The sequence below is a fragment of the Gardnerella sp. DNF00038 genome (genome assembly GCF_049262855.1).
GTDB classification, from domain to species: domain Bacteria; phylum Actinomycetota; class Actinomycetes; order Actinomycetales; family Bifidobacteriaceae; genus Bifidobacterium; species Bifidobacterium vaginale.
Window position 1 is genome coordinate 634,386 of the sequence record NZ_CP058407.1, and the last position, 57,671, is coordinate 692,056.

The 57,671-nt window shown below is 38.9% G+C and carries 47 protein-coding genes, 5 tRNA genes and 1 CRISPR repeat array (2 of these 53 cut by a window edge); of the genes, 35 read left to right on the forward strand and 17 right to left on the reverse strand.

The window, feature by feature from the left end; all coding sequences use genetic code 11:
* The 10 genes from HXT19_RS02390 to HXT19_RS02435 all read left to right on the forward strand — a co-directional run.
* Positions 1-811, forward strand: the final stretch of a protein-coding gene (locus tag HXT19_RS02390; protein WP_032836417.1) for an NAD+ synthase. The gene continues 887 nt to the left of window position 1, outside the view; 811 of the gene's 1,698 nt are visible here — the last part of the coding sequence; the start codon falls outside the window, past its left edge; it ends in the stop codon at positions 809-811.
* A 241-nt stretch (positions 812-1,052) separates the two neighbouring features.
* Positions 1,053-3,428, forward strand: coding sequence for a formate C-acetyltransferase (pflB, locus tag HXT19_RS02395; protein WP_004112605.1), 2,376 nt, complete (start codon positions 1,053-1,055; stop codon positions 3,426-3,428).
* Positions 3,429-3,549: 121 nt separating this feature from the next.
* Positions 3,550-4,431, forward strand: a complete 882-nt coding sequence (gene pflA, locus HXT19_RS02400) for a pyruvate formate-lyase-activating protein (protein WP_004112608.1) — start codon at positions 3,550-3,552, stop codon at positions 4,429-4,431.
* A 99-nt stretch (positions 4,432-4,530) separates the two neighbouring features.
* A complete protein-coding gene (locus HXT19_RS02405) occupies positions 4,531-4,902 on the forward strand; it encodes a hypothetical protein (RefSeq protein WP_004115434.1) in 372 nt (123 codons plus the stop codon).
* Positions 4,903-5,095: 193 nt separating this feature from the next.
* On the forward strand, positions 5,096-6,469 hold the full coding sequence (locus HXT19_RS02410) for an HRDC domain-containing protein (protein WP_174190587.1): 1,374 nt from the start codon (positions 5,096-5,098) through the stop codon (positions 6,467-6,469).
* Positions 6,470-6,521: 52 nt separating this feature from the next.
* Positions 6,522-7,880, forward strand: coding sequence for a trigger factor (tig, locus tag HXT19_RS02415; protein WP_004115416.1), 1,359 nt, complete (start codon positions 6,522-6,524; stop codon positions 7,878-7,880).
* Positions 7,881-8,002: 122 nt separating this feature from the next.
* Positions 8,003-9,466, forward strand: a complete 1,464-nt coding sequence (locus HXT19_RS02420; RefSeq protein ID WP_410309928.1) for a chloride channel protein — start codon at positions 8,003-8,005, stop codon at positions 9,464-9,466.
* A 35-nt stretch (positions 9,467-9,501) separates the two neighbouring features.
* Positions 9,502-10,113, forward strand: coding sequence for an ATP-dependent Clp protease proteolytic subunit (locus HXT19_RS02425; protein ID WP_004112615.1), 612 nt, complete (start codon positions 9,502-9,504; stop codon positions 10,111-10,113).
* Positions 10,114-10,119: 6 nt separating this feature from the next.
* The gene (locus tag HXT19_RS02430; RefSeq protein ID WP_422119739.1) at positions 10,120-10,788 is read left to right on the forward strand and encodes an ATP-dependent Clp protease proteolytic subunit; all 669 of its coding nucleotides are present in this window, start codon (positions 10,120-10,122) and stop codon (positions 10,786-10,788) included.
* Between the two features lie 139 nt (positions 10,789-10,927).
* Positions 10,928-11,001 (forward strand) — tRNA-Arg (locus HXT19_RS02435).
* Positions 11,002-11,152: 151 nt separating this feature from the next.
* Here HXT19_RS02435 and HXT19_RS02440 read toward each other — a convergent pair.
* From HXT19_RS02440 to HXT19_RS02495, 12 genes are all read right to left on the reverse strand, one after another.
* Positions 11,153-11,434 carry an HU family DNA-binding protein gene (locus tag HXT19_RS02440; RefSeq protein ID WP_004112617.1) on the reverse strand — a complete coding sequence of 94 codons (282 nt, stop codon included), beginning with the start codon at positions 11,432-11,434 and terminating at the stop codon, positions 11,153-11,155.
* A gap of 289 nt (positions 11,435-11,723) precedes the next feature.
* Positions 11,724-14,159, reverse strand: coding sequence for a lysylphosphatidylglycerol synthase transmembrane domain-containing protein (locus HXT19_RS02445; RefSeq protein WP_020759612.1), 2,436 nt, complete (start codon positions 14,157-14,159; stop codon positions 11,724-11,726).
* Between the two features lie 28 nt (positions 14,160-14,187).
* Positions 14,188-15,630 carry an adenylosuccinate lyase gene (purB, locus tag HXT19_RS02450; RefSeq protein WP_101886406.1) on the reverse strand — a complete coding sequence of 481 codons (1,443 nt, stop codon included), beginning with the start codon at positions 15,628-15,630 and terminating at the stop codon, positions 14,188-14,190.
* Positions 15,631-15,699: 69 nt separating this feature from the next.
* Positions 15,700-17,370, reverse strand: a complete 1,671-nt coding sequence (locus HXT19_RS02455) for an esterase/lipase family protein (RefSeq protein ID WP_174142774.1) — start codon at positions 17,368-17,370, stop codon at positions 15,700-15,702.
* A 5-nt stretch (positions 17,371-17,375) separates the two neighbouring features.
* Entirely contained in the window at positions 17,376-17,576 is a 201-nt protein-coding gene (locus tag HXT19_RS02460; protein WP_004118052.1) for a hypothetical protein, read from the reverse strand.
* A 120-nt stretch (positions 17,577-17,696) separates the two neighbouring features.
* Positions 17,697-18,311 carry a DUF6466 family protein gene (locus tag HXT19_RS02465; RefSeq protein ID WP_004115401.1) on the reverse strand — a complete coding sequence of 205 codons (615 nt, stop codon included), beginning with the start codon at positions 18,309-18,311 and terminating at the stop codon, positions 17,697-17,699.
* The gene (locus HXT19_RS02470) at positions 18,308-19,345 is read right to left on the reverse strand and encodes a vWA domain-containing protein (protein WP_014554650.1); all 1,038 of its coding nucleotides are present in this window, start codon (positions 19,343-19,345) and stop codon (positions 18,308-18,310) included. Before HXT19_RS02470 ends, HXT19_RS02465 begins: the two co-directional genes overlap by 4 nt.
* Positions 19,342-20,532 (reverse strand): vWA domain-containing protein, encoded by a 1,191-nt coding sequence (locus HXT19_RS02475; protein WP_014554649.1) that lies wholly within the window; start codon positions 20,530-20,532, stop codon positions 19,342-19,344. The genes HXT19_RS02470 and HXT19_RS02475 overlap by 4 nt, the downstream gene beginning before the upstream one ends.
* The gene (locus HXT19_RS02480; protein WP_004115388.1) at positions 20,529-21,062 is read right to left on the reverse strand and encodes a hypothetical protein; all 534 of its coding nucleotides are present in this window, start codon (positions 21,060-21,062) and stop codon (positions 20,529-20,531) included. Before HXT19_RS02480 ends, HXT19_RS02475 begins: the two co-directional genes overlap by 4 nt.
* A 12-nt stretch (positions 21,063-21,074) precedes the next feature.
* The gene (locus tag HXT19_RS02485) at positions 21,075-22,109 is read right to left on the reverse strand and encodes a DUF58 domain-containing protein (protein ID WP_009994213.1); all 1,035 of its coding nucleotides are present in this window, start codon (positions 22,107-22,109) and stop codon (positions 21,075-21,077) included.
* Complete coding sequence (locus HXT19_RS02490) at positions 22,106-23,260, reverse strand: AAA family ATPase (protein WP_032812301.1); 1,155 nt, start codon at positions 23,258-23,260, stop codon at positions 22,106-22,108. The genes HXT19_RS02485 and HXT19_RS02490 overlap by 4 nt, the downstream gene beginning before the upstream one ends.
* Positions 23,261-23,321: 61 nt before the next feature.
* A complete protein-coding gene (locus tag HXT19_RS02495) occupies positions 23,322-24,032 on the reverse strand; it encodes a uracil-DNA glycosylase (protein WP_410309929.1) in 711 nt (236 codons plus the stop codon).
* 146 nt (positions 24,033-24,178) lie between these two features.
* On the opposite strand from HXT19_RS02495, the gene HXT19_RS02500 reads away from it, so the two are divergent.
* Both HXT19_RS02500 and groL read left to right on the forward strand, forming a co-directional pair.
* Positions 24,179-24,862, forward strand: a complete 684-nt coding sequence (locus tag HXT19_RS02500) for a LytR C-terminal domain-containing protein (protein WP_004115367.1) — start codon at positions 24,179-24,181, stop codon at positions 24,860-24,862.
* 273 nt (positions 24,863-25,135) lie between these two features.
* Positions 25,136-26,761: a chaperonin GroEL gene (gene groL, locus HXT19_RS02505; protein WP_004115364.1), complete on the forward strand. Its 1,626-nt coding sequence runs from the start codon at positions 25,136-25,138 to the stop codon at positions 26,759-26,761.
* Between the two features lie 118 nt (positions 26,762-26,879).
* Here groL and HXT19_RS02510 read toward each other — a convergent pair whose 3' ends face one another.
* Entirely contained in the window at positions 26,880-27,173 is a 294-nt protein-coding gene (locus HXT19_RS02510; protein ID WP_004121657.1) for a WXG100 family type VII secretion target, read from the reverse strand.
* Positions 27,174-27,363: 190 nt separating this feature from the next.
* Between HXT19_RS02510 and HXT19_RS02515 the strand changes: the two genes are divergently transcribed.
* The 6 genes from HXT19_RS02515 (at position 27,364) to HXT19_RS02540 (ending at position 35,333) form a co-directional block, all read left to right on the forward strand.
* Positions 27,364-28,098 carry a TPM domain-containing protein gene (locus tag HXT19_RS02515; RefSeq protein ID WP_119675820.1) on the forward strand — a complete coding sequence of 245 codons (735 nt, stop codon included), beginning with the start codon at positions 27,364-27,366 and terminating at the stop codon, positions 28,096-28,098.
* A 60-nt stretch (positions 28,099-28,158) separates the two neighbouring features.
* Positions 28,159-28,899: a response regulator transcription factor gene (locus tag HXT19_RS02520; protein WP_004115362.1), complete on the forward strand. Its 741-nt coding sequence runs from the start codon at positions 28,159-28,161 to the stop codon at positions 28,897-28,899.
* A 2-nt stretch (positions 28,900-28,901) separates the two neighbouring features.
* Positions 28,902-30,935 carry a sensor histidine kinase gene (locus HXT19_RS02525; protein WP_004115361.1) on the forward strand — a complete coding sequence of 678 codons (2,034 nt, stop codon included), beginning with the start codon at positions 28,902-28,904 and terminating at the stop codon, positions 30,933-30,935.
* A 189-nt stretch (positions 30,936-31,124) separates the two neighbouring features.
* Positions 31,125-31,514 (forward strand): cold-shock protein, encoded by a 390-nt coding sequence (locus HXT19_RS02530; RefSeq protein ID WP_004115360.1) that lies wholly within the window; start codon positions 31,125-31,127, stop codon positions 31,512-31,514.
* Positions 31,515-31,532: 18 nt separating this feature from the next.
* On the forward strand, positions 31,533-32,774 hold the full coding sequence (locus tag HXT19_RS02535) for a DUF3027 domain-containing protein (protein WP_422119740.1): 1,242 nt from the start codon (positions 31,533-31,535) through the stop codon (positions 32,772-32,774).
* Between the two features lie 69 nt (positions 32,775-32,843).
* Positions 32,844-35,333, forward strand: a complete 2,490-nt coding sequence (locus tag HXT19_RS02540; protein WP_004112655.1) for an ATP-dependent Clp protease ATP-binding subunit — start codon at positions 32,844-32,846, stop codon at positions 35,331-35,333.
* Positions 35,334-35,476: 143 nt separating this feature from the next.
* On the opposite strand, the gene HXT19_RS02545 is transcribed toward HXT19_RS02540, so the two are convergent.
* Positions 35,477-37,657: a DNA/RNA helicase domain-containing protein gene (locus tag HXT19_RS02545; RefSeq protein ID WP_422119741.1), complete on the reverse strand. Its 2,181-nt coding sequence runs from the start codon at positions 37,655-37,657 to the stop codon at positions 35,477-35,479.
* Between the two features lie 1,259 nt (positions 37,658-38,916).
* Between HXT19_RS02545 and HXT19_RS02550 the strand changes: the two genes are divergently transcribed.
* The 16 genes from HXT19_RS02550 to HXT19_RS02625 all read left to right on the forward strand — a co-directional run bounded on the left by HXT19_RS02550 (position 38,917) and on the right by HXT19_RS02625 (position 54,018).
* Positions 38,917-39,090: a hypothetical protein gene (locus HXT19_RS02550; RefSeq protein WP_004112661.1), complete on the forward strand. Its 174-nt coding sequence runs from the start codon at positions 38,917-38,919 to the stop codon at positions 39,088-39,090.
* The gene (locus tag HXT19_RS02555) at positions 39,071-39,205 is read left to right on the forward strand and encodes a poly(A) polymerase (protein WP_004138524.1); all 135 of its coding nucleotides are present in this window, start codon (positions 39,071-39,073) and stop codon (positions 39,203-39,205) included. Before HXT19_RS02550 ends, HXT19_RS02555 begins: the two co-directional genes overlap by 20 nt.
* A 129-nt stretch (positions 39,206-39,334) precedes the next feature.
* Positions 39,335-39,631, forward strand: coding sequence for a hypothetical protein (locus HXT19_RS02560; RefSeq protein ID WP_004112662.1), 297 nt, complete (start codon positions 39,335-39,337; stop codon positions 39,629-39,631).
* Between the two features lie 856 nt (positions 39,632-40,487).
* Entirely contained in the window at positions 40,488-43,325 is a 2,838-nt protein-coding gene (locus tag HXT19_RS02565; RefSeq protein WP_004138506.1) for a CRISPR-associated helicase/endonuclease Cas3, read from the forward strand.
* A gap of 3 nt (positions 43,326-43,328) precedes the next feature.
* Entirely contained in the window at positions 43,329-44,999 is a 1,671-nt protein-coding gene (locus HXT19_RS02570; protein WP_101887832.1) for a type I-E CRISPR-associated protein Cse1/CasA, read from the forward strand.
* Positions 45,000-45,021: 22 nt separating this feature from the next.
* Positions 45,022-45,636, forward strand: coding sequence for a type I-E CRISPR-associated protein Cse2/CasB (casB, locus tag HXT19_RS02575; RefSeq protein ID WP_004112668.1), 615 nt, complete (start codon positions 45,022-45,024; stop codon positions 45,634-45,636).
* A gap of 94 nt (positions 45,637-45,730) precedes the next feature.
* Positions 45,731-46,819, forward strand: a complete 1,089-nt coding sequence (gene cas7e / locus HXT19_RS02580; RefSeq protein ID WP_004112670.1) for a type I-E CRISPR-associated protein Cas7/Cse4/CasC — start codon at positions 45,731-45,733, stop codon at positions 46,817-46,819.
* A gap of 58 nt (positions 46,820-46,877) precedes the next feature.
* The gene (gene cas5e, locus HXT19_RS02585) at positions 46,878-47,753 is read left to right on the forward strand and encodes a type I-E CRISPR-associated protein Cas5/CasD (protein WP_101887831.1); all 876 of its coding nucleotides are present in this window, start codon (positions 46,878-46,880) and stop codon (positions 47,751-47,753) included.
* The gene (cas6e, locus tag HXT19_RS02590) at positions 47,754-48,401 is read left to right on the forward strand and encodes a type I-E CRISPR-associated protein Cas6/Cse3/CasE (protein WP_004112674.1); all 648 of its coding nucleotides are present in this window, start codon (positions 47,754-47,756) and stop codon (positions 48,399-48,401) included.
* Positions 48,402-48,426: 25 nt separating this feature from the next.
* The gene (gene cas1e, locus HXT19_RS02595) at positions 48,427-49,368 is read left to right on the forward strand and encodes a type I-E CRISPR-associated endonuclease Cas1e (RefSeq protein WP_004112676.1); all 942 of its coding nucleotides are present in this window, start codon (positions 48,427-48,429) and stop codon (positions 49,366-49,368) included.
* 1 nt (position 49,369) lies between these two features.
* Entirely contained in the window at positions 49,370-50,449 is a 1,080-nt protein-coding gene (cas2e, locus tag HXT19_RS02600; RefSeq protein ID WP_422119742.1) for a type I-E CRISPR-associated endoribonuclease Cas2e, read from the forward strand.
* 107 nt (positions 50,450-50,556) lie between these two features.
* Positions 50,557-52,475: a CRISPR direct-repeat array (repeat unit 28 nt; unit sequence GTCTTTCCCGCATACGCGGGGGTGATCC).
* A 279-nt stretch (positions 52,476-52,754) separates the two neighbouring features.
* Entirely contained in the window at positions 52,755-53,042 is a 288-nt protein-coding gene (locus HXT19_RS02605) for a hypothetical protein (protein ID WP_422119743.1), read from the forward strand.
* 588 nt (positions 53,043-53,630) lie between these two features.
* A tRNA-Gly gene (locus tag HXT19_RS02610) sits at positions 53,631-53,703 on the forward strand.
* Positions 53,704-53,731: 28 nt separating this feature from the next.
* Positions 53,732-53,802, forward strand: a tRNA-Cys gene (locus HXT19_RS02615).
* Between the two features lie 31 nt (positions 53,803-53,833).
* Positions 53,834-53,905, forward strand: a tRNA-Val gene (locus HXT19_RS02620).
* A 40-nt stretch (positions 53,906-53,945) separates the two neighbouring features.
* Positions 53,946-54,018, forward strand: a tRNA-Val gene (locus HXT19_RS02625).
* A gap of 272 nt (positions 54,019-54,290) precedes the next feature.
* Here HXT19_RS02625 and HXT19_RS02630 read toward each other — a convergent pair.
* From HXT19_RS02630 to HXT19_RS02640, 3 genes are all read right to left on the reverse strand, one after another.
* Positions 54,291-55,223 carry a LysR family transcriptional regulator gene (locus HXT19_RS02630; protein WP_102720664.1) on the reverse strand — a complete coding sequence of 311 codons (933 nt, stop codon included), beginning with the start codon at positions 55,221-55,223 and terminating at the stop codon, positions 54,291-54,293.
* 106 nt (positions 55,224-55,329) lie between these two features.
* Positions 55,330-56,016 carry an HAD family hydrolase gene (locus HXT19_RS02635; protein ID WP_174191070.1) on the reverse strand — a complete coding sequence of 229 codons (687 nt, stop codon included), beginning with the start codon at positions 56,014-56,016 and terminating at the stop codon, positions 55,330-55,332.
* Positions 56,017-56,030: 14 nt separating this feature from the next.
* Positions 56,031-57,074 (reverse strand): ADP-dependent NAD(P)H-hydrate dehydratase, encoded by a 1,044-nt coding sequence (locus HXT19_RS02640; protein ID WP_009993726.1) that lies wholly within the window; start codon positions 57,072-57,074, stop codon positions 56,031-56,033.
* A gap of 342 nt (positions 57,075-57,416) precedes the next feature.
* Here HXT19_RS02640 and HXT19_RS02645 point away from each other — a divergent pair, with 342 nt between their 5' ends.
* Positions 57,417-57,671, forward strand: partial view of a metal ABC transporter solute-binding protein, Zn/Mn family gene (locus HXT19_RS02645; protein ID WP_004117940.1) — the 5' end (the start) only. It continues 930 nt past the right edge of the window; only the first 255 of its 1,185 coding nucleotides appear in the window; its start codon is at positions 57,417-57,419; its stop codon lies beyond the right edge, outside the window.

Sequence of the window (57,671 nt, forward strand, 5' to 3'; positions counted from 1 at the left end):
TGGCGGAATTGACTCTGCGCTAGTTGCAACTATGGCGGCAGATGCTTGCGGAGGGCAAAACGTTTGGGGAATCTCAATGCCAAGCATGTATTCTTCGCTTGGTTCTAAAGACGACGCTTGCGATTTAGCTAAGCGACTTGGAGCACATTACGATATTCAGCCCATTGAGCCACTTTTTAAGTCATTCCAAAATCAGCTTGATTTACAAGGTGTTGCTGCAGAAAATTTGCAAGCGCGAGTTAGAGGCGTGATTGTTATGGCGTACTCTAATTCAAAAGGATTGCTGGCACTAGCTACTGGCAATAAGTCGGAGCTTGCATGCGGTTATTCTACGATTTATGGAGATGCAGTAGGAGGGTATGCTCCTATTAAAGATTTGTTTAAGACTCGCGTTTGGGCGCTTTCTAGATGGCGAAATCGTGCTGCTCAAAATGGAGTAGGTCTTGGAATGTTACCTATTGCAGGAAGAGAAGATTTTCCTAAAGACAATGCTCCAAAAGATAGCATTCTTATACCTGTAAACTCGATTATTAAGCCTCCAAGCGCAGAGCTAAGACCAGGGCAAAAGGATTCTGATTCTTTGCCAGAATACGATTTGCTAGATAAAGTGTTGGAAGCTCATATTGAGCTTGCTCACGGTCGCGCAGATTTGCTTGCAGACGGTTTTGATGAGCGCACAGTTGATACAGTTATTAGGCTTGTAGACCGCGCAGAATGGAAGCGTAGGCAGTATCCGTTAGGGCCAAAAGTTAGTGCGATTGCGTTTGGAAGAGATAGGCGAATTCCAGTAACAACCGCGTTTAGAGAGTAGACGAAATCTTGGATACGTCTTGGGAAAAGTCGCAAGCATCCGTTGATTAACTACATATTGCATATGCGCTAGTTTGAGTATTCAAACTAGCGTTTTTTACTAAATTGAATACATAAAAGCATAAAATGTGAGGTAACTCACTTTAAAATAGTAAAAAATCGACGTGTACTGTTTAAACATTGCTTTAACATAGTAGAGAAGACGGCGTGAAGAAGCGTCGTGGATACGAAAGGAGTCAAATATGGCATCAGTGGATGCATCCGTTCTCACCGAAGAGGATCTTCGTGCAAAAGCGTGGGATGGATTTACAAGCGGCAATTGGGAAAAAGATATTGACGTACGCGACTTTATTTTAAAGAACTACACCCCATACGAAGGCGACGAATCCTTCTTGGCGAATGCTACCGAGAAAACGAAGCATATGTGGAAGTATCTCGATGACAATTACTTGGCAGTTGAGCGTGAGCGCCGCGTGTACGACGTTGAAACTCATATTCCAGCAGGCATTGACGCAATGCCAGCAGGCTACATTGAAAGCCCAGAAGTAGATAACGTAATCGTCGGTTTGCAAACTGACGAACCTTGCAAGCGCGCTATGATGCCAAACGGTGGTTGGCGAATGGTTGAGCAGGCTATTAAGGAAGCCGGCAAGGAAGTAGATCCAGAAATTAAGAAGATTTTCACCGTTTATCGCAAGACTCATAACGATGGCGTGTTTGGTGTTTACACCAAGAATATTAAGATTGCTCGCCACAATAAGATTTTGACTGGTTTGCCAGACGCTTATGGTCGTGGTCGTATTATCGGTGATTATCGTCGCGTGGCTCTTTACGGCGTAAATATGCTTATTGAGTTCAAGAAGCGCGATAAGGATTCGATTCCATACCGCAACGACTTTACTGAGACCGAGATTGAGCATTGGATTCGCTTCCGCGAAGAGCACGATGAGCAAATCAAGGCTTTGAAGCAGCTTATCAACTTGGGTAACGAGTACGGCTTGGATTTGAGCCGCCCAGCTCAAACCGCTAAGGAAGCTGTTCAGTGGACTTACATGGGCTATCTTGCTTCTGTTAAGAGCCAGGATGGCGCTGCAATGAGCTTCGGACGTGTTTCCGCATTCTTCGATTGCTACTTTGAGCGTGATTTGAAGGCTGGATTAATCAACGAAACCGATGCTCAGGAAATCATTGATGCTTTGGTTATGAAGCTTCGTATTGTTCGCTTCTTGCGTACTAAGGATTACGACGCAATCTTCTCTGGAGATCCATATTGGGCAACTTGGTCCGATGCTGGCTTCAGCGATGATGGTCGCACATTTGTTACTAAGACTTCGTTCCGTTTGCTCAACACTTTGACTCTTGAGCATCTTGGGCCAGGTCCTGAGCCAAACATCACTATTTTCTGGGATCCAAAGCTTCCAGAAGCCTACAAGCGTTTCTGCGCACAAATCTCTATCGACACTTCTGCAATTCAGTACGAGTCCGATAAAGATATTCGTGAGCACTGGGGCGATGACGCTGCTATTGCTTGCTGCGTTTCCCCAATGCGCGTTGGTAAGCAAATGCAGTTCTTCGCTGCACGCGTTAACTCCGCAAAGGCATTGCTTTACGCGATTAACGGTGGCCGCGATGAAATGACTGGCATGCAGGTTATTGATAAGGGTGTTATTGACCCAATCAAGCCAGAAGCCGACGGAACTCTTGACTACGAGAAGGTTAAGGCCAATTACGAGAAGGCTTTGGAATGGCTTTCCGAAACCTACATTGAGGCTTTGAACATCATCCACTATATGCATGATAAGTACGCGTACGAGTCCATTGAGATGGCTTTGCACGATAGGGAAGTCTATCGTACACTCGGCTGCGGTATGTCTGGCTTGTCTATTGCTGCAGATTCCTTGGCTGCTTTGAAGTATGCAAAGGTTTACCCAATCTACAACAAGGATGCTAAGACCACTGAAGGTCATGAGTATGAGTACATCGAAGGCGCAGAAGACGACTTAATCGTTGGCTACAAGACGGTTGGAGAGTTCCCAATCTACGGTAATGATGACGATCGTGCTGATGACTTGGCAAAGTGGGTTGTAAGCACTGTTATGGGTCAGGTAAAGCGTTTGCCTGTGTACCGTAATGCTGTTCCAACTCAGTCTATCTTGACTATTACTTCTAACGTTGAATACGGCAAGAACACTGGTTCCTTCCCATCTGGCCACAAGAAGGGCACTCCTTACGCTCCAGGCGCAAACCCAGAAAATGGTATGGATTCTCACGGTATGCTTCCATCCATGTTCTCCGTTGGCAAGATTGACTATGACGATGCTCTCGATGGTATTTCTTTGACCAACACCATTACTCCAGATGGTTTGGGAAGAGATGAAGACGAGCGTATAACGAATTTGGTTGGTATTTTGGACGCTGGCAACGGTCACGGCTTGTACCACGCAAACATCAACGTTTTGCGCAAGGAACAGCTTGAAGACGCTGTTGAGCACCCAGAAAAGTACCCACACCTTACGGTTCGCGTTTCTGGCTACGCAGTGAACTTCGTAAAGCTCACTAAGGAGCAGCAGCTCGACGTTATTTCTCGTACATTCCACCAGGGTTCAGTTACTGACTGATTCTGATTGATTGCGAATGCCGCCGGGAGTGAGCAGGTTTTGCTCCTGGCGGCTTTTAAAATAAACGTAGTTTTTAAAATCGAATAAATTAAACCAAAGACGGTTATAGGAGGGCATATAGATGGTTGAAAACACAGCATTTCGTACCACGACTCAGCACATGTTAAAGGAGTCAAAAGAGTATGCCCGACAAACTTTAATGGGTGGTCTTTCTGGTTTTGAATCTCCAATTGGATTAGACAGAAAAGACCGCTTAGTTGCTCTTAAAACTGGCGATATTGGATTTGTGCATTCTTGGGATATTAATACTTCTGTTGATGGCCCTGGCACTCGCATGACTGTTTTTATGAGCGGCTGCCCACTTCGCTGCCAATATTGCCAAAATCCAGATACTTGGAAAATGCGTGACGGCAAGCCAGTCTACTTAGATGCAATGATTAAAAAAGTAGACCGTTATCAAAGTCTTTTTAAGGCAACTGGTGGCGGAATCACATTTTCTGGCGGCGAATCCATGATGCAACCAGCTTTTGTATCTAGAGTGTTTCGTGCAGCAAAAGAGATGGGCGTGCATACTTGCTTAGATACTTCAGGCTTTTTGAATCGCAATTATACAGACGAAATGATTGACGACATTGATCTTTGCTTGCTAGATGTTAAATCTGGTATTGAAGAAACGTATAAAAAAGTAACTGGCGGCTTGCTTCAGCCAACTATTGACTTTGGTCAGCGCTTAGCGAAGGCTGGTAAGAAGATTTGGGTGCGTTTTGTGCTTGTTCCAGGTCTTACAGACAGTGAAGAAAACGTTGAAAAAGTTGCTGAGATTTGTGATTCGTTTGGGGATGCTGTTGAGCATATTGACGTGCTTGGATTCCATCAGCTAGGCCGTCCAAAGTGGCATGAGCTTAGGATTCCGTATCCGCTTGAGAATCAAAAAGGGCCTTCTAGGGCGCTTAAAGAGCGAGTTGTAAATCAGTTCAAAGACCACGGTTTTGTAGTGTATTAGACTGAACCTCGATGCGTTTTAGGCAATCTTTGTGTATTGTATTTTTTTGAAGGATTTTGTATAATTATACAAATACCCTTTTTAGAGAAAGGATACGCAATGAAGCGCAGAATAGGTTGTTGGATTGCATTAGCTTTTGCATTAGCGTTAGCTATTTTTGCACGGTGTAACGATCAGTTTGGCTTTGGCACAGCGCTTATTATTTTAATTGTTTTGCCGATAATTTTGTTGCCGATAAATATCGTTGCGGCTTTCGATAAGAAACCTCTTATTGAAGTGCCGATAATATCTATTGCTATAACTATTGCTACGGAACTTGCCACTTTCCCAATAAGAGATTTAGGTTTACATGCTCTCTACGTTATCCCAACAGTTTTAGTTTCGGCAGTCGCATTTACTCTTACTAGATTCCTTAAAACTAAACTTGTTAAGCGCATAAATGGAGAAATAGTAAATAATAAAACAGATTGATTATCTAAATGATTATTTAATTGATTATTTATTTTGATTAGTCGTAGTTGTGTGCGAAAGTTGAAGCCGTGTTAAAAGATGCACAATCTATAACACGGCTTAAATATTTTTTACGGATATTTTGCAAAAAATTGCAAGGCAAGATGCAAAAAGCGTAAGACTTTGGCTAGAGCATGCAAATCGGGAGGCGTTCTTGAATAAGGAACCAAAGCTCTTAAAAGAGCCTAGAGAAGGAGTTCCAGAAGTCATTGATACGCTTGAAGCATATAAAGAATATTGTAATTTGTTAGCAGCAGGGTCGGGGCCTTTGGCTGCAGACGCAGAGCGCGCATCTGGTTTTAGATATGGTCACGAAGATTGGCTGATTCAGTTCAAACGCAAAGGTGCAGGAATTGGATTGCTGGACCCAATAGCGTTAGGAAAACTTGGCGTTGATTGGCATGAATTTAACAAGGCAGTAGGAGACGCGCCTTGGATTATTCACGATTCTATGCAAGATTTGCCAGGATTTTTCGATATTGGTTTGCGTCCGCGTGCTTTATTTGATACAGAAATCGCAGCTAAATTGCTTGGTAGAAATCGATTTGGATTAAGCTCTGTAACTGAATATTATTTGGGGCTTACTCTTGCAAAAGAACATTCTGCAGCGGATTGGTCATATAGACCTCTTCCTAGAGATTGGCGAAATTACGCGGCTTTAGACGTTGAATTGCTAATCGAATTAGAAGAAGTAATGAGTGGCGAGTTAAAAAAGCAAGGCAAGCTTTTATGGGCAAATCAAGAGTTTGCACACTTATTAAGTAAAGGTGCTCAAAAGAAGTCTCCTCACCCAAATCCTTGGCTTAGAATATCTCATATAAGCGTTCTTATGCACGATAAAGTCGGCTTAATGATTGCAAAAGAGCTTTGGCAAAAGCGAGATGAGCTTGCTTGTCAATACGATATTGCGCCAACTCTATTGCTTTCGGATGCTGCGATTATTGAAGCAGGAAAGCGAAAACCGAGTAATTCTAGGGAGTTTCGCTCAATTCGCATTCTTAACGAACGCGTTAGGATTCACACGGGCAGTGAGCAAGACAAGATGTTTGAACGTTATGCTCCGATTCAGCGCAAAATCAAGCCAAATGTGTGGAAAGTTGTTATAGAAGACGCGATTAGTCGCGCTAAAAGTGGGGAAGTTGCTATTGTTTCTAAGCTTGATGATTCAAGTAGTAAATATGGCAATTACAACGATTCTGGCGATTCTGACAATTCTGCGGATGCTGGCGATTCTGCGGATTCTAGCGACGCACAAGAATCGCAAGCAGCTCCACGATCTATGAAGTATTGGCGTGATCATCATCCCAAAAGATATGAGCGCTTACAAAATGTAAAGCAGTCTTTAATCAAGATTGCAGAAGATACGCATACTCCTACAGAAATCATTATTAAACCGCAAATTATTCGCAATCTTTGTTGGCAAGATAATATTGAGCATATTAACGTTAAGGAGTTTCTTGTAGAGCAGGGCGCAAGAACGTGGCAAAGCGATTTAATTGCAGAGTCCGTAACTCGCGCTATTATGTAACGGTTGTGCCATATGGCAGAAGCTAGAAAACGTAATTTCAGGAGCATGAAGCGTGAAAATCAGCGTCAGGAATCTTGAGCCAACTAAGGTTAAGCTCACCATTACCGCAGATCTCGAAGATTTTGAGCCATTTATGGATCAGGCTCGTAAAGAGATCGCAAAGCAAATCAACGTGCCAGGTTTCCGTAAGGGACACGTACCAGGCAAGATTGTCGATCAGCGAGTTGGCTTCGGAGCTGTTGCCGGTGAAGCTGTAAATTCTGCTGTTCCAGAGCTTTATTCTAAGGCTTTGGAAGAAAAGAAGATTCGCCCAATGGATCAGCCAGAATTTGATGTTCAGGAAGTTCCAGAATCCGCTAAAGACGAGGTTAAGCTTAAGTTTGTTGCAACTGTTGAGCGTCGTCCAGAGTTTAAGCTGAACAAGTTCAAGGGTGTAGAAATCGAAGTAGAAAAGCCAGAAGTTACAGACGATGATGTTAATGCTCGTCTTGAGGCTTTGCGTCAGCGCTTCGGTACTCTTGTTGGTGTTGATCGCCCAGCTAAGAAGGGTGATTTTGCTAACATTGATTTGGAAGCTCGAATCGACGATGAGGTTGCTGATTCTCAGAATGGCGTGAGCTATGAGCTTGGTTCCAACACCATGCTTGATGGTTTGGATGAAGCTTTGGAAGGTCTTTCCGCTGGCGAAGAGACCACTTTTGAAGGCACTCTTGAGGCTGGAAAGAACCAGGGTAAAAAAGCTCAGGTTAAGGTGAAGGTTAACTCTGTTAAGACTCAGGAATTGCCAGAGCTTAATGATGACTTCGCTCAGGAAGCTTCTGAGTTTGATACTTTCGAAGAGCTTAAAGCTGATGTTCGTAAGTCTTGCGAGCAGGCAAATGAAGGCCGTCAGGCTACTATGGCTCGCGATGCCTTTATTGCTAAGATTCAGGAAGAGGTTGAGATTCCTGTACCAAAGGGTGTTAAAGAAAAGGCTGTTGCTGAACATCTTAAGGGTATGACTCCAGATCCTGAAAAGGCTACTAAAGAGCAGAAGGAAGAAGCTGAGAAGGCTGCAGAAAAGGAGCTTCGTGACCAAATGGTTCTCGACGCTTTGGCAGAAAGCCTCGATGTTTCTGTATCTCAGGCAGATGTCACTAACTTCTTGGTTTCTGTTGCTCAGCAGTATGGTATGGATCCAAGCCAGTTTATTAACGCTATTGTTCGTAATGGTCAGCTTGGTTCCGCTGTTCAGGAAGTTGCTCGTTCTAAGGGCTTGCTTGCTGGTATGCGTGCTGTGAAATTCGTTGCTGGTGGAGAGGCTATAGACTTGAGTGCTTTCTTAACGGAAGAAGAGGAGCCAGAAGACGAAAGCGTTAAAGCTGCTTCCGCTGCTGCTGCAGTAGCTGATGAGCTTACCTCTGAAAAGTAAGTTAGTATCTTCTATTAGATTTTAATCTAAGACCTAGTGGAGTTTAGCTCCGCTGGGTCTTACTTATATCTAATTAAATAATTACGATTATTATAGGAAAATCTTAAGAATTGCGAGACATTATGGATAATAGTGCTAAAACTAAGCATGAAGCTTGTTGCAGATTTGGCAGATTCGGTAAATCTTGCAAGTTATTTAGTTTTGCAATTCGTCTAGCGTGTTTTATTGCAGTCTCTGTTGCCCTTGGCGTTCTTATTGGCCTAGGAGCTACAGTTCTTACGCTTATTTTTTATGCTGTACAATACCTTGCTTTTGGCTCAATTGAATCTGCTAAAAACACTGTATTTTCAGCTCTTCCTTGGTATCGATACGTGCTACCTGGCACAATTGCTATGACTATTGCTGCACTGGCTTGGTATTTTTTGCGAAAAAGAGAAAATCCTCCTCGAATCGTTACTATTCCACAAGCCGTTAGTGGCAGTAGAATGCCAATTTTTTCTACTATTGCACATGTTTTATTGCAAATCGGCATTGTTGGCTCTGGAATTTCAATCGGAAGGGAAGTAGCTCCTAGAGAATTAGCTGCAATGATTGCTCAGCGTTGCAGCAGTATTTTTCATATGTCTGTTAAGACTCAGCGTATACTAGTTGCGTCTGCTGCAGGTGCTGGCTTGGCTGCAGTGTACCACGCGCCTTTAGCTGGCACCGTGCTTTCTTTAGGTTTGCTTAGTAAAACCCAAGGTTTTGGTTTTTATGCGTGGCTAAATCGCGAGAATGGCTCGCTAATAGTTAATGCACTTAAAAATATTGCGCGCTCGGAGCGTTTGCATTGCTTGCCTTTTGCTCTTGTTATGAATTATGTTGCTACGTTTGTTGCTGAATTTTTATTGCATCATTCTAGATACTACAATATTTCGCAATTTTCTTGCGTGATTTCTTGGCAAATTTGCGTTTTAACTGTTGTTGTTGGTGCAGTGTGCGGCTTAGTTGGTTACGTTTTTCGCTTGGGTATTATTTGGTGTAGAACTCATGCTTTGCGTGGCATACAAATGCTGTGTTTTATGCCAGTAGCTGGCTTAGTTATTGGTGTTGCGGCTTGTTGGTTTCCGCATATTATGGGGAATGGTAGGTCGCTTTCTCAGCTTGCTTTTTCTGTAGCTAGTTTTCCGTATTTGGCAGAAAGTTCGCATATTGTGACTATTTTGTTGATTCTTGCGCTAATTAAAATGCTTATGACTGTGCTTGTTTTGCGCTACGGTGCTTCTGGAGGCGTTTTGCAACCTAGTATTTCAACGGGCGCTTGCTTTGGTGTGATTTTATACGCTATTTTTTCAACGTCTGCGCTTTCGCAAGTTTTTGACATTTCGCAAGTTTCTGCAATTTCTGTATCTATTATTGGCGCTGTTTCTTTACTTGCATCTTCCAGAAAAGCTCCGATTATGGCGTGGCTTTTAGTTGCTGAATTAGTAAATGCGCCGTTTGCATTACTTTTTCTTATGCTATTTGCTGCAATTGTGTCCAATTGCGTAGCTAATTGTGTTGAGCGATTTATTTCGCATTTTTTTGCGGTCACGCGCACACGATAGTCTAGATATATTCAAAATGTTTGTAAGGAGATAAGGTGACTGAGCTGTTTACGGCTTCTCCCATTATGCAAGAAGGGGAGCCACAAAATCCAATGGATTCGATTTTTAATCAACTTTTAAAGGATCGTATTATTTGGCTTGGTTCTGAAGTCAAGGATGAAAATGCTAATATCATCTGTGCACAGATGCTTATGCTAGCTGCGCAAGATCCTAAAAAAGATATTTGGCTTTATATAAATTCGCCTGGAGGGTCTATTACGGCAGGAATGGCGATTTATGATACTATGCAGCTTATTGAGCCAGATGTGGCTACTATTGCTGTGGGAATGGCTGCTTCTATGGGTCAGTTCTTACTGAGTTCTGGTACTCCTGGTAAGCGTTTTATTACATCTCATGCACGTGTTCTTATGCATCAGCCTTCTGGCGGTGTTGGTGGTACTGCAACTGACGTGCGTATTAATGCTGAGTTAATTATGGATATGAAGAAAACCCTTTCTGAGCTTACTGCACAGCAGACTGGCCATACAGTTGAAGAAATTTACCGTGACAATGAGTATGATCATTGGTTTACTGCGCAGCAGGCTTTGGAGTATGGTTTTGTGGATAAGATTGTCACCACTCCAGCTTCTATGCGTGGGGAGGAGTGATTTTATATGGCAAGTGAAGAAGCAAAGTTTGTTGCACGCGCCCAGCGCTTGGGTGGATTTGGTCAAACCAGTGGTGTGTTTACGAATCGTTATGTTTTGCCTCAATTTGGCGAGCAGACTCCTTATGGTATGAAAACTCAAGATCCGTACACTAAGCTTTTTGAAGATCGTATTATTTTCATGGGTGTACAAGTTGATGACACTTCTGCTGATGACATTATGGCTCAGCTCTTGGTTCTAGAAAGCATGGATCCAAATAGGGATGTAATGATGTACATTAACTCTCCAGGCGGTTCTATGACGGCTATGACGGCAATTTACGACACTATGCAGTATATTAAGCCAGATGTTCAGACGGTGTGTTTGGGGCAAGCTGCTTCGGCTGCTGCGATTTTGCTTGCAGCTGGTGCTGCTGGTAAGCGTATGATTCTACCAAATGCTCGTGTTCTTATTCATCAGCCTGCTATGGGTCAGGATTTTGGTAAGGCTACTGAGATAGAGCTTCAGGCTAAGGAAATGTTGCGTTTGCGTGAATGGTTGGAATCCACTCTTGCAAAGCATACTGGTCAGGATATTGAGCGTATTCGTAAAGATATTGAGGTGGATACGATTCTTACAGCTCCTCAGGCTAAAGAATACGGTATGGTAGATGAAGTTCTTGAACATAGGCCTTAAGTAGTTTTTACTTTTTAGATTTTTATGTTTTAGCTGCAACCCTTGGCGACACGCCAAGGGTTGTGTTTTTGTGAATATGGTTGTATATTAGTCAAGTTGCCGAAAACAAGGGAACGATTTCCTAAGGCTTCGGAAACATGCGCCAGTAGCCCAACGGATTAGAGCATCTGACTACGGATCAGAAGGTTGCAGGTTCGAATCCTGTCTGGCGCACAGGTGGCGCGGTGATTTTCACCGCGTTTTTTTTTATTCTGTTTTCCGCTTAACGCATACTAAATCATATTAGGTATAAAAAAACGAGGAACAAATCCAACATTGGGAGCGTTCCTCGTTTGCTTGTAAGTCTTACGCTTATCGTTTAAACCTACTCAGTAACTGCCTTCTTGAGCAAAGAACCAGCGGAGATTCTAACACCGTAAGATGCAGGAATCTTAATGGTTTCGCCAGTGCGTGGGTTGCGGCCAGTGCGCTCAGCGCGCTTTACACGCTCAGCGGAGAACAGACCAGTGAGCTTCAAGCCTTCACCAGACTGCAAAGCCTCAACGAACACATCCTGGAATGCGTTGACAGCGGCCTCGGCCTGTGCCTTGGTAAGGTTGGACTTCTGAGCGATCTTCGAAACGAGATCAGACTTGTTGTATGCCATACAAGCATCCTTTGTGTTAGGGGCCTTCTCTTCCAAAGACCACTTTCACTCATAGATATTAATACATTTTCCCTACAAATGCGCGGTTTTTCGCCGTTTTTCCGAGATTTTTTTACGATTTTTTAGATTTTTTGCTTGATAAAATACTTTAAAATCGTAGAAATGCCTTATATAGGTTTATTTATACTATTATCAACTAAATAATCTTATATAATAAGAAAGTTGGTTTTTCAAGATTTTAAGCAGACCATACTAAGCTGTCTAGCTTTTTAAGCATATGTTACATGGTCTAAACTAATCCGCGGTTACTAAGACTTTTCATAGCAAAAGCGCCTATTGGTATTCTTAGCCAGTAGAACATGAGTCTGTAAAGTAGGGTAGCAGATAATGCGATAGTTGGATGAATTCCAACTGAGGTAAAAGCAAAAGTAAGTGAAGCTTCAACAGCTCCCAATCCACCTGGTGTAGGAACAGCGGAACCAGCAGTATTGGCAACTAGGAACAGTAGCACTGTTTCCCAAGGGTTTGCATAGTAGCCGAAAGCAAGAAGAGCTACCCAATATCCCAGTCCTGTTGCAAAAACAAGAATAAGACCGCCTACAGTGCCTTTAATGAGCTGTTTAGGGCTACTTATTAGCTCTTTAATCTGTTTACCATAATCTGAAAGAATAGGAAGATATCTTTTACGTATAAATTTTCGAATAGGTGTAATAATCATAAAAGTGCATATGATTAGCGTTACTATTCCTATTACTGTTATGAGCATGTGTGTAGGAATCATTCCAGAAAGCACATTTTTACCAGTAAAAATGCCTACGCAGAACATAACTAAAGCTGTAACAAGTGCTTGTAAAAGCCAAACTGCACTTGTAATGGCTGTGGCTTGAGCAGCCGAATACCCATTCTTTTTTATAATTTGCATGTTCACAAAGGCTGGTCCTACGCCAGCTGGCATGGAAACAGCTGTAAACCCAGAAGCAGCTTGTGATGTAAACAGAACGCCAGCAGAAGGGCGTGAATCGTCCATAAAAGATCCAACTGTAATCGCAGAACCTACCCAAGCTAGCAAGCTGAATGCAAAGCATAATAGAACCATTAATGTATCCGCGCGTTTAAGAGCAGATACAATTTCTTGAGGATGCCACTGTGTTGCAATAGCAGCCAGAGCTGCAACAATAAGAATCAGCGTAACGAAGAATCTAATATTAAAACGGGCTAATCGCACTGTATCATAATCTTCGTCATCTGTGTGCTCGCATACCTTTTCACCTAGCTTAGTTTTAAGTTCTTCAAACAATTTCTTATTCCAAGACGTTAATGCTCTAGTTGATGAAGGAATAGCAGCTTTTTGCATAAAAGGCATTATTTGAGCTAGCTTATCTGCGCCCCAAGTATTCATAGCAGCGTCTATAGCGCTACTTGTATCAATGCATGTTGCGATTATTGATAACAGTTGTACTTTGTCTAAAGCAATATTGGTGTCGTCGCTAGCCACATCGCCATTTTGCCATCCTGCAATAACCGGAGTTCCATCTTCTAGCCTTGCAAGTGTTTCTGGGCTTATTCTTCTATGTGTTATTCCTCGATTGTTTGCAATATCGAGGTAGCGCATAAGTCTTTCCGCATCTTTAATTGTAAGCGTGTTTAAATTGCATGGCACAAGTACATTATCGGTGTGGAATACCATTATTGAAGATTTTCCACAATCTGTTACTCCATAAACGTTTGCTGTAGCTAAGTGCAAGCTCCTAAGAACAAGAAGCATTGAAAGATGATGATGTATGGAGTGTCTTGCAGAACGATCTCGTCTAACTGGTATATCTATTAGCTTAATCCATTGCCATAGCTGATTTAGATATCCTGGCAAGTGAACCTGATTATCTAGAACCGAAATCACGTATCTTGTTCCATGAATATCAATCGCATCGTATAGCCTTGAATTTTCAATCAGATCGTCATCAAGGCTAGATTTCAGAACACCATTATGGTCTGTAGTTAGTGTACGTCTGTTTAATTGAACAAGATGAGTAATTCCAATATTTTCTAATGCGTCAACTATATCTTTTCCCCAAGCACCTTTGCTGCGAGTGCCTTTAATAAATCTGATTATTGTACCTATAGCGCGACCAATACACCAAGATGTTAAAACACCTGTTAGTGAATGCCATGATGTGACTATTAGTATAGGTGAAGCAATTATTAATGCTTGCCAAGATATTCTTACGACTTTACTATCTCGTCTAGGTCCACTAACGGTTAAAAAAGCAACTATTACCGCGTATATGTCTGGCAATAATTCAGTACCGTGACTGCTGGAAATTGAGTTAAATGATGTAAATAGTGGAGCATTATTTAAAGCAGTGAGAAGATAAGAAATATACCATACGAGAGGATATGTTAATAGCAAGGTTAGTGTAGATATCGTTGTATCAATCCAACGTCTTGCGTTAATCATAGAAATTACTACGCTAGCTACTATGGCGATTGTAATTGCTTGCTGGAAAAGAGAAGATGGTAATCCAGTTACAATCCACACAATAATTTTTCCAGCATTTTTTGCATCGTGCTCTACGCCTGCGGTTGTGCCAGAAAAACACATTGTAAACAGCACAACCGCAGTTCCTAGTGCAATAGATATAATCGCGTAAATCAAGTCAGCCCAATTACGAACTAATTTAGGCCTCGTGTCATTAATAATCAAATTTTCTTCTACTTGCGATTGCATAAACACACCGTTTATTTATTAAATAAAATTATCGAATAAAATCAACCAGCCTAGATGCAATACCAGTATAAGATTCTGGTGTAAGAGCTTTCAACCTATTTGCTGTTTCTCCATCAAAGTTTCTAGAAGATATAAACTTTTCAACATCTTGTCTAGAAATACTATGACCGCGCATTAATTCTTTAACCTGCTCATATGGGCGTTCCATTCCTTCTACGCCAGCAATTTCTTGAGCTCTCATAGCAGTTTGGATTGGTTCTCCAAGAACTTCCCAGTTGCTGTTAAGCTCTTCGCTCATCATTTGCGTGTTTGGATGAATCGACTTTAAGCCGCCAAGAAGATTGTTTAAAGCAAGAAGAGCATAACCGAATGCGGAACCAACGTTTCTTTGAGTAGTTGAATCTGTTAAGTCTCGCTGCCAACGGCTCTCGGTAAGAGTTGCGCAAAGAGTGTCGAAAAGTGCGCAAGAAATCTCAAGATTTGCTTCCGCGTTTTCGAATCGAATAGGATTCACTTTGTGAGGCATTGTGGAAGATCCTGTAGCTCCTTTAACTGGAACTTGTACAAAAACTCCGCGAGAAATGTACATCCACACGTCTACAGCAAGATTGTGAAGAATATGATTAATGTGACTTACAGTGCTATAAAGTTCCGCCTGCCAATCGTGGCTTTCGATTTGCGTTGTAAGAGGATTGAAGCAAAGACCCATTCTATTTTCTACAAATTCTTTAGAAACACTAAGCCAATCAACATTAGGGAAAGCAGCAAGATGAGCGCCAAAAGTTCCAGTAGCACCATTTATCTTTCCAAGATACTCTTGGGAGTTAAGGTGTTTTAGCTGGCGATTTAGCCTGTAAACAAACACTGCAAGCTCTTTACCTAAAGTTGTAGGAGTGGCAGGCTGACCGTGAGTGAGAGATAGCATTGGCATATCTCTATACTCTTGTGCTTTTTGGGTTAGGTAATCAACAATAGCTTTCAAATTTGGCGTGTATACGTTTTCAACCGCGTTTTTTACGCACCTCGATATAGAAAGATTGTTTATATCTTCACTCGTGCATGCAAAATGAACTAATGTTTTAAGATTGCTAAGCTGGGTTTTATGCCCTAATACTTGCTCTGCTTTGTCTAACTCGTCGTCAATGTAGTATTCAACAGCTTTAACGTCGTGATGTGTTATAGCTTCGTGAGCTGCATGGCGTTTTATTCCTTCTGCTCCAAAATTTTCTGGAATTGCACGCAAATAATCGCATTCTTCATCTGTTAAAGGATTTACGCCGTCTACAATGGTTTTGAATCCGTTCCCCTTGTATCCGTTTGCTAAAAGGATCATCCATTCAACCTCTACGCGCATGCGCTCGCGGTTTAAGGCTGGTTCGCTTAGAAATTCTACAAGATCAACAGTTTGATTGTGGTATCTTCCGTCTAGCGGAGTCAAAGCAATAGCAGGGCAAATATCAGTAAGCTTCATACTTTAAAGGTTACAGCATGGCATGAAACTACTAGGTGTTTTGAGCGGTTATTAGTTAATGGCGCATAGTTAATGGCTCATAATTCCTTGCCATAGTGTTGTTTCTTCTAATTCGTCACCTAGTGTTTTTCTAAAATGCTCTTCTTGCATTCGTATCTCTTTAGATCCAAGTTGATGAGCGTCTTCATAAGCTGCTTTATGATAATTCAAATCATGTGTGAGCGTTCCTTCTTCTGGTACATTTTTTACTAAGATTCCATCTTTTTCAAAAAGTTTTTCATTTTTATAACTTTTAGTTCTGTATTGTTTATTGTTTTTCTTATTATTTTCTTTATTTTTGTTTTGCGATTTTATTCCATTTACAACAAGTGAATTGTATATTGCATTATGAGCTGTTTTAGGGGCGATTGTGCCATTGTGAGCAATAGCGCTTTTCTTGGCAGTTCCATGTATTGTAACCCAATTATTTCTATTTGGATTAGATGCGCCATCTAAGGTAGGAACTAGTTCGTCTTCCATTTCTATGCTTGTGACCCAAGTTTTATTTGGTATTGGATGGTTTGCTATTGGAGATCCAGCAGTTACTATGTGTCTTATGTTGTATTGTTTTGAGTAATCGCTAGCTATGCTTGCAGCTACAATTCCTCCTTGTGAATGTCCAACAAGAATAACTGAGTCTTTTGCTTTAATTCCGCTTTTTCTCATGGCTTCTATAACCATTCTTATGCTGTCTGCATTTTGTCTTACGTTTTTAGAACTACTCATAACTTCTGCGTTTTGTGGCCATCCAAAAGGAGATTTTGGTTTGCCATCTGTTCCAGGTATTGTAACAAGCCAAGATATGCTACCGTCTTTTTTCTTAAAGCGTTGTATTGCTATTGTTGCTGCATCTGCGTTTATTTTAGGCGGTTTTACGCCAAGGTTTCCATTTGAAAGATCTGTTAGATTTGCAAGAGCTTGACTAATATTGCTTCCTCTGTAATGCAATATTTTCGAATATTCTCTGTGAGGTAATCTAATTTTTGTTACTTTAAGACTATTCCCTTGGTTTGCATCGTTGATTTTTGCGCTAAACAAGCTTAATGCGCTTGCAAAAGTGGAAACTGGTGCTTTTGAATGTTTTCCATCGTTCTTTTCTTGAATACTAGAAAAAAGACGAATAGGGATTCCTGTTACGGGGTTTATTAGAAAATGCTTAGAAAAGCCTCTAATAAAGCCTTGTTGAATTGGCGCAGTTTCATGACTCCATTTAGAAAAGTTTTTCATACCGCTTTTTTGAGTCATATCTAAAAGTATGCTAAATCCTACGCTTGCAAAGAATGGTACTGCTGTAATAGGAAATATACTTGTACCAATCGATACAAGATTATCTAAGTTTTCTCTATTTTTGTATTCTGCGTTAGCATATAGATTATTTGCTCTGATTATTAGAGAAGATAATTCATCAAGTTTATTTGATAACGATTCACATTGGCTTGATTTTATTCTGCATTCTGCAGGATCCAATAGCGGTTGTAAAGAATCGTCATTAAAATAACCATTAAAATTTTTGTTATTTTCATAGAAAACAGACGATTTTTGGCTTTCAATCTGCATCGCAGCTTGCATCCAGCTTGTGCTTAACGAGTGGAAATCGTTGGATAGTTCTTGTAATTTTGCGGATTTTGTTTTGTATTCGCTAGCATCAGCTACGCTAATGGTTTTCCCACCTGTTATTGTTGATTTAACTCTCCAAGGCATTAAATTCACCTCCATAAGTTGATTTTTGAGTTAATAGAGCTAATTTCGCATGCTTTTTTGGCAACATTAAACATTTCTTCATTGAACGCGTTTGCGGCTTTTCCATGCCAATCTTTAAGAGTATTTGAATGTGCTTCGCCAAGCACGCTGTTAGAACATTGTTCTGTTCTTGCTATCAGCCAGTAATAATTATTAAATGTATGCATACAAAGTATTACACACAATGTTTTTTAAATAGTCACGAAAAATCTTTTAATGTGGTTAAAGGTTCCAAAATATTGAAATATAAGGGTTTATATTCTATTAGATATTTTTTTTTATTACCTTTACCACGGCTTGTTACTTGAATCTTCTTGTTTAGAAGACTTTGTTTTTCCGGACTTACTATTTGAATCATTATTGCTGTAATCTTTTTCGGATTGGTTTATTTGATTCTGGTCTTGATCTTTTTGATTGTTTTGTTTTAATAAGTCTTCGACCTTCTTTTTTTGAGAATCGCTTAAACTAGAATTCCCAGATTTGTCCTGCAAATTATTTTTTTGGTTTCGGTCATTATAGTTGGATTGTGTACTAGAATCAGTATTCTTTTTATCTTCATCAATTTGTTTTTGTAAGAATCTAGTAAGTCTTTTAGATATTAGTGCGTTGTGCTCAATACTATTTTTTATGTGAGGTAAAAGAATAGTGTATGGCGATTTTGCTTCGCTAAATTGATCATCAACCTGTTTTTGAGATACGAGCAATATTTCTATATCTGCATCAACTTTTTTTGACGCTTTTATGTTATTTATTAGTGATTTTGTGGCAGAATTATACGTTGATTCTGCTTTAAGATTAGTGATAGACAAATAAGCTGATATAGCGCATAAGGCTATAACAATAGAAGATAAAGTAACAAGAGAAAATCTTAGGAGTGACTTAGGTGTGATTCTGCTAATCATATAAGCTTCCTTGATTTTGTAATCCAGCATGATAATTCCCAAAGAATCAATATGCTTGCAAGAATAGCAAAAGGCCAAACGATTGGCTCAGGTCTAAGTCTCGGCTTAACAGTATTGTTCTGTCTCCATTGTTTAGAAAGAATATTTTTTGCTTCTAATCCAATAGAGTGATTTTTGCTAGAGTCAACATATTTTCCACTAATCTCATCAGCTATATTCTTAAGATTCTGCGGATCCATCTTAGATATTCCAGGTTTTCCAGTAGATGGGTCAATAATCCATTTACCAGATTGTTTTGTAGAAGAATCTGTAGAATTTATATCATCTAAATCATTTAGCTTAGTGGTGGTATTTGGGATTTTCCCGCCATTTTTAGAACCTACGCCAATAACATAAGCATGATTCACGTATCCGCGTAGAGATGAGAATGTTCTACGCTTTCTAGAAGTTGTTTCTTCTCCATCGCTTATTAAATATAAAACTGTAACGTCTTGCGGATGAGCGTCATGAATTGCCTTAGCTTCAAGAAGAGTTTTATCTAGGGGAGCATCCAAACTAGTTCCATTTGAAACTCCAACAGGTTCAGTGTTGATAGTATCAACCCAATTTTCAATTGCATTAGAATCTGGCGTAAGTGGAACATCAACACTAGAAGACGCTCCAAACCTAATAGCAGTAAAACTTGCGTTTATGTAATTATTTGTAATTTGTTTTATTATTTGTTTTGCAGAATTAAACCTAGTGGTTGTGTTGTTGTTTAAATCCTTAGAATCATTAACATTCATAGAGCCAGTAACATCTAAAACAAATATAACATTTGTAGCATTAAGAGAGCGTTGCAAGGTGCTTTTCATAACACAAGGGCATAATGCACAAATAGCTAGAAGAACGCATATTAACACTCTTCGAACCCTCATATAAATTGTCTCGTCCGAACTAAGGTTTTTGCGATTAATTGGGAAAATTTCATATAATGCCAAAATGCCAAGAATCGCAATAGCAACTAGCGAAATCCAACTAAAAGATATTTTCATCGTTTTATCCTTCTCGCTGAAATAAGCCAGAGAGTTACAAAAATAACCGCAAATATTGTTGCAATACTAGGATCATCGCTTAACGCTGATTGTGTAGAGTCCTTTTGCATAATTGTGTGCTGCTGTTCAATTTTACGTACCAAAGCTAAAACAGAATCAGAATCATGCTGAGTTAAGAAAATGCCACCATTTTTTTCAATAAGTTCACGCATCTGATTAGTAGTGTTCTCATTTTCGCTTTGAGTAGATCCAGAATACAATCCATCGACTTGAATATTAGCTCGCTTTGTTAAATCTAAAGCTTGCTTAAGAGAGTAAACTGGTTTTCCAGAAACAACATTATCTGTAGCTAAAACAATAGATGCACTACGATTAAGACGATTATGAGGTTTTTGGGAGTTGCTAGAAGAACCATATACAACTCCAGGAATCATTGCAGCGCAACTAACAAGACCATCGCCAATTAACGATGTTGCTTCTTTTCGGTTTTGCGTACCATCAAGCCACGTGGAAATTTGCTGATACTGCTTTTGTTGCATATTGTCGATTTTGTCTTGTGTTTGAACTCCATCCAACAGCTTAGAGGCGTATTGCAACTGTTTTTTAACAAGTGAATAATCGTCTGTAAGAGGAAAAACAGTCCTAGAAGTTGAATTAAAAATACTCAAACCAATGCGCTCGCCTTGAAAATGCTCAACAAATTTCAAATAAGCGTTAATAACTTCCAAATCATACGGCAGAGTAGATCCAGAAACATCTAAGCATAAAACAATATCTCTAGAGCTTGATTGTTCGTTTGCGTTTAAAACTCTTGAAGGTCTAGAGCTGAGAATTGTAGTGCATATAAGAGCTAGGATAAGCATTATAAAAGAGAATTTGCGAAGAATATTCCATAGTCTCCATTTTCTAGCACATAAACTTCCTTGCAAATCCTCGTCTAAAGTAAATGTTCTCAAAAAGCTTGATTCTAAAATGTTTCTTGAATTGTACGAATGATTCTTTAAGTTGTGTCGTTTAACCTCGCTAATCACTAATACAGTTATAAGAATTATTACGCTTGCTAAAACACCAAAAAACAGGACTATTGGCCATTTAAGTCGCATAGAGAAAATAGATGAAACTAGTGTTGAATAATTATATATTTGGCAGTTACATAATGTTGAGAATGATAATGTGGAGAATGTCATCTTTTATTCTCCTTTGTTTTCCAACTTTCTAGCAGAATAAGAACCCATCTTGCACCCTGATCCACATCTGTATTTTTAGCTTGATTATTATATGTGCTATCTGCAAATTCAGGAGGATATAATGCTGCGATTGTTTGTCTTAAAAGATCTGCTCCATGAGTGTTTTTCCAAGATTTTCTAAGTGAACTAATTTCTCCAAGTGTATGCGATTTAATGTTTTCGCCACTCATTATGGAAACATATTGTCTAGCTATTTGCGCTAATTTTGCAAAAGCCTGATCTTTCTCAATTTTATTTTCATGATATTGACTTACCACTAAATCAATCTTTTTACGCCATTCTTGCTTATTGGCATTCAATGTATGAGCAGCATTTTTAACTTTTTGCTTAGAATCCCCTTTAGTGTTTATTTTATAAATTGCAGCATATAGAACTACGAAAGCAGCGCATGCGATTATTAGACTTAAGCCAATAAATGCAAATAGCATTGAATCATCGTTTAGAATTTTATTAACATCAAGAATACTCATCGACTTACCCCACTAACTCAAGCGTAAATCTTTATTGCTTTTAGCGCCAGAAAACATACTCTGTAAGGTAGCTTTCGATATAAATTTCGTCGAAGAATGGAATATTTGTTCACTAGAAGAACCGCGTATAAGCGATGATCCTGTGTTATTTAGAATTTCGTGCAATGCGTTATTGACAAAAGCTCTATGTGTATTAACTTCTTTAGCGCAAGAATCATCTTTTAAGAATGCTGGAATTTCTCGCATTGTTGTACCGTCAATTATTGGCGTAACTTTATATGAATTAAATGGATTAATTGGACATATTGTTACCACGATCAATGAGTGTAGTCTTGAAATTTTTTGCAAATCATCAAAATGTTTTGACGAAATTGCATATTCATCCGTGATAATTACTATTAATCCGCGTGATTGATTAATTGAATTAGCAAAATTTATGATCGTATTTGTATCTCTAAGTTTTTTACGTGTTTTATATATATTTTTATCCAAATTACGTTCAAAATCAGGAAGATTCCTAGATGAAGGAATCTTTATAATATCGTTACCGTCAAATAAAACGCAGTTTAATGAATCGTTACGTTTTATACTTAAAGACGCAAAGAAACACGCTGAATTAGAAGCTGCCTCGTACAAATACTCGTTAAGTCCATTACAAGAACATGAAGCATTCATGTTCGCGCTAGAATCTACAAGAATCCAAGTCTTAGAAGAACAGTTTCTTTCTCTAGAAGAGACCATTGGCTCGCCAAGTCTAGCGCTAGCTTTCCAGTTCATCATTCTAGCTTCATCACCAGGCTGCCATGAGTGAATATCAACTAAATCACCATTTCCAAAATTATGATTGGACGGATGCTCTCCTTCAAAAACGCCCAACGATTTTTTGGCTACAGGTAAATTCAGACGATTATCTAATTCTTCAATCTTTCGCCTAATCTTTTTAGCAGAATTTGAAACTAATAAGCTTCTTTTAGTATCTTGTACCACAAAATCAGATTTTGTAAAAGATTTTAACATTCTTGTAAAAAACGGATTTGCAAAGATCATGGTGCAGGAACCGTTTTCACTATTGCGTCAATAATCTGATCACTTGTAATAGAATCAGCTAAAGCTTCAAAAGTAAGAAGAATCCTGTGTCTAAGAACATCATGAGCAAACTTTTTAACGTCTTCCGGTATTACGTAATCTCTTCCAGAAAGCAAAGCTTGAGCTTGACCAATGCGGATCAAAGCAATAGAAGCTCTAGGGCTTGCGCCCATTCTAACTAGAGAAGAAATAGTTTTAAGAGGGTGACTACCTTCTCCTCTAGAAGTTGCAACAATATCTACTGCATACTTCATAACTGCTTCCGAAACATGTACTCTGCGAGTTGCCGATCTTAAGAAAGTGACATCCTGAAGGCTAATCTTTTGATTATTTAAAGATTCTGGATTGAAAACGTCACTACCTCTATTGGTTAAAAGCTTCAGCATACTAACTTCTTCGTTGAAGGAAGGATACGACATAATTGCTTTAATCATAAAGCGATCCATTTGTGCTTCTGGAAGATTAAAAGTTCCTTCTTCTTCAATAGGGTTTTGTGTAGCGATAACCATAAAAGGCTGAGGAAGATTAATGCGTTCTCCACCAATAGTTGTGGCGCCTTCTGCCATTGCTTCAAGCATAGCGGATTGTGTTTTTGCGTTAGAACGATTAATTTCATCTAGAAGAATTACGTTAGCGTGAATAGGTCCAATTTGTGTTGTGAATCTTTGAGAAGCGAAGTCAAAAACTTGTGTTCCAACCAAATCTGCTGGCATTAAATCAGGAGTGCATTGCACTCTTTTGAAACTTCCAGACATTGCTGTAGCAAGAGTCTGAGCCGCTGTGGTTTTAGCCAATCCAGGAACGGACTCAATAAGAATATGTCCTCCAGCAGCAAGAGTTAAAATAAGTGATTCTCTGAGAGAATCCTGTCCAACAAGTGTTTGTGCAAACCTAGAACGAAGAATATCAGCGATCTGTTGAGCTCGTTTAATATCTTCATTAGAAACACCAGCAGATACTGGTTGATTTATAGAGTCAACAATTTGATTAGCTATTGTATTGCTGACCATTGTATTGTTAGGTGTAACTGCACGTGGTTGTGGAGGAAGATTAAATACGCCAGTATTAGCGTTATCGTTTTGTTTGCTTGGTTGTGGAGGGAATAATGCCATGCGTTTCATTCTAACTGATGTTTACTACTTTAGATGATTTTACTACTTTAAATAATCTTTACTATTCGCTAGGGAGAGTCCAATCTATTGGTGTTGATCCTAACGATATTAAAGCCTGGTTTGCTCTTGAAAATGGACGAGAACCAAAGAATCCTCTAGAGGCAGAAAGAGGACTTGGGTGAGGGGATTGAATAATGATTGCGTTTGTAAGAAGGGGAGCAAGACTTTGAGCATTTCTTCCCCACAAAATTGCAACCAGAGGAATATGCTTGCCGTTATTATCTACACGGTTATTCAATGCGGTAATAGCTGCATCGGTAATTTCTTCCCAGCCCTTTCCCTGATGACTATTAGGTCTACCTACTTCAACGCTAAGGCACCTGTTTAGTAGCATAACGCCTTTTTGAGTCCACGGTGTTAAGTCACCATTCTTTGGCATTGGTACATTTAAATCACTAACTAATTCTTTATAAATATTAATAAGACTTTTAGGTAATGGTTTAACGTTTGGAGCAACGCAGAAACTAAGCCCTACAGGATGACTTGGAGTAGGATATGGATCTTGACCAACAATAAGAACCTTTATTTCTTTAAAAGGTATTGTAAAAGCTCTGAGAATATTGTGACTTTCTGGCAGGAATCGCCTCCCGTTAGATAGTTCATCTCTTAAAAAGTCTCCCATTTTGTGAACTTGTGGTTCTACTGTCTCAAGAGCGTCTGCCCAATCTGGGTCTATTAAATCGTGTAAAGACTTTCGCTGTTTAATCTCCATGGTTAATAACTTTAAAACATAAATGACAAATATGTGCAGCAAATAATAATAATTTTTTATATTTCCATTTATCTTATGTTTTGTGCGAGGCATTCGCTAGTATGTATTCCATACTGTTTTAATGATTTTTTGGAAGGGATACAATTATGGCGAACAATAGCCAGAACGTGTCATTCACGACTGATGATTTCGATAATCCACCAGAAGGTCCTGTTGGAGTACATCGTGGAAATCGCGCGTGGTATGCTGTATTGTTCCCATATGTTGTTGTGCTAGTTGTTGCTGTTGTGTTGGGTCTTCTGGCATGGGCGGTTATGTCTGGAGAAATCAACAATATTCGTATGCCTTGGAGTGCAAATAATTCAGCAATTTCCAAGTCTTCTAATGGCAATAAAAATGGCAAAATTGATGAGAGCAAGAGTAAATCTGACAAAGCTGATGGCGATGATTCAGACGAGGATAAGGACCCAGAAGAAACAAATAAGTCAGATAAAAAGCAAGATAAAGAAGATAAGAATTCTTCTAAAGACTCTAATGCTAACAATGACTCTTCGACAGCAGATATTAACAAGACAGTTCAAGTAAAAGTTGTTAATGCAACTAAAATTCAGGGTCATGCAGCTCAAGAAGCTGGAAAGCTTAAGCAAGCTGGTTATGCAAATGTAGAAGCTGCAAATCCTAAAGGTAATGTTCCTTCGGATTCTGTTGTTTGGTACAAGGGAGATGAAAATCGTGCTGCTGCACAAGACATTGCTAAAACTTTGGGTATTAGCAATGTTGAGGCAACTAGTGAAATAACTACCACAATAGTTGTTGTTTTGTGCAAGTAAATTGCGATTTACTCATTTTGCAATAAATTTCAATAATAAATAATTTCTTAAATAGTCGAGTAGAAAGTCATCTAGAGTGGCTTTTTGCTTGGCTATTTTTGATTTTGCTTATAGATTTTTTCTATATATTTTTGAATATAGTTGGCACTCGGGCACTTAGAGTGCTAATCTTCATTTAGCACTCTAATGTTGCAGGTTTAATCAACAGCTGACGGTTGGTTAGATTTCGACGGTTTGAGTGAGTGTTCCATAGTTAAGTTATGTGGAGGAATAATGGCAAAGATTATTGCCTATGAAGAAGATGCCCGTCAGGGTATGCTTGCTGGTCTTGATAAGCTTGCAAATACAGTAAAGGTGACTCTTGGTCCAAAGGGTCGTAACGTTGTTCTTGATAAGTCTTACGGCGCCCCAACCATCACTAATGATGGCGTTTCAATCGCTAAGGAGATCGATCTTGAAGATCCATACGAGCGTATTGGCGCCGAATTGGTAAAGGAAGTTGCTAAGAAGACTGACGACGTTGCAGGTGACGGCACTACAACCGCTACCGTGTTGGCTCAGTCTTTGGTGCACGAAGGCTTAAAGAACGTTGTTGCCGGTAGCAACCCAATCGCTCTTCGTCGCGGAATTGAAAAGGCTTCAGAAGCAATTGTTAAGGAACTTCTCGCATCTGCTAAGGATGTTGAAACCAAGGATCAGATTGCAGCTACTGCAACTATTTCTGCAGCAGATCCTGAAGTTGGCGAAAAGATTGCTGAAGCTTTGGATAAGGTTGGTCAGGACGGTGTTGTTACTGTTGAAGACAACAACAAGTTTGGTCTTGATTTGGACTTCACTGAAGGTATGCGTTTTGATAAGGGTTATATTTCCCCTTACTTCGTCACTAATGCAGAAGATCAGACTGCTGTTCTTGAAGACCCATACATTTTGCTCACTTCTGGCAAGGTTTCTAGCCAGCAGGACATTGTTCATGTTGCTGAACTTGTTATGAAGTCTGGTAAGCCATTGCTCATTATTGCTGAAGATGTTGATGGCGAAGCATTACCAACTCTTGTTCTTAACAAGATTCGCGGTACTTTCAACACTGTTGCAGTAAAGGCTCCAGGATTTGGCGATCGCCGTAAGGCAATGCTTCAGGATATGGCTATTTTGACTGGTGCTCAGGTTGTTTCTGACGACCTTGGTTTGAAGCTTGATTCTATCGACGCTTCTGTGTTTGGCCATGCTGCAAAGGTGATTGTTTCTAAGGATGAAACAACTATCGTTTCTGGCGCTGGCTCTAAGGAAGATGTTGAGGCTCGTGTTGCTCAGATTCGCGCCGAAATTGAGAACACTGATTCCGATTACGATCGCGAAAAGCTTCAGGAGCGTCTTGCTAAGCTCGCTGGCGGCGTTGCTGTTATTAAGGTTGGTGCTGCTACGGAAGTTGAGGCTAAGGAACGTAAGCATCGCATTGAAGATGCAGTTCGTAATGCTAAGGCTGCTATCGAGGAGGGTTTGCTTCCAGGCGGTGGTGTAGCTTTGGTTCAGGCTGCCGCTAAGGTTGAGAAGTCTGCTGATATTGTTGCTCTTAGTGGAGAAGAAGCCACGGGTGCTGCAATTGTGTTCCGTGCTGTAGAAGCTCCAATCAAGCAGATTGCTCAGAATTCTGGCGTTTCTGGAGACGTTGTGCTCAACAAGGTACGTGAGCTTCCAGAAGGCGAAGGCTTCAATGCTGCAACTAATACTTATGAAGATTTGTTGGCTGCAGGCGTTACCGACCCAGTTAAGGTAACTCGTTCTGCTCTACAGAATGCTGCTTCTATCGCTGGCTTGTTCTTAACTACAGAAGCTGTGGTTGCTAATAAGCCTGAGAAGCCAGCTGCTGCACCACAGGCTGGTGCAGAGATGGGCTACTAAATAAAAGTTAGACGTATTGCTTAGCTTTTAGCTAGTTGTTATATGTGAGCGGTGAGTTGTTATAAAATACAAGTCATCGCTCACGTTTTTTATTTATTCTATTGTTTAATTATTTTGTTTATCCCATTGCAAACAAAGATGTAGCTTGAGCTTCTGTATCCATGTAAATGTTAGAAGCATTTTGCATAGCGAGTTGAATGGATTGCAATGATTGTTCCATTTGTTGGTGTGCTGCACGCCATTGCCCAGCTGTTGATGCAAATTGTGTAGCTGCAGGACCAGTCCATACACTTTGCAATTGTTGGAGATTTGCGTACATTCCATTTGTGGCGTCTCGAATCGCATTAATCGAAGATGCAACTGCTGCAGCAGATTGCTGAATTTGTTCTGAATCAACTCTAAATTGTGTCATTTTTTTCTCCTCATTTAGTGTGGTTAATAATTTTCTTATAGTTATTCATTTAGTTTTTGCCGTGCAAACTTATCTTTTGTATAAATTAATTTGTATAAATTAAATTTATAATTTTTTAATTTTTGTTTTGCATAAATCGCTTTATTTTACGCTTGTTTCTTGTAATCTAAAAACACGGTATTATGAATATATGCCGTCTAGAAAGTTTGTAAAAGATTTTTTTATCAATGTGGTTAAAGGCTTATCTGCTTTTGTGATTATTGTGTTTTTTAGCGAAAGTGTTTTGTTCCCAACAACAGTTTTTGCTAATGAAGGATTATCAAAAGCTGATTCTCAGAATAAAAGCACTAAAAATTTGGGTATTGTTGCAACGGATTCTATTACGGATACAGAAAATCTTCTTGGAGATTCTGTTACAAAAGTTTCCGATATGATTTCGACAACCAAAAAACAAACAGGCGTATCGGTTAAATTACTTTATTTATCCAATTTTACTGGAAATAAAAATCCATCAAAATGGGCTAGCGATTTACTTACAAGCACTAATCCAGATCGTAATACTGTTCTTCTTGCTGTTGCTACTCATGATGGAAAGCTTGTAGTAGCAGTTTCATCTAATTCTGATGAATGGCTTAAAAGAAAAACAACCGTGGATTTGCTTTCTGATGCGGCGTATCGTCCTCTTATTAGTTCTCAAGGTGCTGATTGGTCTCAATCTGCAATCATGCTCATGAAGCAGATTGTTCGTTCTAAGAAAACTTCTGTAACTTCCAGAACAAGTGTAGTTTCAACAATCGTTATGGTTGTTATTATTGTTGCTTTGTTTGTTCTTGTTGCACTTATTTTGTGGAGAAGAAACTATATTCTAAAACAAGTATCACTAGGGTTGAGAAGAGCTAAGAGACGCCATGCGGCGCGTAAATAAATCGATTTTTTTCAGGAAACACTCAGGAAACATTCAGTTTTATAAGTGATGCTAATCAGTATGGGTAAGAATGTAGAAGCATCTATTGTTGTGGTCGATGACGAACCTTCAATTCGTGAGCTTTTGGTAGCATCGCTACACTTTGCAGGATTTGATGTAGAAACAGCAGCTTCTGGTTCAGAAGCTATTGATGTTATTGAGCGTGTAAATCCAGATCTTATTGTTATGGACGTTATGCTCCCAGATATAGACGGATTTACGGTTACAAGGCGAATTCGACAGAATGGTGTTGCTGTTCCTGTGTTGTTCCTTACTGCTAGAGACGACACTCAGGATAAGATTATGGGTCTTACTGTTGGTGGCGACGATTATGTTACAAAGCCTTTTAGTCTAGAAGAAGTGGTTGCGAGAATTCGTGCAATATTGCGTAGAACTCAAGATCCAGATGAAGATACGCCTGTTGTGCGCGTTGCTGATTTGGAAATTAATGAGGATTCGCATGATGTTTCCAGATCTGGTGTTCCAATTGAATTAAGTCCTACGGAGTATAAGTTACTTCATTATTTGATGGACAATGAAGGCAGAGTATTGTCTAAGAGTCAGATTCTCAATCATGTTTGGCAATATGATTGGGGTGGAGACGCAGCAATTGTAGAATCCTATATTTCTTATCTTCGTAAAAAGATTGATGGTATTGAAATTAAAAATGAGGATGGAAGCTTAAAGAAGGTTGTTCCTCTTATTGAAACGAAGCGTGGTATTGGCTATATGATTCGCGTTCCGAAAGCAGGTCAAGCCTGATTATGCGTGAGAGCAAATCTGTGGATGGTTCGCTTTACAATAATGGTTCCAAAACATCTGGTTCTGATAACAGCGGATTAAATCAGTCCGAAGTTAGTGCTGATCGAAATGTTAAAGCCGAATTAGTGACTTATTCTGGTGATAATCCTAAAAAAACCAAGAATAAATCTAAGTCCAAATGGTTGCGGAGGCATATTGATGCTATACCGTTGAGTACTCGTTTGGTAGCGTGTACGTTAGTTGTTCTTACAATTGCTGCATTATGCATTTCTCTTTCTATTAGGCAATTAGTTGGCAGTTATCTGTTGGATAAAACCGATGCTCAGCTTACAGATCAGGCTCAGCTTATTTACGACAATATAGATTTGCTTCGTAGTAAGGATTCTGGAGAACAGACTGCAGGTCCTAATGATTATTTCTTGCAGATTAGAGACACTAATAACAAGATTATTACTACACCTTTGATTCCAAAACTTAAAGGTGATGTTGTTTCTATGCCGAATCTTCCAGAAGATGGCGAAATTAATAATGTTGTTGTAAGACGTAGGCCTTTTACTGCTCCAGCGCGAGTGCATGGAGATGTAAAAAGTATTGATGAAACAACTGCAAAAGCTGCGGAATCTCCTTGGCGAGTTCTTGTTCTTACATGGGGTCAGCGAAGCGGATATAATTCCGAAATGCATGTTAGAGGGTATGTTTATATAGCTCTTTCTTTAAGTGACCAATTAGATACTGTTAATACGCTTACACGTTATTGCGTGATGGTTAGTATAACAGTTATTCTTCTTGGTGCTGTTTTAGCTGCTCTTATTATTCAATCTACTCTTGTTCCACTAAAGAGAATAGAAAAAACTGCGTCGAAGATTGCTTCTGGAGATTTAAGTAGGCGAGTGCCTTCCGCCCCAGAAAACACGGAGGTTGGATCTTTAGCTGCTTCGTTGAACTCTATGCTTTCTAAGATTGAACAAGGATTTAACGACCAGGAAGCAATGACTGAGAAAATGAAACAATTTGTTTCTGATGCAAGTCATGAACTCCGTACTCCATTAGCTGCTATTCATGGATACGCTGAATTGTACTACATGTGGAGAGGTGTGCCTGGTCAGCAAGAAAAAGCTGATGATTCTATTGCTCATATTAAGGCTTCTAGTGAAAGAATGACGGAACTTGTAGAAGATTTGCTTTCGCTGGCACGATTTGACGAGGGTAGAGGAATAAATGTTTCTCAGACAGTTAAAGTAACTCCTATTCTTTCTGATGCGGCAAATGATTTGAGAGCGTTAGATCCAGTTCGAGTTATTCAGCAAGGCACTTTGCATTTAGCTGATGACTGGAAGTTGATGAATTGCTCTAAGCCAACAAATTGCAGTCTTGATAGAAAGTTTATTTTTACTCCAGGTGAGTTACCTAAAGTCACTTTAAAGGGTGACGGAGCTAGATTGCGACAAGTTCTTACAAATATTGTTGGAAACATTCATCGCTATACTCCAAGCGATTCTCCAGTAGAGATAGGTATGGGTGTTCTCAAGGCTTCTATTACTCCTGAAGCTCTTCAAAAAATGGGATCTGTATCTCGTTCATTGAAAGACTTTTTAGAAGCTGCGGAAGTGAGCCAATCTACTGGAACAGGCAGCTCATTTGTGGTTATTCGAGTGGTAGATCATGGACCTGGCGTACCTGAAGAATCTTTATCTCACATATTTGAGCGATTCTATATTGCAGATCCATCTCGTGCTAGAGAAAAGGGTGGTACTGGCTTAGGTATGTCTATTGCTCAGTCTGTTGTTAAAGCTCATCGTGGTTTTATATGTGCTACTACGTCTTGTGCATCTAGGACCAGCAGTGATCAGCTTATTGATGATACAATGGCAGGAAGCGAATCGTCTGAATCTAAGCCTCATGGTTTAACTCTTACGGTTGTGTTGCCGAATGTGATATTTGACGATGAGAATAATAAGAAGGTTAAGAATACAGATACTTCTAGCATGGTTACCGATAATAATATTGTAAAAATCGATAATAGTTTAAATTATTAATTATTTTATTTATAATTTTGCTTGTTTTGACATGTTTTTTCGGATAATTTATTGCTTATAGTTTTTGTTTTAGATTGTTCGGGATTCATGCGCTACAATTGATAAAGCGTGAGCCGAGTGAATGTTATGTGGATTATAGTAGAATGTGATGATTCGCATAGAATTTAATGAATTCGAGTGAGGTGTGTTATGCCCAACGGGCGTGTTCGTTGGTACGATTCTAAAAAAGGATATGGCTTTATATGCGATGAAGAGGGCAAAGATGTATTCTTACCATCTTCTGCGCTGCCAGAATCAGTGAAAGAGCTGCGTAAAGGTACGCGTGTTGAATTCTCTGTTGTTGAAGGTCGTAAAGGGCCACAGGCAATGGGTCTCACTGTTGTGGCTTCTGCGCCTTCGCTAGTAAAAGCCACAAGACCAAAAGCTGAAGATATGGCTGCAATAGTAGAAGACCTTATTAAGCTTTTGGATTCTGCAGGCAATGGTTTACGACGTCGTCATTATCCGTCTACTGCTGAGAGTAAGAAACTTGCGCATTTGTTGCGTGCTGTAGCAGACAATTTTGACGTGCAGGACTGATATTTAACAGGATTTTTTATGGCAGATGAAGTAATTAATCCTCAGGAGCTTGCATATAGTATTGCTGTGGAAACTTCAGAGCGTGAAAACGCTGTTGGAGATTTCGTAAGTGCTACAGATCTTGGTAGTGATGTTACCGATTTTAGATTTGTTTGCAATATGCCTGGGTATGAAGGTTGGCAGTGGTCAGTAACGCTGTACCACGATGCTGATGTTGATCGTTGGACAGTTAATGAGTCAACTCTTGCCCCAACTGAGGATTCTTTACTACCTCCACCTTGGATTCCTTGGAAAGATAGACTTAAGCCAACGGATCTTTCGGTTATGGACTCTATTGGTACAGCCGAAGATGATGAAAGGCTTGAGTCTGGAGTTAATCCAGAAGATTTAGATTATAAAAAATCTAAAGCAAATGTTTCTGAAGATTCTGTAGAAACTGAATGCTCTGAATCGGAAAAGTCGCCAGCAACCGAACAGGATGGCGAAACAGAGCAAAATAATGAATCTAAAGAAGATAATGAGTCTAAAGAATCTCAAGAAGATTTTGAAGAAGCAGTTGAGACTTTTAGATTAACTCGTAAGAGGGTTATGACTGCTGAGGCAATAGCTCAAACGGCGAAGCGATGGTATTCGGGACAACATGGTCCTAAATCGCTTTCTACTAAAATTGCGGATGGTAAAGCGTGTTCATCCTGCGGATTTATGATTCCTCTAGCTGGCAGCTTAGGAAACATGTTTGGAGTTTGCGCAAATATGTGGAGCCCAGACGATGGGAGAGTGGTGGCATTAGATCACGGGTGTGGAGAGCATTCCGAAATAGAGCCACCAGAGCCATCACAACTTTGGATTCAATCGACTCCAGCCTATGACGATTATCATATTGAGATAGCTCCTCAAGCTCCTAGAGACGAGAGAGCAGATGTAGAGCTTATCGAAGAAGCGATTGAAGATAGTAAGGAAAATCGTAAAAGACATCGCAGGTTGATAATTGAAGACGAGTCTGACGAGTTCAGCGAAAATAGCGAAAATAGCGATTCTGCAGAAATTGATTCAATTGATAGAAGTAATAATAAAGATAATAAAGCTAATGAAGATATTGAATCAGAAGATTTTGCAGATAGCACTGATAATTCTGATGATGTTGATAAGAGTGATGTTTCGGATGATGCAGATAGCGCAGATTATGCAGAATCTGGCGATGACTCGAATTCTGCAGACAATTCTGAAGATTTAAATAAGTCGTCATTAACCAATGAGTAACACTAAAAATAGTGTTAGAGTCATGGCAACTCGTTACCATAGAACGAAGGATAAGAACGGAAGGCAATTATGTTTGAACGGTTCACTGACCGCGCTCGGCGTGTGATTGTGCTAGCTCAGGAAGAAGCGCGCTCTCTTCAGCATAACTATATTGGTACCGAGCATATTCTCTTAGGTCTTATTAGAGAAGGCGAAGGAATAGCAGCAAAAGCTTTAAACGCCAAAGGCGTAGAATTAGACAATACTCGTAAACAAATAAAAGAAATGATTGGCACTGGTACTGTCTCGCCTAGTGGACACATACCTTTTACTCCGCATGCTAAACAAGTGCTTGAGCTTAGTTTGCGTGAAGCATTGCAATTGGGGCACAGCTATATTGGTACCGAGCATATTCTTTTAGGTCTTATTAGAGAAGGCGAAGGTGTTGGAACGCAGGTGCTTATTAAGATGGAGGTCGATTTAGGAGATCTTCGTAGCACTGCAATGGATTTGATTCGAGGAAATTCTGGATTACCAGAAGACGGTCAGAAGGGTGATTTGGCTAATGCTGGAGGAGTGCAGGATAAGAGGAATCAGTCTGGTTCTGCGCTGCTAGATCAGTTCGGAAGGAATCTTACTACAGAAGCTGAGCAAGGGAAGCTTGATCCTGTTATTGGTCGTTCAAAAGAGATTGAGCGCGTTATGGTTGTGCTTTCTCGCAGAACTAAGAATAATCCTGTTCTTATAGGTGAACCTGGTGTTGGTAAAACAGCTGTTGTGGAAGGTCTTGCACAGAAGATTGTTGCTGGAGATGTGCCAGAAACGTTAAAGGGCAAGCAGGTTTATTCTCTTGACTTGGGTTCGATGGTTGCTGGATCTCGTTATCGTGGCGATTTTGAAGAGCGCTTAAAGAAGGTGCTTAAAGAAATTAAGACTCGTGGAGATATAGTTCTATTTATTGATGAGATTCATACTATTGTTGGTGCTGGGTCTGCAGATGGTGCTTTGGGTGCTTCTGACATGCTTAAACCTATGCTTGCGCGTGGTGAGCTACAGACGATTGGTGCTACAACTACCGATGAGTATAGAAAGTATATTGAAAAGGATGCGGCTTTGGAACGAAGATTCCAGCCTATTCAAGTTCAAGAGCCTTCTATTGCAGAGACAATTGAGATTCTGAAAGGTTTGCGTGCGCGCTACGAGAATCATCATCACGTAACTATTACGGATGCTGCTTTGCAGTCTGCAGCAGAAATGTCTGCTCGCTATATTCAAGATAGGAATTTGCCAGATAAGGCGATTGATCTTATTGATGAAGCTGGAGCTCGCCTACGTATTAAGCGATTGACAGAGCCACCAGAGCTTAAGGAACTTGATTCTAAGATTTCTAAACTTTCAGAAAAGAAAGATGAAGCTATTAAGAATCAGGACTTTGAGAAGGCTGCCGACTTGCGAGATGAGCAGGAAAAGCTTGAGGAAGAACGTAAGAATAAAGAGCAGGCTTGGCGTGAGGGCGAGTCTAATGTGAATATGGTTGTAGACGAGGATGTTATTGCATCTGTTGTTTCTAATACAACTGGTATTCCTGTTGTTAAGCTAACTCAAGCGGAATCCAAAAAGTTGCTCGGTATGGAAGCGGAGCTTCATAAGCGTATTATTGGTCAAGATGAGGCTGTTTCTGCACTTTCTCGTTCTATTCGTCGTGCGCGAGTAGGACTGAAAGATCCAAAGCGTCCTTCTGGATCGTTTATTTTCGCTGGTCCTACAGGAGTTGGTAAGACAGAGCTTGCTAAAACCTTGGCTCAATTCCTGTTCGACGATGATGATGCTTTGATTCGTGTGGATATGTCGGAGTTTGCGGAAAAGTATGCGGCTTCTCGTCTTTTCGGTGCTCCTCCAGGATATGTTGGCTACGAGGAGGGTGGCGAGCTTACAGAGAAGGTTCGTAGAAAGCCATTCTCGGTGGTGCTTTTTGACGAAATTGAAAAGGCTCATCCAGATATTTTCAACACTTTGTTGCAAGTGTTAGACGACGGTCATTTAACAGATGGCCAAGGAAGAAAAGTTGATTTTAAGAACACGATTATTATCTTGACTACAAATCTTGGTACTCGTGATATTGCTAAGTCAGCGAATACTGGTTTTAGTCTTGGCAATAATGCGGATGCATCTTACCAGAGAATGAAGGATCAGGTTAATTCGGAATTGAAGCGTCAGTTCCGTCCGGAATTCCTAAACCGTTTGGATGATACGATTGTATTCCGTCAGCTTACTGAGCCAGAGGTTCGTCAGATTGTTGATTTGGACGTTAAGCGTTTGAATGACCGTCTGTTTGAACGTCATATGACTTTGGAGCTTACAGATGCAGCTAAGAATCTTCTTGCGCAAAAGGGCTTTGATCCTCTTCTTGGAGCAAGACCGTTGCGAAGAGTTATTCAGCGCGATATTGAGGATGCCATAAGTGAGAAGATTTTGCTTGGCGACTTAACAGATGGTGAACGCGTTGAAGTTGATGCAGAAGGCGAAGGTTTGCTGGGGGAGTTTATTTTCCGCGGTATAAAGTTTGATGTTGAATCTTGATGTTGAGTTCTAAATAACGAAAATATTCTAAATAACGAAAATCCCGGTGTGTAAAACCATCGGGATTTTTGCGTTTTATGGGTTTTATAAATCACTATTGTTCCGATAAATAAAATATGTTGTTCCGATACTGTTTATATTATTCAGATAAATGAATTACGCTGAGCTTCTAATAATGCTTTTTCTAATTCCGTATCTACAGCAAAAATGTAGAGTCCATTAACTCCTCGTTTTAATAACACGTTAAGCTCATTTTTAAGATTATCAATTGAATAGTCTAACGTAATTTTCTTTTTTGTAGATAAATCTTTAGTGTGCCTTTTATTAGTTGCTTTATCGTTTCTACTATTTTCTGGGCAAAAAACAACTTTACAATTACGATACTGCACTGAAGGTCCAATTATTACCCCAGCATAATTTAAATCAAATCCTTGAACGGTAAATGTAGATCCAATCTCATTTATAGTATGAGGCTGTTCTGCCCATGATTTTTTTGTTTCCTTTATTGAACGTGAATGCTTAGAGCTATCTAACGATGACAATTGATAATTCCATGGATGGCTAAAAACTTTCCCTTCTCTTTCCAAAATTTCTAACTCTGAACTACTAGCATCAGCATATTCTCCAAGTCCCATATACCATTGTCCATTACTATCACAATGCAAATCTACATTCCAAGTACCATTTATTGCTTTAGGATTATTCTTATTGCTCTTGTACTCCCAATCATATGTTGCAACAATACGTGATAATCCGTGCCCATCGCACCCAGAAGCTTTTTCTTCAGATTTAGATTTAATAGCCTTAAACAATTTAATAGGTGAATCAAATACCTTGAAATCAAAAGGTTTATCTTCAGTATTCGAATCTGCATTTTTTACCTCAGAATTACTACATACTGGAAGAGTGCCAATACAACCATTGTATATAAAATTTTTAATCCATTCGAGAATATTTTTATTAGCTCTCATACGCATCTGATTTTCAAGAATAAAACGACGGACATTCACACTTATTGAATCATTTAAGGATAATGCTCCACAACCATTAGCACTATTGCCAAAAGACTTCTTATCTTTGCAATATGTACCCAATAATTTTTCTAAGTCTTCTGAATTCCACCGTTGGTTACTTTGTAAAATTTGATTAGGATCAAAAGCTGCAATAACAACTCGAGACCTACATAAGATATCAGACAACATATTTGAACCAGAGTAAGCCTGATTAGCTTGTGTATTCAGCAAGTGAGCTTCATCAATAAGAGCTACATCACAGCAACGCTTTGGTCTGTCAATGATGCCACGACCTTGTTCGGTTTGCTCGCTAAAACGATTAATAAACTGAGAAGGTAGCATAACAAGTTCATCATTATTTTTTTGCAAACGTAACTTTGTTGCTATTTGATTGTATACATTCACTTGTTCTTTATGATTTACAATTATGCAAGCAGTTTTCCTATTACTAATAGTTGAAAATTGTTTATATTCATAATCAGAATCCTCTTCGTTTTCTTCTTCAACATCATCATAACTGTATTGGCGTAATTGATTTTTTATTTTGCTTAGCTTGTTACAAATTTTATAGAACAAATCACTGAGTAAAACTGTTTTTCCAGTACCAGCATCACCTTCTAACAGAATAAGCGTAGAAGAATCAGAGTCACACTTATTCTCTGATTTTAAAGCTTCATTGACGATATCTATAACTTTTCTTTCAATATTCTTCTGTTCAGAAGTCAATTTATGAAATGGTGATGCCTTGAATAAAGCTGAGTCGCGAATAATTCCTTCCTCTGGAAATAAATTTGGATCCATGTCATGAAGCTGAACCCATATTCCAGAAAAAATACGTTCGAACTCTTCTTCTGGATAATATTCACCCTGAGGATTTGTTCGGCGATTAGTAACCTCATTAATTGAATTAACGCTTAACAAGTACTGCATGAAGCGGTTTTCAACATCTAAAGTAAGTGATTTATTAAAATGCTCATTAGCAATAATATATTGTTTTACTTCGCCTTCAGATAATTTTTCCCAATCATCTCTGATTTTGGTATCAGCATTCAGATGTTGTTTTGTTCTTTCCTCAATGTTATTAGTTTCACCAACATAAACCGTATATCTCTCATATTCTTTTTTATGAACAATATAAACAGTTGGAAATTTCAGCAAGTAATGCTTCAAAACTTGAATAGTTTGGTTATCAAGATCACTTCTCTTATACTTTAGATTTTCATTAATGCTATGTTCCAATTCATTATCTTTGAAAACTTTATAAGGCAAATTAACAATTATGGACTTAGGGGGAACAATAGCTTTCATCATGATTCAATGATAGCTATTTGATAAGAAATATTCTATTAATAAAAACTACTAATAGTGACAAATTTACAAATGTTTTTGAATTGAATATTTTTAACTCAATTTATAAATTTTCGATTATGAAAATTTAGTCCACGTATCAAAACTGTTTCCTTAACGCAACAATTTTGATACACTTGCCCACAAACTCTATAAATTAGATTTACCATATAAACAAAGTCAATGTTGTGTAATAATGCAATATTTACTAGCATGAATCGTAGGAGTCTTCCTGCGTTGAAAGTCGGCTTCATGCCGTCGGCTGATTTACTCACCTTAGGCGTTGTGTGGGCTCCTTTATTTTTTTTTACATATAACATATGGATCATTAAAGACTATAAAACAGTTGGAATATGCGAAAGCTAGTCATACCCTCAAACCAACTCATTACGAGATTAAGGGGTAAGAGGAGCCCTAGCCCTCATTTCGATTCTATCATATAAGTCTTTACCTAATACGCAGTGGTAATCCTTGAAGCGCAATAAGTAAATAGTTAGTCCCGAACAGACCAAGTGTCCGGGACTCACTATCCACTATACTGCAGGCTCATTATGAAATTAGATGCAATAGTATCTGCTATGTTTTCACTCGTTATTATCGCTGGCGTATGGTGCCATTTTTCACCTTGGTTCACAGTCTTTCCCGCATCGTGGGGCGGGACAACCTGCTTGAGTGCAACACAACAAGCGCGAAAGTACCTTGGAACGCCGAGCTTGCTCAAAGTTGAAAGCATAGTGTGCTTTTCAACGCAAGTGAGGGCTGACTACGTTAAATCAACGAAATTAGTTTTTCCGCACAAAGATTTATGCGAATGTGTTTACGGTCGATGTGTATCGTGATAGCATAGTAGAGCCGTGGTGCAAAGGGCGATTTTATCCTTTTCGTCCTCTTGACAATTGCGCACCACGGTGCTTTTAGGTCTTTTCTAAATGTGTGGTTATTCATAGAAATTCTAGCTAGTATGTGTAGTTGGAATTTTTTTCTCACATATGAGGTATGAATCTTAATTGCAACGCGTGGCCCTCGGCAACTAGCTTTCAAGACTGGAACATTAGTCTGAGGAGTACCACGCGTTTTTGCTTATAACCCTATAACCACACGTTTTTCAGGCTTTCACACATAAGCTGATGCTATCCTAGAAGTGCGTTTATCAAAAAAGAAAGAGCTTAGCGCGTTGTTACTGCATATAACGATGTGGAAGATAAGAGAGGAATCAAAAGCTGATGAATATGATGAAACTTTGTTATGATATGGCTGAGAAACTTCGTCCCTATGCTGAACCTAATATGGACAAACACTCTAAAGAAGCAGCCAATAGCGCTATTAGAGCAGGTGAACCATCAATCGCAATTGATATTTATTTAAGTAGACGCATGGATGCGCAAGAGTGCACCTAAAGAGTTGCTAATAGAAGCCTATAACCTTCTAGATCCTTATGAATGCGGAGATGTCTATGACGATATAGCAGACGATTTAGGAGTTCCGCGTAAAGTCCATTCACCAGATGAATAAAAAATAAATTTTATATTAAATCAACAATTATCAGATTTTAGCCACCTGCAAAAGGTTGTAAGCAATTAAAAGTATGCGCGTTAATACCGTGTTCCCAGTTGTGGAAAATAAGAGAGGAGTGAAAAGCTGATGAACATGCAGAAAATTTATTATGACACGGCAGAGAAACTTCGGCCTTATGCTGAACCATACATGGATAAACTTTGCAAAGAAGCCGCTAGTAATGCTACATGCGCAGGAGAGCCTTATGAAGCATTAGCAGATTACTTAAGTTTTGCATGGGAACATCAAGATACTCCTCGCAAACTTATTATTGAAGCATACAATCTTATTGACGATGATTATCTTGATTCATATAACGAAATGGCAGATAAACTAGGGATTCCACGTCGCCAACATTCTGCAGATTACGATGAAGATGAATAAATTGTATATTAAAAAAATATACTTAGAATGAAAATTGCGAGGGACCCCTCGACTAACAATCTGACGTAAACGGCAGCTGCGAGGCCCTCGCGTTGCTTTCATTATAGCGTTATTTTTTAAAATATTTCAATGTACCAAGGGATTCAATAAATACTATTGTTCAAAAACGTTTATCTAGAGAAAATATGAAGCTAAATTGCGTTTGCATAATAGAAGACGGGAAAATTAACTATTACAAAAGAGCTGGTCATTCCCCCAAACCTACCCCGTGAAGGGTCAAGGGTAAGGGGGAGCCCCAGCTCTCAATTCGATTCTATCATATGAGCACCTTCCTTATACGCAAGGATCACCCATATTCTTGTTATTGTTTAGCTAGATTTATCATACGCAATAAGCACGTATCAAAACTGTTTCCTTAACGCAATAATTTTGATACACCTGTGTTATATCTATTTTTGTGAATGACACTCTTCCTACGCATTAAACATCTACATCTGCTTTACTCTTGTAAGAGTTATATCACTTTGAACAATTTTAAATTTATACTACAAACTGACCTAACTTTATACGCAGAAGATTTAGATTAATGAATCACAATAACAATGTTGTTGATGTATAATCGCTTTTGATAGAGTTTCCCGCATGTGCGGGGGTGATCCTTCTGCGTTTCGTGTTCTATCGTCTTTCTCGCATTGGCGAGGCAATTATTTGAGCTTCAAACGTATTGCATCCGTTTGAAGCTCAACTAGTTTAGTAATAAATATGCAACACAATCTTTCTTAAAGCTCTTATTGAGAGTATATTTGCCATTATTTAATAATCATTGTGGATTAGGAAAAATGGGAAGACGGTAATCATGAATTGTAATCATGTTGTTAATCCTGAATTATGGGGTAAAAAGAGAGAAGTTAATGGAGTAATGCAATGGCTTCCTCTTGCTCAACACCTTGAAGATACTGGAAATGTTATTGGTCAATTATGGGATCATTGGCTTAGTGATGGTCAGCGAAGATTGATTGAAGCCTCATTAAGTAAACATGTTGATGCAAAAAAGTTATCTCAATTTTTAGGATGCATACATGATATTGGTAAAGCTACTCCAGTTTTTCAGTTTCGAAAATCGTATTCAAATTCAGAAGATTTAGATATTGCGTTAAAAAATAAGTTAGCTACTGTTGGTTTTACAAATATCGATGATTTTATTAAAAAGGCAGAAGATTGCTCGAGTAGCCATCACACTATAACTGGTCAAGCTATTCTTTCTAATGCTGGAGTCCATGAAGGAATTTGTGCAATCGTTGGTGCTCATCACGGTAAGCCTTTAGATAATGATTTTGTTTATAAAAATAACGAATCTGCGTATTCTGACCATTACTATCAAAGTGAAACTGAAAGTGAGAATAGTAAATTATGGAAAAAATTGCAGAATGATATTTTGGTTTGGGCTTTAGAAAGAAATGATTTTTCTAATGTAGATGATCTTCCAGAAATAAGTGAGCCAGCACAAGTTTTATTGTGTGGATTAGTAATTATGGCTGATTGGATTGCTAGTAATGAACACTATTTTCCTCTTATTCCAATAGAGAAAGATTTGATTGAAAATCAGGAAGAAAGATATAGAAAAGGCTGGGAAAAGTGGTTACAACATGGTTCTAAAGACGTATGGGAATCATTAAATTGTTGTAGCAATGTTTCGCAAATATACAAACATCGTTTTGGCTTCTTGCCGAATAGCATTCAGACAGCGTTGCACGATGTCATTTCTCATTGCAAAGAGCCTGGAATTTTTATTCTTGAATCTGCAATGGGTTCAGGAAAAACAGAAGCTTCTTTGATTGCCGCTGAGCAATTAGCAAATCTAACCGGAAGAAGCGGAGTATTCTTCGGTCTTCCTACTCAAGCAACTTCTAACGGAATGTTTAGGAGAGTTGAGGATTGGCTTAAAAGCGTGAATCGTGATTTTCAGGGTGAAATTGGTTTACGTTTAGTTCATGGTAAAGCTGAACTGAATGCAGATTATGCGCATTTACCGCATGGAATGCAAAATATGAATGATGGTTCTGAGAGTAGATCTAGTAATAATGATGTAAATAATAATGGAGTAATACTTAATGATTGGTTTACTGGGCGAAAAACCGCAATGTTGGATGATTTTGTAGTTGGTACAGTAGATCAATTTTTGTTAGCTTCGCTAAAGCAGAAACATCTTATGCTACGTCATTTGGGCTTAAGTAAAAAAGTTGTAATTATTGACGAGGTGCACGCTTATGACGCTTATATGAATAAGTATCTTGAAGAATCTCTTATTTGGATGGCAGCATACGGTGTTCCCGTAGTGTTACTTTCTGCTACTTTACCAGCCAAGCGTAGAAAAGAACTTATAAAAGCCTATATGTGTGGGTTATTTGGATTTAGTTGGAGAGAATGTGATAAATCTAATGTTGATTTTGAAACAAATAATTATCCTTTAATTACGTACAGTGATAAAAACTGTGTAAAACAAAAATTTATTGAAAATGATGCTAGTGAAAATAAATCTGTTTCTGTAAGAAAAATAACAGACGATAGATTACACGAATCACTTGTTAGTGAGCTTAAATCTTTGTTAAATAATGGCGGCATTGCTGGGATTATAGTAAACACCGTTAAAAGAGCTCAAGAAATTTATAATGCGTGCGTTGATGAATTTAGTGATGACGAAGTTATAGTTATTCATTCGCAATTTATTGCTACAGATAGAGTTAGAAAAGAACAACAGATTTGCAATATGATTGGCAAGAATGCTCATAGACCTACTCGTGCAATAATTATCGGTACGCAAGTATTAGAGCAGTCACTTGATATTGATTTTGATATTTTGTTTACTGATCTTGCTCCTATAGATTTATTACTTCAACGTGCTGGCAGATTACACAGGCATACGATGGAACGCCCAGAAACTTTCACAGAGCCAATTTTATATGTGTTGGGAACCAGTGAGTGTTATGAATTTGATAAAGGTTCAGAGTCTATTTACAGCAAATATTTACTTATGAGAACTCAATACTATTTGCCAGATGTTATAAACATGCCTCAAGATATTTCTCGATTAGTGCAAATAGTTTATGGCGATAATCCTTTAGAGTTGCAAGAAGATTTGAAAGATGTGTATGCTGTTGCAAAAAGAGAACATGATTCAGTAAGAAATAGTAATGAAAGTGCTGCAAAAACATATAGAATCGAAAATCCAAAATCAAAAATCGGTAAAAGATCTATTGTCGGCCTGTTGGAGAATCCAATTACAAATGAATCTGATGAATTTGCATGTGCTCAAGTTCGTAATAGCGGCGAATCTATAGAAGTTATTGCTGTGAAAAAAGTTGGATCTGGCTATGGAACTTTCCATGATTGTGAAGATATTTCACAAAATATTGATGATTCAGAAGTTGCAATGAAACTTGCTCAAGAAACAGTAGGATTGCCGTGGATGTTTACATTAAACAGCAATCGTGTTGATGAAACAATTGCAGAACTGGAAAGAATACGAAAACAAAATCAATTCAAAAATTGGGATAATCAGCCTTGGTTGCGAGGTTCTTTGGTGCTTTTATTCGATGAAAATAATATTTGCAAATTATCGAAATGCAGAGTTGTGTATTCTGAGAAAAGTGGTATTGTATGTATTAAGAGTTCGGAAGAAGACAGAAAGGAATAAAAGGTGAGCAGGTTTAATCTACTAGATGAGCCTTGGATTTCCGTCATTGTAGACGAAAAAGGCCACAATAAGCTCGTATCAATGACAGATGTGTTTAAGCATGCATCTGAATATAAAGCTCTTGCTGGCGATATGAAAACTCAGGACTTTGCATTGCTTCGTGTTTTGCTTGCTGCGCTTCATACTGTTTTTTCTAGGTACGATATTCAGGGAAATTCTCGTGAATTTGATTCAGGTGAAGATACTGAAGATGATTTCAATGAAGAAACAATGGATATTTGGCGCGAAGTTTGGAATTCAAAAAAGTTTCCAGATGCAGTTTTCAAATATTTAGAACAATGGCATGATCATTTCTACCTTTTTGATGACAAATATCCATTTTTCCAAGTACTTAAACAGGATGTAGATAGTAAAAATCTTGGCGGTAAATCTCCTAGTGAGATATCTGGTAAAAATATAAATCGATTGATTTCTGAAAGTAACAATAAAATAGCAGTATTTTCTCCAAAAGATAATGTTGATAACAACAAATCATCACTTACTGAACCACAATTAGCAAGATGGATTATTACCTTACAGTCATACGCTGGATTAGCAGATAAGACCATGTTTGGTACGGAAAAATATAAAGCTTCTAAAGGTTGGCTTTTTGATCTCGGCGGTATTGAGATAATAGGAGCAAATTTATTTGAAACTCTTATGCTCAATTGTGTACTTGTTGGCGATGTGCAATCTCCTGAGAAAAAACAAAAGCCATGTTGGGAATATTCAGGAACAGAAAATATTGAAAATTCGTTTTATGAAACATTTATTGACAATGTTTCCCAGCTTTACACTCGATGGAGTAGAGCAATATATATAAATCCTGATATTAGCATTGACAAGCCAATATCGGTTTCTATAGTGAAACTTCCTGATATTAATCATAAAAATGCTTTTATTGAGCCAATGACAGTATGGCAGTATAACAAAGAAGGTGAAAATAAGGATAAATACACTCCAAGGAAGCATAGAACAGAAGAAGCTATGTGGAGATCATTTGGACTCCTTACATCGCAAGAATTATACGATGGTAGTGTAAAAAATCACAAACCAGGAATTATGGAATGGCTTAACGAAATTAAACATGATATTGCTGGCTCTTCTATTTCACTGCAAGCTATAAGTATGAAAGATGATGGTAATGCTACATCTTGGGTTCCTACAGATGAAATATGCGATACTTTATATATTGATGAAGTCGTAGTAACTGATAATGCTGACGATGGATGGGTATACAGAATTAACAATGAAGTTGAGTATACAAGATCTGCCATAGGATTCATTTACAAGCAATTTCTTCTCGACATATGTGAAATACGCAATAGAAGTAAAGATGATGCAACTAAATATTCTGCTAAGTACATTAGTCAGGCTTATTTCTTAGTTGATCAACCGTTTAGAGAATGGTTAGCAAATATTAAACCAAAAGATTCAATGAATGAACGTTGTACTCAATGGAGAAATACTTTGCATAACATACTCATAGATGAGGCAAAAGGAATGCTAGAAAATGCAACATTGCGCGATTTTACAGGTAGACCATCTGATCAAAGCGAGAAAGAATCTACAAAAAATATAGTTACAGCTTACAACGTTTTTACTAGTCGATTAAAAAAATTATCAGGAAAATAAAAGACATAGAAAGGAGGCTATTATGGCTGAAAATCAAAGCAAATCTGTTGAAGTATCAAGCGTTGTCAGTAAAATCATAAATCAATTCTTGAACGGCTCAGATATTGCATCGAGACGAACTATGCTTGCTCAACTACGTCACACAATCGGTAAGCCATTAAGTCAGTCAATAGAAATATGGCCATGGATATTAAACAATGTGCCAGAAAGCTTCATAGATAAATATGGCGAAGTTAACTACCAATTGCGAGCTGTTATAAACACTTTGCAAATATACGCATTGTACGAGCAAGGTGTTGCAGAAAAATCAAGTTATAAAGATTTGAACAAATCTGAAGATTCAGAAAATGAAAAATCTTATAACAATATGGGAACAGCTTTAAGAACACTAAGAAGTGATGAAGGCGTACGTGGAGCTATGGATAGGCGCTTTAGTGTTATGATCACTGCAAACGACTACGAAAGTTTTTACTACTACCTTCGTCAACTAGTTCGACTACTAAAAAGCAGAACAAAAGAAAATCAACAATCGATTGATTATTCTAAACTAGCTCGCGATTTATATTTGCTTCAGTTTGAAGATTCAGAAAAAGTAAGACTTTCCTGGGCGCAAGAATATTATCGCTTAAGCAAGTAGCAATAACTTTTTAGCAACATCACATATTTTAAAAATTACATATTTCAAAAACAACGTTATTAAACAATTAACTAAAATTTAGAAAGGCAAAACAATGAACGCTCATTTATTCTTAGATATTCAAGCAATCCAAACTGTTCCACCATGCAATATTAATCGCGATGATGCAGGCAGTCCAAAAACTGCTCAATATGGCGGTGTAACTAGAACCAGAATAAGTTCTCAATGCTGGAAGCACTCAATGCGTGAATACTTCAAAGAGCACAGCGGTGATTCTAATGTTGGAATACGAAGCAAAAATATTGTTAAATACGTTGCCGATAAAATCATTACTTTAAAACCAGAATTATCTGAACAAGAAGCATTAGATTTAGCAGATAAAACGTTAAATACTGCTGGAGTTAAAACTAAAACAGATAAGGGGGAAACAGTTCCTACATCAAAAGCTTTATTCTTCTTAGGCGAGACTCAAGCAAATTCTCTAGCTCAAGCAGCAATCAATAATGTTACTGACAAGAAGCAACTGCAAGAAATCTTGAGAGATAATCCACCTATTGATATTGCGTTATTCGGTCGCATGCTTGCAGACGATCCATCGCTTAATGAGGACGCTTCTTCGCAAGTTGCTCACGCAATTTCCACTCACGCTGTTCGTACTGAATTCGATTACTATACTGCTGTTGATGATTTATCTGCGGATGATAATGCTGGAGCTGGAATGCTTGGAACAATAGAATATAATTCTTCAACGCTGTATCGTTATGCAAATGTTGCAGTACATGAATTTAGCCATCAGTTGAGTGATAACAAAGAATCTACAATTAATGCTCTTAGACTTTTTATTGAAGCTTTCGCTAACGCAATGCCTACTGGAAAAGCAAATACTTTTGCTAACCAAACTTTGCCGCAAATGCTGGTGGTAACTTTAAGAGATGACAGGCCAGTGAACTTAGTTAGTGCATTTGAAGATCCAGTAAAATCTAAAGACGGATATGTCTCAAAGTCTATAGATAAGCTATCTCAAGAATACGAGAAAGTTCAAAAATTCGTCCATAAGCCACTTGCATCATTCTATGTAACAATGGATTCTTCAAATGAGAATCTTAAATTAGGAGTGGAAGAACAAAGTATGCAGCAATTATTGGATGATTTTTCTTCTAAAGTCCCCGAATTTCTTCAGTAAATTCCTTAATAAATAACACTTATTAGTTGATATTTAGTGTTTAACAGTTAGGAATCTTATGAAAAGTTTATTACTGAAGTTTTCTGGACCGTTGCAATCATGGGGTACAGATTCTCATTTTGAGACTCGTCACACAGACTACTATCCATCTAAAAGTGCGGTAGTAGGTATGATTGCTGCAGCTTTTGGATATAGAAGAAGCGCAGATTGTGATGAAGAGATTGCAAAGCTTAATGATTTAGATTTTGCAGTACGAATAGATCAGCAAGGAAATTTGCTTAGAGATTATCATATTGCTGCAAAATATAAGTCTAACGGTGACTTTGAAAAAAATTACGTTACAAATCGTTACTATCTAGAAGATGCCATATTCCTAGTTGCAATAGGATCCGATAATGAGCAACTTATTTACAGTATTAACGATGCGTTGCGCTCGCCGTATTTTCAATCTAGTTTAGGCAGAAGATCATTGCCTCCTACTGCTGACTTTATTCTAGGAGTAGAAGATTGTGGAGTAATTCAGGCTCTATTAACGCATGAGTGGCTTGCAAACAAGTGGTCTAAAAAAAGATTTAATACTTTTAGACTATCTGATTCATCAGAGTCTGCTGATGAATCATGCAATGAAGTATTTATATCCTTATACGCTGATTCTGATTTAGTAGATAAAGCTGTAGCAGAATTAGTTAAAGACGATACTAGTACTTATAAAATTCAGGGATCAGTTCGCAGATTGCGCAAGGATTTCGTTAATTCTTTCTCTAACAAGGAAAGAAAATTCGGATTCCGTTACGAGTCAAAAGTGGAAATACCTATTAAGAGAATTCTCCACAATAATTCGGATTCGGAAGGTATTTCATCAGATAGTAAGCATGTGAAATCTACTGGAGATTTTATTGCTGAGCATGATGCTTTTTCTGGATTGGAGTCTTAAATGTCTTATTTAAGCAGAGTTGAAATTGATTATAAAAAGCCCTCATCATTGAGAGATCTTAAATCTGTCGGAGCTTTTCACAATTGGGTTGAGCAAAGTTTTCCCGACGAATGGGAGAATCATGAAAGAAGCCGAAAACTATGGAGAGTTGATGTTCTGCATGGAAAACATTACTTGCTTATAGTGAGTGATTCTGAACCAGATTTGCAACGTCTAGAGATGTATGGTGTTGCTGGAACAGCGTCAAGTAAGAATTATGATAAGTTTTTAGGCTCACTGATGAATGGCATGAGAATGCAATTTCGTGTGACGCTTAACCCTGTTGTTTCTATTTCTGATACTGCTGAAACTCGCACTACTAGAGGTAGGGTAGTACCACATGTTACTTATGATCAGCAGATGAATTTTTTGCTTAATCGCGCACAAAAATTAGGTTTTTCGTTGAACGAAAATGAATTCGCTATTGTTGAACGCGGATATAGCTTATTTACAAAGTCAGAAAAACCTATTCGATTAAGTAAAGCTGTTTATCAAGGTATTTTAACAATTAGTGATGCAAAGATTATGCGTAAAACACTGTTAGAAGGAATTGGCAAAAAGAAAGCGTATGGCTTTGGAATGATGACAGTAATTCCTTTAGACAATTAAATAAATGATTAAAGGCTGTAACAGTATGAAAAAGAAATTCGGTGCCAAAAAAGCTGAAATACCAGAGCTTCCACGTATAAGCGACAGAGTGAGTTTTATATACGTAGAGCATGCGAAAATTAATCGTCTTGATAGTGCTGTTACAGTCTTTGATGCAAATGGAACTATAAGAGTTCCTGCTGCAATGATTGGTGTTTTACTTTTAGGCCCTGGTACTGAGATTACTCATAGAGCTATGGAATTACTTGGAGATGTTGGTGCAAGCATAGTTTGGGTTGGTGAGCATGGGGTTCGAAATTATGCTCATGGTAGAGCATTGTCAAGAAGTTCAAGATTGTTGGAAAAACAAGCAAAACTTGTTACTAATAATAGGTCTAGACTGAGCGTTGCGAGAAAAATGTATCAAATGCGTTTCCCTAACGAAAACGTATCGTCATATACTATGCAACAATTGCGAGGTCGAGAGGGCGCTCGTGTTAGACATGTATATAGGGAAATGTCTAACCAATACAATGTCCAATGGAATGGTCGCGATTATAAAATCGACGATTTTGAAAGTGGCACTGTTGTTAATCAAGCATTGTCTGTAGGTAACGTATGCTTATACGGTTTAGTGCATAGCATAATATCTGCTTTAGGTTTAGCACCTGGATTAGGTTTCGTACATACTGGACATGATCTTTCTCTCGTATATGATATTGCAGACTTATATAAAGCTGAATTAACTATTCCTGCGTCTTTTGAAGTTGCTTCTCAGTGTGAATCCGAGGATGACATTGAACAGTTAATGCGTTTGAAGATGCGCGATTGCTTCGCAAATTGCAACATAATGTCTCGTATTGTTAATGATATACAAAATCTTCTTGAAATACCAATTGACGAGCAAATTACTGTTGATGTAATACATCTTTGGGACGATAAGGAACTTCTAGTAGATTCTGGAATAAATTACAGTGAGGTGAATTGATATGCCGTTAACTGTGATTACGATGACTAACTGTCCACTATCTTTAAGAGGTGATTTAACCAAGTGGATGCAAGAAATAGCTACAGGCGTTTACGTCGGCAATTTTAATAGTCGAGTTCGAGAAGAATTATGGAAGCGCATAGAAGACAGTGTTGGAAATGGTGCTGTAACAATGAGCTTTTCTTCCAGAAATGAAATTGGCTACGATTTTAAAACTATTCATTCGCATCGTGAGGTGGTTTATTCGGATGGATTACCTCTGGTACGTATTCCAACAGTTGATACATTAGAAAACGATATTAAACATGGATTTAGCGATGCAGCACATTTTCATAACGCAAGGAAATTTTCAAATGTTAGGCGTAAAAGTATTAATACTACTTCTAATAAAATTGAAAATAATCTTACAACTGAAAGTATTAGTTATCTAAGTTATGATAATGTTTCTCAAAATGCAAAATTTACTACAAATAATGAAGAAATAACTTGTACAGATTACTGGAAAAATTTTATTGGGAAAATAAGTAAGAATTTTGTTGTAATAGATTGCGAAACTACAGGTTTAAATAGCAAAGTTGATAAAATCATTGAAATTGGAGCTGTTAAGTTTATAGATGGAAGAGTTGAAGAATTTAAAACTCTGATAAATATTAATGATTCTAACAATAATATTCTTAGAAAAAATAATATAATTCCAGATGAGATTACTGAGTTAACTGGTATTACGTGCGATATGCTTGAGTCGGATGGTGTAAGTTTAGATTTAGCATTAAATGAATTTATTGATTTTGTCGGCAAATTACCTGTACTTGGATACAACGTACAATTTGATATGTTATTTTTGAATTCTGCTTTATCCTCATTAGGTGAAAGTTTTGATGATTCTCTTTCAGTTAATAAAATTTTTGATATCTCTCGTTTTGTAAAGAAAGAAAAGAAATTTTTAAAAAATTACCAATTAAAAACAGTGCTAGATGAATACAACATTGCTGAATCCGTTCCGCATAGAGCTCTTCTGGATGCTAGACTAACAGCGCAGCTTGTTTTTAATTTGACAGAATTGTTAAAATTTCTTTCATAAAGTTATAATTTTAAAGGATTGTGTGCAACAATGGATTAGTTTTGAAGACTAAATAGTTTTTACTATTTAGTCTTAGAAAAATGGCTATTTTATTGGGATTTTTAAGTGTCTTTCCCGCATACGCGGGGGTGATCCCTTATGAGTATAAATAACGTAAGAGTACACGGTGTCTTTCCCGCATACGCGGGGGTGATCCTGAGTAACTACGATTTTAGATCTAAGAAGGACGGTCTTTCCCGCATACGCGGGGGTGATCCTTGTATTTATACGATGCTTGGTATTGACAATGTGTCTTTCCCGCATACGCGGGGGTGATCCCTTTCGATTGCGGTATATTCCCTATTTCTGGAGGTCTTTCCCGCATACGCGGGGGTGATCCCAAATTAGTAAACAATTTATTAAGTTACGAGAAGTCTTTCCCGCATACGCGGGGGTGATCCCTGGTAAAGAGCTTTTAACATCTTTGCAAACTTGTCTTTCCCGCATACGCGGGGGTGATCCTCAACGAATGTATCAGATGTTTAGAGAGCAAATGTCTTTCCCGCATACGCGGGGGTGATCCCATCTACAAGCAAATTGCAGGTGGTGAACCAGCGTCTTTCCCGCATACGCGGGGGTGATCCCATAGGTACGTTGTGCGTTATTAACAGTCGTATGTCTTTCCCGCATACGCGGGGGTGATCCCGCCTAGATAAGGCAATCGAAGAAGAAAACAAAGTCTTTCCCGCATACGCGGGGGTGATCCCTTTGCTGCCTGGTAAGCGTCCGTGAGGCATGTGTCTTTCCCGCATACGCGGGGGTGATCCTTAAGCAATATCAACGACAGTCAGCTAGCACAAGTCTTTCCCGCATACGCGGGGGTGATCCTGTATTATGGCTGTAAATAATTTAACTATTTTGGTCTTTCCCGCATACGCGGGGGTGATCCTTGGCGATACGTTTAGCGCTGATTTTGATAAAGGTCTTTCCCGCATACGCGGGGGTGATCCCAAAGCGCGCAAGCTTGCAGATGAACTACTACAGTCTTTCCCGCATACGCGGGGGTGATCCCACAAACAAGCCCAACCGCTGAATACGAGCCATGTCTTTCCCGCATACGCGGGGGTGATCCTCCGCTTGAGTCGCGTCGACAAGCTATTAAAAAGTCTTTCCCGCATACGCGGGGGTGATCCTTGAGTTGCGTAAAAAATACCCATCGCAATACAGTCTTTCCCGCATACGCGGGGGTGATCCCTTGAGTGCTCTTGATAAACTTGATGAGCTTGAGTCTTTCCCGCATACGCGGGGGTGATCCTGTTTGCTTCTGTGCGAATAGAGTCAAAGAGTTGTCTTTCCCGCATACGCGGGGGTGATCCCGTCTTTCTGCTGTTCTAACGCTGTTTTATTTGGTCTTTCCCGCATACGCGGGGGTGATCCTTGTATTTATACGATGCTTGGTATTGACAATGTGTCTTTCCCGCATACGCGGGGGTGATCCCTTTCGATTGCGGTATATTCCCTATTTCTGGAGGTCTTTCCCGCATACGCGGGGGTGATCCCAAATTAGTAAACAATTTATTAAGTTACGAGAAGTCTTTCCCGCATACGCGGGGGTGATCCCTGGTAAAGAGCTTTTAACATCTTTGCAAACTTGTCTTTCCCGCATACGCGGGGGTGATCCCTGGCAGGGTACAATAAATACGTCAATCGTACCGTCTTTCCCGCATACGCGGGGGTGATCCCAAGAACGAGCAACACGAGAAAGCATCGAATGGGTCTTTCCCGCATACGCGGGGGTGATCCCAAATTAGTAAACAATTTATTAAGTTACGAGAAGTCTTTCCCGCATACGCGGGGGTGATCCCATTAGAAGATGCAATTAGGTTAGAAAAATAACGTCTTTCCCGCATACGCGGGGGTGATCCTAAATTGTGCGCCTGTGTTATCTGCAAGTTCTTGTCTTTCCCGCATACGCGGGGGTGATCCTTCCCGACTCTTTCCGCTCAATACCGCGGAACGGTCTTTCCCGCATACGCGGGGGTGATCCTTGAAGTGCAATAAGTAAATAAAGAGTCCCGAACAGACCAAGTGTCCGGGACTCACTATCCACTATACTGCAGGCTCATTATGAAATTAGATGCAATAGTATCGGCTATGTTCTCACTTGTTATTATCGCTGGAATATGGTGTCATTTTTTCGCCTTGGCTCATAGGCTTTCCTGCATACGCTGATGCTATCCTAGAAGTGCATTTATCAAAAAGAAAGAGCTTAGCGTGTTATTACTGCATATAATGATGTGGAAAATAAGAGAGGAATTAAAAGCTAATGAATATGATGAAAATTTATTATGATATGGCTGAGAAGCTCCGTCCCTATGCAGAACCTACTATGGACGAACGTTTTAAAGAAGCAGTCAATAGTGCTATTAGAGCAGGAGAGCCATCAATTGCAATTGGTGACTATTTGGCAGAAGCATGGTTGCACAAGAGTGCGCCTAAAGAGTTGTTAATCGAAGCGTATAACCTGCTAGAGCCTTATGAGTGCGGCGATATATATGACGATATAGCAGACGATTTAGGGTTACCGCGTAAAGTTGATCCATTAGACGAATAAAAAATAAATTTTGGTCTATAACCCTAGAACCTATAACCCTAGAAAATATACTTATAATGAAAATTGCGAGGGATCCCCTCGACTAACAATCTGACGTAAACGGCAGCTGCGAGGCCCTCGCGTTACATTCATTATAGCTTTATTTTTTAGAATATCCAATGTAACAAAGGATTCAATAAATACTATTTTTCAAAAACGTTTATCTAGAGAAGATACGAAACTAAGTTGCGTTTGCATAATAGAAAACAGGAAAATTAACTATTACAAAAGAGCTGGTCATTCCCCCAAACCTACTCGTTACGAGATTAAGGGTAAGGGGAGCCCCAGCTCTCAATTCAATTCTATCATATGGGCATCTTCCTCATACATAAAGGTCACCCATATTGTTGTTATTGTTTAGTTAGGTTTATCATACACAATAAGCACGTATCAAAACTGTTTCCTTAGCGCAATAATTTTGATACATTTGCTATGAATATATGACACGCCAAGCGACACGCCAAAAGACGCAAAGCTTGCATTTGTAAATATTTCGGGTATAGTAGTTACTCGTGCTTCGGCGCTGGCAGTTGTCAGTGTGAGAGCATTGCGGACATAGCTTAGTTGGTAAAGCGCAACCTTGCCAAGGTTGAGACCGCGGGTTCGAGTCCCGTTGTCCGCTCTAGGTCCGGTGAGTTATTCGACCTTACGGTGGGTTAGCCAAGCGGTTAGGCAGCGGCCTGCAAAGCCGTATAGATGAGTTCGACTCTCGTACCCACCTCGATTAAGCGGGTTAGCTTAATAAACAACCTGGGCGGTTGGCGCAGTGGTAGCGCACTTCCCTGACACGGAAGGGGTCACAAGTTCGAACCTTGTATCGCCCACTCGAAAGGATTGCCTTTCACGCATAATTAAAAAAATTTTGGGTGATTGGCGCAGCGGCTAGCGCACTTCCTTCACACGGAAGGGGTCATAGGTTCGATTCCTATATCACCCACAATATTGTTCAGTTTCGCGGTATGATATACCGCATTTTTTGTATCTACTGGTATGCCTCGGTATTAGTTAGCATTTTATTAATACATTTTTCGCGTATAGGTTGATTTAAGAATAAGCGTAGCATCAAAATTAAACACTATTTTTGAGTTATGCACAAAAATAGTATTGGATAATGTAACGGTGCTGAATAGTGTAATTCCCAAAATCTCGCAGTTACGCTGCTCGGTTACGCTGCTCGTTCATGTTGCTTAATCACGCTGCTCAGTTCTACTATTTAGCTTTACTGATTACTTGATATCCGTGTTTAATTAGCACAGATTCGAGTTGAGAAAGATACGCAATTGCTGCAGGGGAAAGATTCGTGCGCTCATTCTTAATCCACCCAACAAGCATGGTTTCTTCGCAATCCAGCGGAATGGTCACGATTTTCTCGTTATTCAAGTCGCCATTGTCGATTCCAGTGCAAATCGTAAAACCATTAAGACCAATAATAAAGTTCAAAATGGTTGCGCGGTCTGTAACATTAATCTTTTTAGGTGGATGTTGAGGCCATACCGCTTCCTCTGTAAAGAAGAAGCTACCATCCTCACCCTGCTCATACTGAATAAACGGATATGGTCGCAAATCCTCCAAAGTGAGTTTTTTATGACCTGCAAGTGGATTGTTTCTAGAAATAAACACATGCAATTTAGCGCGGAAAAGTGGATGGAATTCAAGATGCTTTTCTCGAAGCATTTTTCCAATAACGTCTTTGTTGTAGTCGGAAAGATAAAGCAAACCAAGGTCTGCGCGCATTGAAGTCACTTGATTAATAATATTTTTTGTACGCGTCTCCCTTAGTGAAAACTCGTACTCGTTAGAATCAATGCTGCGAATCATGTCTACAAAAGCCTCAACAGCAAACATGTAGTGCTGAGTTGCAACGCTGCAAAGCTGTTTTCTAGGCTTAGTGCTGTTGTAGCGCTCTTCAAGCAAATCTGCCTGGTCTAAAACTTGTCGTGCGTATGTTAAAAACTCAGCTCCGTCAACAGTTAATGCAATTCCTTGAGAAGATCTAGTAAAAATCTCAATTCCAAGCTCTCGCTCCAATTCTTTTACGGAAGAGCTTAACGCTGGTTGTGAAACATAAAGTTCATGCGAAGCTTCGTTCATAGATCCGCACTCTACGATTTTCACAATGTACTTTAATTGCAGCAGCGTCATTATTAAGAGCCTTCCGATTTTGGGATTTATACTTTACTATTTCCAACTATTACAACTATAACAACTATAAACTAACGCCTATAATCTTGCGACTTTGGCTTAGTGCTTATAATTTAACGCCCAGCGATGCTAAATCTTTGCGAGCTTGTTCGGTAGTAGTAAAAACAAACCCATGCATTCCAACATTATGCGCGCCATCAATATTTACTGGCTTATCGTCGAAGAAAACAGTTGTTTGCGGTTTCAATCCAAATCTGCTCATAGCAAGCTCAAAAATCTCGGGCTGTGGCTTATGCAAATGCTCAACGCCAGAAATAATCGTACCTTGTAAAAGAGTAGAAAGTTCTGGGAATTTACGCAATGCGAGTGGGAAAGTTTCTCTAGACCAATTAGTCAATCCCCAAACTCCGTAGCCAGCTTTGCGCAAATCGTGCAATAAATCAACCATTCCAGGCATCATTTGCGTAAGAACTTGGTCATAGTGTGCGCAATACCATTGAAAAGCGTTACTAAGCTCCTTGCCAAAACGCCTTTCATATTCTGGCAAAAGGTCTTTTAGTAGTTCGCCGCCGTCCATGCGGTCTTCAAACTCATAGAATCCAGCCAAATCGTCTTTTCCAAAAGTGCCATTAGGGCAAATCGTGTCTACTAAATCCGGGAACTGTTTTTGTAAACAATTCCTGCAATTCCACTCGAGTAAGACCTTACAATAATCAAACATTACGTCGTGAATTTCAACAGATTCTACATTTTCATTTGTGTTGATATTTGTGTTGATATTTGTGTTTTTCATTTTTTCTTCTTTCACTAATTAAGATTCATTAAAAGACCAATAATGTAAGGCAGCGCATTAATAATATCGCTTGCTACAATTGGGTGATCTGAAGTTGAAGCATCATTTGATTCCACTATGTCTTGCGCCAATTGAGTGTAATTGTTTTCGCTGTTGATTTTAGATGCTAATGATGCTGAAATTCCGTGGATTACAGCTGCGCTCGCTGCAATAAAAGCATAGTTTTCGTTTTCTGCGTAATTCGCGTAGTTTTCTGCATAATTTTCTGCACAATTTTTATTATTTTCTTTTCTTTCGCGTTGCGCTAATAATGCTCCTAGAATTCCTGCCAGTACATCTCCTGAACCTGCGGTTGCGAGCCAAGATGGAGCGCATTTTGCAATATAAATGGGAGAGTGTAGTTCTGATGGTGATGCAACTGCTGTTGTTGCGCCTTTAACTAGCACAGTTGCTCCAGTAAGATCGGCTGCTTTTTGAGCGTAGTGTGTTGGATTGCTAGATATTTGCTGTGCGCTTATATTCAAGTCGTATCTAGTAAAAAGTGAGCTTAATTCTCCTGTGTGTGGAGTGAGAACCACTTTTGTGCAAACATGTTTTGGCAGTAAATCTAACGCTCCAGCATCTACGCATAGTGGTGGAAGATTATCTTTTTGACTTATTGATTGTTCTTTCGAATTATTATTTTCTTTCGCATATTGCGCAAGAATGCTCGCAATGTATTTTCTTTGATTTGCGCTAGCTTCAGTATTGCAATGATCCGCATCTGGTATTCCAGATCCAACTGTTATAGCGTCGATTTTTCCAGTCAATTGTTCCGAGGCTACTACTTCTGGAGATGTTTGTAATACTAAGTTTTGTGCGCGAAGAGGACCGGCATAACGAACCATTCCAATATTTGCGTGTGACGCAGCACTCGCGCTTAATATTGCAGCTCCAGGATACTCATTAGAACCCGTTACTAATCCCAGAACCCCACGCGAGTATTTATTGTAAAAAGGCTTAGGCTTTTTTAGACATTTGCTTACATCTTTTGCTTCTATGTTTAGAAGTTCACTCATGCTTACGATTGTAGTGAATATCTGGGATTGTTATTTGTGGGATTGTTATTTGTGGTTTTGTTATTTGTCACATTGCATTCGCTATATACACCATTTATTTATATAACGCAAGAAAAATCGCAATTATATCAGACAAAAAATTTGCGACACGCCACTTTTGAAAAAATATAATAAATTTTCAAAATTTCATTGACCATCCATCATATTTTTTCTATGCTTTTAAACGTTATTGCTAACGATAATCTTTCCTAATTAAAAAATAATGGAAAAAGTGAAAACGCTTTTTAAACAGATTACAAGACTTGCAATAATGTGAATTCATAGATTCCGGAAAGGAAAATAGTGAAAACTGCACGAATTTTTGCCACCGCAGCCACCGCCGCTTTGCTAACTGTTGGCTTGTGCGCATGTGGATCAACAGCTAAGACAGCAGATCAAAAGACTAACGGTAATCAAGTAAACGTAGTTGCAACCACCACTCAAATCTGCGATTATGTAACTCAAATCGCATCCACTGCAGATGCAAAATCTGGATTAAGCCTTAATAAAACCGATTCTCAAGGCAAAAAGTCTGTGATTGGCGCGCCTCAAGACAAA

What these genes read in the sequence shown, in the direction of transcription:
- pflB (WP_004112605.1), top strand. Translation starts at nt 1,053, where the DNA reads ATGGCATCAGTGGATGCATCCGTTCTCACCGAAGAGGATCTTCGTGCA.
- pflA (WP_004112608.1), top strand. Translation starts at nt 3,550, where the DNA reads ATGGTTGAAAACACAGCATTTCGTACCACGACTCAGCACATGTTAAAG.
- HXT19_RS02405 (WP_004115434.1), top strand. Translation starts at nt 4,531, where the DNA reads ATGAAGCGCAGAATAGGTTGTTGGATTGCATTAGCTTTTGCATTAGCG.
- HXT19_RS02420 (WP_410309928.1), top strand. Translation starts at nt 8,003, where the DNA reads ATGGATAATAGTGCTAAAACTAAGCATGAAGCTTGTTGCAGATTTGGC.
- HXT19_RS02430 (WP_422119739.1), top strand. Translation starts at nt 10,120, where the DNA reads ATGGCAAGTGAAGAAGCAAAGTTTGTTGCACGCGCCCAGCGCTTGGGT.
- HXT19_RS02440 (WP_004112617.1), bottom strand. Translation starts at nt 11,434, where the DNA reads ATGGCATACAACAAGTCTGATCTCGTTTCGAAGATCGCTCAGAAGTCC.
- HXT19_RS02445 (WP_020759612.1), bottom strand. Translation starts at nt 14,159, where the DNA reads ATGCAATCGCAAGTAGAAGAAAATTTGATTATTAATGACACGAGGCCT.
- purB (WP_101886406.1), bottom strand. Translation starts at nt 15,630, where the DNA reads ATGAAGCTTACTGATATTTGCCCTGCTATTGCTTTGACTCCGCTAGAC.
- HXT19_RS02455 (WP_174142774.1), bottom strand. Translation starts at nt 17,370, where the DNA reads ATGCCTTGGAGAGTTAAATCAACAATAACAGGTGGGAAAACCATTAGC.
- HXT19_RS02460 (WP_004118052.1), bottom strand. Translation starts at nt 17,576, where the DNA reads ATGCATACATTTAATAATTATTACTGGCTGATAGCAAGAACAGAACAA.
- HXT19_RS02465 (WP_004115401.1), bottom strand. Translation starts at nt 18,311, where the DNA reads ATGATTAGCAGAATCACACCTAAGTCACTCCTAAGATTTTCTCTTGTT.
- HXT19_RS02470 (WP_014554650.1), bottom strand. Translation starts at nt 19,345, where the DNA reads ATGAAAATATCTTTTAGTTGGATTTCGCTAGTTGCTATTGCGATTCTT.
- HXT19_RS02475 (WP_014554649.1), bottom strand. Translation starts at nt 20,532, where the DNA reads ATGACATTCTCCACATTATCATTCTCAACATTATGTAACTGCCAAATA.
- HXT19_RS02480 (WP_004115388.1), bottom strand. Translation starts at nt 21,062, where the DNA reads ATGAGTATTCTTGATGTTAATAAAATTCTAAACGATGATTCAATGCTA.
- HXT19_RS02485 (WP_009994213.1), bottom strand. Translation starts at nt 22,109, where the DNA reads ATGATCTTTGCAAATCCGTTTTTTACAAGAATGTTAAAATCTTTTACA.
- HXT19_RS02490 (WP_032812301.1), bottom strand. Translation starts at nt 23,260, where the DNA reads ATGGCATTATTCCCTCCACAACCAAGCAAACAAAACGATAACGCTAAT.
- HXT19_RS02495 (WP_410309929.1), bottom strand. Translation starts at nt 24,032, where the DNA reads ATGGAGATTAAACAGCGAAAGTCTTTACACGATTTAATAGACCCAGAT.
- HXT19_RS02500 (WP_004115367.1), top strand. Translation starts at nt 24,179, where the DNA reads ATGGCGAACAATAGCCAGAACGTGTCATTCACGACTGATGATTTCGAT.
- groL (WP_004115364.1), top strand. Translation starts at nt 25,136, where the DNA reads ATGGCAAAGATTATTGCCTATGAAGAAGATGCCCGTCAGGGTATGCTT.
- HXT19_RS02510 (WP_004121657.1), bottom strand. Translation starts at nt 27,173, where the DNA reads ATGACACAATTTAGAGTTGATTCAGAACAAATTCAGCAATCTGCTGCA.
- HXT19_RS02515 (WP_119675820.1), top strand. Translation starts at nt 27,364, where the DNA reads ATGCCGTCTAGAAAGTTTGTAAAAGATTTTTTTATCAATGTGGTTAAA.
- HXT19_RS02520 (WP_004115362.1), top strand. Translation starts at nt 28,159, where the DNA reads ATGGGTAAGAATGTAGAAGCATCTATTGTTGTGGTCGATGACGAACCT.
- HXT19_RS02525 (WP_004115361.1), top strand. Translation starts at nt 28,902, where the DNA reads ATGCGTGAGAGCAAATCTGTGGATGGTTCGCTTTACAATAATGGTTCC.
- HXT19_RS02530 (WP_004115360.1), top strand. Translation starts at nt 31,125, where the DNA reads ATGCCCAACGGGCGTGTTCGTTGGTACGATTCTAAAAAAGGATATGGC.
- HXT19_RS02535 (WP_422119740.1), top strand. Translation starts at nt 31,533, where the DNA reads ATGGCAGATGAAGTAATTAATCCTCAGGAGCTTGCATATAGTATTGCT.
- HXT19_RS02540 (WP_004112655.1), top strand. Translation starts at nt 32,844, where the DNA reads ATGTTTGAACGGTTCACTGACCGCGCTCGGCGTGTGATTGTGCTAGCT.
- HXT19_RS02545 (WP_422119741.1), bottom strand. Translation starts at nt 37,657, where the DNA reads ATGATGAAAGCTATTGTTCCCCCTAAGTCCATAATTGTTAATTTGCCT.
- HXT19_RS02550 (WP_004112661.1), top strand. Translation starts at nt 38,917, where the DNA reads ATGAATATGATGAAACTTTGTTATGATATGGCTGAGAAACTTCGTCCC.
- HXT19_RS02555 (WP_004138524.1), top strand. Translation starts at nt 39,071, where the DNA reads ATGCGCAAGAGTGCACCTAAAGAGTTGCTAATAGAAGCCTATAACCTT.
- HXT19_RS02560 (WP_004112662.1), top strand. Translation starts at nt 39,335, where the DNA reads ATGAACATGCAGAAAATTTATTATGACACGGCAGAGAAACTTCGGCCT.
- HXT19_RS02565 (WP_004138506.1), top strand. Translation starts at nt 40,488, where the DNA reads ATGAATTGTAATCATGTTGTTAATCCTGAATTATGGGGTAAAAAGAGA.
- casB (WP_004112668.1), top strand. Translation starts at nt 45,022, where the DNA reads ATGGCTGAAAATCAAAGCAAATCTGTTGAAGTATCAAGCGTTGTCAGT.
- cas7e (WP_004112670.1), top strand. Translation starts at nt 45,731, where the DNA reads ATGAACGCTCATTTATTCTTAGATATTCAAGCAATCCAAACTGTTCCA.
- cas5e (WP_101887831.1), top strand. Translation starts at nt 46,878, where the DNA reads ATGAAAAGTTTATTACTGAAGTTTTCTGGACCGTTGCAATCATGGGGT.
- cas6e (WP_004112674.1), top strand. Translation starts at nt 47,754, where the DNA reads ATGTCTTATTTAAGCAGAGTTGAAATTGATTATAAAAAGCCCTCATCA.
- cas1e (WP_004112676.1), top strand. Translation starts at nt 48,427, where the DNA reads ATGAAAAAGAAATTCGGTGCCAAAAAAGCTGAAATACCAGAGCTTCCA.
- cas2e (WP_422119742.1), top strand. Translation starts at nt 49,370, where the DNA reads ATGCCGTTAACTGTGATTACGATGACTAACTGTCCACTATCTTTAAGA.
- HXT19_RS02605 (WP_422119743.1), top strand. Translation starts at nt 52,755, where the DNA reads ATGAATATGATGAAAATTTATTATGATATGGCTGAGAAGCTCCGTCCC.
- HXT19_RS02630 (WP_102720664.1), bottom strand. Translation starts at nt 55,223, where the DNA reads ATGACGCTGCTGCAATTAAAGTACATTGTGAAAATCGTAGAGTGCGGA.
- HXT19_RS02635 (WP_174191070.1), bottom strand. Translation starts at nt 56,016, where the DNA reads ATGAAAAACACAAATATCAACACAAATATCAACACAAATGAAAATGTA.
- HXT19_RS02640 (WP_009993726.1), bottom strand. Translation starts at nt 57,074, where the DNA reads ATGAGTGAACTTCTAAACATAGAAGCAAAAGATGTAAGCAAATGTCTA.